This is a genomic window from Nocardia grenadensis NBRC 108939, from assembly GCF_001613445.1.
GTDB lineage: Bacteria > Actinomycetota > Actinomycetes > Mycobacteriales > Mycobacteriaceae > Nocardia > Nocardia grenadensis.
Genome location: NZ_BDCJ01000012.1, coordinates 285308 through 341719, shown reverse-complemented (window position 1 = coordinate 341719; position 56412 = coordinate 285308). Strand labels below are relative to the sequence as shown.

General features: G+C 68.8%; 57 protein-coding genes (2 of these 57 only partly in view). 28 read left to right on the top strand and 29 right to left on the bottom strand.

All coding sequences use genetic code 11. The annotated features are described in order from the left end of the window. The 8 genes from NGR01S_RS15930 to NGR01S_RS15900 form a co-directional block, all read left to right on the top strand. Positions 1-462 carry the final stretch of a lytic transglycosylase domain-containing protein gene (locus tag NGR01S_RS15930; RefSeq protein ID WP_245664612.1) on the top strand. 915 nt of this gene lie to the left of the window's left edge, so 462 of the gene's 1377 nt are visible here — the last part of the coding sequence; its start codon lies beyond the left edge, outside the window; the stop codon is at positions 460-462. A gap of 278 nt (positions 463-740) precedes the next feature. Further along, on the top strand, positions 741-1595 hold the full coding sequence (locus NGR01S_RS15925; protein ID WP_063037435.1) for a lytic transglycosylase domain-containing protein: 855 nt from the start codon (positions 741-743) through the stop codon (positions 1593-1595). A 19-nt stretch (positions 1596-1614) separates the two neighbouring features. Beyond that, entirely contained in the window at positions 1615-2751 is a 1137-nt protein-coding gene (locus NGR01S_RS15920; protein WP_063037433.1) for an Mrp/NBP35 family ATP-binding protein, read from the top strand. A 19-nt stretch (positions 2752-2770) separates the two neighbouring features. Further along, positions 2771-3091: a DivIVA domain-containing protein gene (locus NGR01S_RS15915; protein WP_063037431.1), complete on the top strand. Its 321-nt coding sequence runs from the start codon at positions 2771-2773 to the stop codon at positions 3089-3091. After that, complete coding sequence (locus tag NGR01S_RS15910; protein ID WP_063037429.1) at positions 3088-3669, top strand: DNA-3-methyladenine glycosylase I; 582 nt, start codon at positions 3088-3090, stop codon at positions 3667-3669. Before NGR01S_RS15915 ends, NGR01S_RS15910 begins: the two co-directional genes overlap by 4 nt. 158 nt (positions 3670-3827) lie before the next feature. Continuing rightward, complete coding sequence (locus NGR01S_RS30290; protein ID WP_064484472.1) at positions 3828-3995, top strand: DUF3117 domain-containing protein; 168 nt, start codon at positions 3828-3830, stop codon at positions 3993-3995. Then, complete coding sequence (locus NGR01S_RS15905; RefSeq protein WP_063037427.1) at positions 3982-4842, top strand: putative RNA methyltransferase; 861 nt, start codon at positions 3982-3984, stop codon at positions 4840-4842. The genes NGR01S_RS30290 and NGR01S_RS15905 overlap by 14 nt, the downstream gene beginning before the upstream one ends. Positions 4843-4958: 116 nt before the next feature. After that, entirely contained in the window at positions 4959-5366 is a 408-nt protein-coding gene (locus tag NGR01S_RS15900) for a group I truncated hemoglobin (RefSeq protein ID WP_063037425.1), read from the top strand. Between the two features lie 15 nt (positions 5367-5381). On the opposite strand, the gene glgA is transcribed toward NGR01S_RS15900, so the two are convergent. Further along, positions 5382-6539, bottom strand: coding sequence for a glycogen synthase (glgA, locus tag NGR01S_RS15895; RefSeq protein ID WP_063037572.1), 1158 nt, complete (start codon positions 6537-6539; stop codon positions 5382-5384). A gap of 123 nt (positions 6540-6662) precedes the next feature. Between glgA and glgC the strand changes: the two genes are divergently transcribed. Further along, on the top strand, positions 6663-7877 hold the full coding sequence (glgC, locus tag NGR01S_RS15890) for a glucose-1-phosphate adenylyltransferase (RefSeq protein ID WP_063037423.1): 1215 nt from the start codon (positions 6663-6665) through the stop codon (positions 7875-7877). Between the two features lie 54 nt (positions 7878-7931). On the opposite strand, the gene NGR01S_RS15885 is transcribed toward glgC, so the two are convergent. The 4 genes from NGR01S_RS15885 to NGR01S_RS15870 all read right to left on the bottom strand — a co-directional run bounded on the left by NGR01S_RS15885 (position 7932) and on the right by NGR01S_RS15870 (position 12513). Continuing rightward, positions 7932-9587 (bottom strand): ABC transporter permease, encoded by a 1656-nt coding sequence (locus NGR01S_RS15885; RefSeq protein WP_063037421.1) that lies wholly within the window; start codon positions 9585-9587, stop codon positions 7932-7934. Continuing rightward, positions 9584-10504, bottom strand: coding sequence for an ABC transporter ATP-binding protein (locus NGR01S_RS15880; RefSeq protein ID WP_063037419.1), 921 nt, complete (start codon positions 10502-10504; stop codon positions 9584-9586). The genes NGR01S_RS15885 and NGR01S_RS15880 overlap by 4 nt, the downstream gene beginning before the upstream one ends. A 77-nt stretch (positions 10505-10581) precedes the next feature. Continuing rightward, positions 10582-11325, bottom strand: a complete 744-nt coding sequence (locus tag NGR01S_RS15875; RefSeq protein WP_084481090.1) for a TetR/AcrR family transcriptional regulator — start codon at positions 11323-11325, stop codon at positions 10582-10584. A 534-nt stretch (positions 11326-11859) separates the two neighbouring features. Continuing rightward, entirely contained in the window at positions 11860-12513 is a 654-nt protein-coding gene (locus tag NGR01S_RS15870; RefSeq protein WP_063037417.1) for an O-methyltransferase, read from the bottom strand. Between the two features lie 432 nt (positions 12514-12945). Between NGR01S_RS15870 and sigE the strand changes: the two genes are divergently transcribed. The 6 genes from sigE (at position 12946) to NGR01S_RS15840 (ending at position 17729) form a co-directional block, all read left to right on the top strand. After that, positions 12946-13617: an RNA polymerase sigma factor SigE gene (gene sigE, locus NGR01S_RS15865; RefSeq protein ID WP_084481129.1), complete on the top strand. Its 672-nt coding sequence runs from the start codon at positions 12946-12948 to the stop codon at positions 13615-13617. A gap of 64 nt (positions 13618-13681) precedes the next feature. Beyond that, positions 13682-14077 (top strand): zf-HC2 domain-containing protein, encoded by a 396-nt coding sequence (locus NGR01S_RS15860; protein WP_063037415.1) that lies wholly within the window; start codon positions 13682-13684, stop codon positions 14075-14077. 10 nt (positions 14078-14087) lie between these two features. Next, positions 14088-15632 carry a S1C family serine protease gene (locus NGR01S_RS15855; protein ID WP_063037413.1) on the top strand — a complete coding sequence of 515 codons (1545 nt, stop codon included), beginning with the start codon at positions 14088-14090 and terminating at the stop codon, positions 15630-15632. A gap of 33 nt (positions 15633-15665) precedes the next feature. Continuing rightward, on the top strand, positions 15666-16082 hold the full coding sequence (tatB, locus tag NGR01S_RS15850) for a Sec-independent protein translocase protein TatB (protein WP_063037411.1): 417 nt from the start codon (positions 15666-15668) through the stop codon (positions 16080-16082). Between the two features lie 51 nt (positions 16083-16133). Then, complete coding sequence (locus NGR01S_RS15845; protein WP_063037409.1) at positions 16134-16994, top strand: hypothetical protein; 861 nt, start codon at positions 16134-16136, stop codon at positions 16992-16994. Positions 16995-17225: 231 nt separating this feature from the next. Continuing rightward, positions 17226-17729: a hypothetical protein gene (locus NGR01S_RS15840; protein WP_063037407.1), complete on the top strand. Its 504-nt coding sequence runs from the start codon at positions 17226-17228 to the stop codon at positions 17727-17729. 33 nt (positions 17730-17762) lie between these two features. Here NGR01S_RS15840 and NGR01S_RS15835 read toward each other — a convergent pair whose 3' ends face one another. The 5 genes from NGR01S_RS15835 to dapE all read right to left on the bottom strand — a co-directional run bounded on the left by NGR01S_RS15835 (position 17763) and on the right by dapE (position 22316). Further along, positions 17763-18701 carry a glucosyl-3-phosphoglycerate synthase gene (locus NGR01S_RS15835; RefSeq protein WP_063037405.1) on the bottom strand — a complete coding sequence of 313 codons (939 nt, stop codon included), beginning with the start codon at positions 18699-18701 and terminating at the stop codon, positions 17763-17765. Then, positions 18698-19579 carry a dihydropteroate synthase gene (gene folP, locus NGR01S_RS15830; protein WP_063037402.1) on the bottom strand — a complete coding sequence of 294 codons (882 nt, stop codon included), beginning with the start codon at positions 19577-19579 and terminating at the stop codon, positions 18698-18700. Before folP ends, NGR01S_RS15835 begins: the two co-directional genes overlap by 4 nt. 103 nt (positions 19580-19682) lie before the next feature. After that, positions 19683-20243 (bottom strand): LOG family protein, encoded by a 561-nt coding sequence (locus NGR01S_RS15825; RefSeq protein WP_063037400.1) that lies wholly within the window; start codon positions 20241-20243, stop codon positions 19683-19685. Continuing rightward, entirely contained in the window at positions 20237-21040 is an 804-nt protein-coding gene (locus NGR01S_RS15820) for an LOG family protein (RefSeq protein ID WP_084481126.1), read from the bottom strand. The genes NGR01S_RS15825 and NGR01S_RS15820 overlap by 7 nt, the downstream gene beginning before the upstream one ends. A gap of 178 nt (positions 21041-21218) precedes the next feature. Beyond that, positions 21219-22316: a succinyl-diaminopimelate desuccinylase gene (dapE, locus tag NGR01S_RS15815; protein ID WP_063037398.1), complete on the bottom strand. Its 1098-nt coding sequence runs from the start codon at positions 22314-22316 to the stop codon at positions 21219-21221. A gap of 60 nt (positions 22317-22376) precedes the next feature. On the opposite strand from dapE, the gene dapD reads away from it, so the two are divergent. Then, positions 22377-23324: a 2,3,4,5-tetrahydropyridine-2,6-dicarboxylate N-succinyltransferase gene (gene dapD, locus NGR01S_RS15810; RefSeq protein WP_063037396.1), complete on the top strand. Its 948-nt coding sequence runs from the start codon at positions 22377-22379 to the stop codon at positions 23322-23324. Positions 23325-23339: 15 nt separating this feature from the next. Here the strand turns inward: dapD and NGR01S_RS15805 are convergent, their stop codons facing one another. After that, positions 23340-23708: a PPOX class F420-dependent oxidoreductase gene (locus NGR01S_RS15805; RefSeq protein ID WP_063037394.1), complete on the bottom strand. Its 369-nt coding sequence runs from the start codon at positions 23706-23708 to the stop codon at positions 23340-23342. Positions 23709-23764: 56 nt separating this feature from the next. Then, complete coding sequence (locus tag NGR01S_RS15800) at positions 23765-25183, bottom strand: acyl-CoA synthetase (RefSeq protein WP_063037392.1); 1419 nt, start codon at positions 25181-25183, stop codon at positions 23765-23767. Between the two features lie 264 nt (positions 25184-25447). Here NGR01S_RS15800 and NGR01S_RS15795 point away from each other — a divergent pair, with 264 nt between their 5' ends. Further along, entirely contained in the window at positions 25448-26326 is an 879-nt protein-coding gene (locus tag NGR01S_RS15795) for an oxygenase MpaB family protein (RefSeq protein ID WP_084481087.1), read from the top strand. 38 nt (positions 26327-26364) lie between these two features. Here NGR01S_RS15795 and NGR01S_RS15790 read toward each other — a convergent pair whose 3' ends face one another. Continuing rightward, positions 26365-27009 carry a TetR/AcrR family transcriptional regulator gene (locus NGR01S_RS15790; protein ID WP_063037385.1) on the bottom strand — a complete coding sequence of 215 codons (645 nt, stop codon included), beginning with the start codon at positions 27007-27009 and terminating at the stop codon, positions 26365-26367. A gap of 127 nt (positions 27010-27136) precedes the next feature. Here NGR01S_RS15790 and NGR01S_RS15785 point away from each other — a divergent pair, with 127 nt between their 5' ends. Beyond that, positions 27137-28003 carry an oxygenase MpaB family protein gene (locus NGR01S_RS15785; protein ID WP_084481084.1) on the top strand — a complete coding sequence of 289 codons (867 nt, stop codon included), beginning with the start codon at positions 27137-27139 and terminating at the stop codon, positions 28001-28003. 154 nt (positions 28004-28157) lie between these two features. On the opposite strand, the gene NGR01S_RS15780 is transcribed toward NGR01S_RS15785, so the two are convergent. The 5 genes from NGR01S_RS15780 to NGR01S_RS15760 form a co-directional block, all read right to left on the bottom strand. After that, positions 28158-29108 carry a proline dehydrogenase family protein gene (locus NGR01S_RS15780; protein WP_063037381.1) on the bottom strand — a complete coding sequence of 317 codons (951 nt, stop codon included), beginning with the start codon at positions 29106-29108 and terminating at the stop codon, positions 28158-28160. 55 nt (positions 29109-29163) lie between these two features. Next, the gene (gene pruA, locus NGR01S_RS15775) at positions 29164-30801 is read right to left on the bottom strand and encodes an L-glutamate gamma-semialdehyde dehydrogenase (RefSeq protein ID WP_063037379.1); all 1638 of its coding nucleotides are present in this window, start codon (positions 30799-30801) and stop codon (positions 29164-29166) included. 99 nt (positions 30802-30900) lie between these two features. Continuing rightward, entirely contained in the window at positions 30901-32019 is a 1119-nt protein-coding gene (gene dapC / locus NGR01S_RS15770; RefSeq protein WP_063037377.1) for a succinyldiaminopimelate transaminase, read from the bottom strand. Positions 32020-32031: 12 nt separating this feature from the next. Next, positions 32032-32355 (bottom strand): ferredoxin, encoded by a 324-nt coding sequence (fdxA, locus tag NGR01S_RS15765; protein ID WP_030522084.1) that lies wholly within the window; start codon positions 32353-32355, stop codon positions 32032-32034. 190 nt (positions 32356-32545) lie between these two features. Beyond that, positions 32546-35128: a bifunctional FO biosynthesis protein CofGH gene (locus NGR01S_RS15760; RefSeq protein WP_063037369.1), complete on the bottom strand. Its 2583-nt coding sequence runs from the start codon at positions 35126-35128 to the stop codon at positions 32546-32548. Positions 35129-35652: 524 nt separating this feature from the next. Here NGR01S_RS15760 and NGR01S_RS15755 point away from each other — a divergent pair. Then, entirely contained in the window at positions 35653-36165 is a 513-nt protein-coding gene (locus NGR01S_RS15755; protein WP_063037367.1) for a PH domain-containing protein, read from the top strand. Beyond that, on the top strand, positions 36162-37820 hold the full coding sequence (locus NGR01S_RS15750; protein WP_084481081.1) for a PH domain-containing protein: 1659 nt from the start codon (positions 36162-36164) through the stop codon (positions 37818-37820). Before NGR01S_RS15755 ends, NGR01S_RS15750 begins: the two co-directional genes overlap by 4 nt. Positions 37821-37830: 10 nt before the next feature. On the opposite strand, the gene NGR01S_RS15745 is transcribed toward NGR01S_RS15750, so the two are convergent. Together NGR01S_RS15745 and NGR01S_RS15740 are read right to left on the bottom strand one after the other, a co-directional pair. Further along, entirely contained in the window at positions 37831-38181 is a 351-nt protein-coding gene (locus NGR01S_RS15745) for a hypothetical protein (RefSeq protein WP_063037365.1), read from the bottom strand. Positions 38182-38504: 323 nt separating this feature from the next. Beyond that, the gene (locus NGR01S_RS15740) at positions 38505-39263 is read right to left on the bottom strand and encodes an Rv1157c family protein (RefSeq protein ID WP_063037363.1); all 759 of its coding nucleotides are present in this window, start codon (positions 39261-39263) and stop codon (positions 38505-38507) included. A gap of 513 nt (positions 39264-39776) precedes the next feature. Here NGR01S_RS15740 and NGR01S_RS15735 point away from each other — a divergent pair. Then, on the top strand, positions 39777-40940 hold the full coding sequence (locus tag NGR01S_RS15735; RefSeq protein ID WP_245664622.1) for a mannosyltransferase: 1164 nt from the start codon (positions 39777-39779) through the stop codon (positions 40938-40940). Here the strand turns inward: NGR01S_RS15735 and NGR01S_RS15730 are convergent. After that, positions 40888-41175 (bottom strand): 4a-hydroxytetrahydrobiopterin dehydratase, encoded by a 288-nt coding sequence (locus tag NGR01S_RS15730; RefSeq protein WP_063037361.1) that lies wholly within the window; start codon positions 41173-41175, stop codon positions 40888-40890. The genes NGR01S_RS15735 and NGR01S_RS15730 overlap by 53 nt on opposite strands. Before the next feature lie 44 nt (positions 41176-41219). Further along, positions 41220-41396 carry a hypothetical protein gene (locus NGR01S_RS31560; RefSeq protein WP_169811917.1) on the bottom strand — a complete coding sequence of 59 codons (177 nt, stop codon included), beginning with the start codon at positions 41394-41396 and terminating at the stop codon, positions 41220-41222. Positions 41397-41544: 148 nt separating this feature from the next. Between NGR01S_RS31560 and typA the strand changes: the two genes are divergently transcribed. The 4 genes from typA (at position 41545) to NGR01S_RS15705 (ending at position 46708) form a co-directional block, all read left to right on the top strand. Then, positions 41545-43443, top strand: coding sequence for a translational GTPase TypA (gene typA / locus NGR01S_RS15720; protein WP_063037357.1), 1899 nt, complete (start codon positions 41545-41547; stop codon positions 43441-43443). A 41-nt stretch (positions 43444-43484) separates the two neighbouring features. After that, on the top strand, positions 43485-45272 hold the full coding sequence (locus tag NGR01S_RS15715) for an ABC transporter family substrate-binding protein (RefSeq protein WP_281179755.1): 1788 nt from the start codon (positions 43485-43487) through the stop codon (positions 45270-45272). Further along, positions 45269-46165: an N-acetyl-1-D-myo-inositol-2-amino-2-deoxy-alpha-D-glucopyranoside deacetylase gene (mshB, locus tag NGR01S_RS15710; RefSeq protein WP_063037560.1), complete on the top strand. Its 897-nt coding sequence runs from the start codon at positions 45269-45271 to the stop codon at positions 46163-46165. The genes NGR01S_RS15715 and mshB overlap by 4 nt, the downstream gene beginning before the upstream one ends. 87 nt (positions 46166-46252) lie before the next feature. Next, positions 46253-46708 (top strand): hypothetical protein, encoded by a 456-nt coding sequence (locus NGR01S_RS15705; protein WP_245664611.1) that lies wholly within the window; start codon positions 46253-46255, stop codon positions 46706-46708. A gap of 22 nt (positions 46709-46730) precedes the next feature. Here the strand turns inward: NGR01S_RS15705 and NGR01S_RS15700 are convergent, their stop codons facing one another. Both NGR01S_RS15700 and NGR01S_RS15695 read right to left on the bottom strand, forming a co-directional pair. After that, positions 46731-47447 carry a DUF1906 domain-containing protein gene (locus tag NGR01S_RS15700; protein WP_063037354.1) on the bottom strand — a complete coding sequence of 239 codons (717 nt, stop codon included), beginning with the start codon at positions 47445-47447 and terminating at the stop codon, positions 46731-46733. Between the two features lie 163 nt (positions 47448-47610). Beyond that, positions 47611-48774: a hypothetical protein gene (locus NGR01S_RS15695; RefSeq protein ID WP_245664610.1), complete on the bottom strand. Its 1164-nt coding sequence runs from the start codon at positions 48772-48774 to the stop codon at positions 47611-47613. Between the two features lie 236 nt (positions 48775-49010). On the opposite strand from NGR01S_RS15695, the gene NGR01S_RS15690 reads away from it, so the two are divergent. Both NGR01S_RS15690 and NGR01S_RS15685 read left to right on the top strand, forming a co-directional pair. Beyond that, positions 49011-49532 carry a MarR family winged helix-turn-helix transcriptional regulator gene (locus NGR01S_RS15690; RefSeq protein WP_063037351.1) on the top strand — a complete coding sequence of 174 codons (522 nt, stop codon included), beginning with the start codon at positions 49011-49013 and terminating at the stop codon, positions 49530-49532. A 52-nt stretch (positions 49533-49584) separates the two neighbouring features. Continuing rightward, a complete protein-coding gene (locus tag NGR01S_RS15685) occupies positions 49585-50178 on the top strand; it encodes a TerD family protein (protein WP_063037349.1) in 594 nt (197 codons plus the stop codon). Positions 50179-50192: 14 nt separating this feature from the next. On the opposite strand, the gene NGR01S_RS15680 is transcribed toward NGR01S_RS15685, so the two are convergent. The 4 genes from NGR01S_RS15680 to NGR01S_RS15665 form a co-directional block, all read right to left on the bottom strand. Continuing rightward, positions 50193-50606: a TIGR03668 family PPOX class F420-dependent oxidoreductase gene (locus NGR01S_RS15680; protein ID WP_174551702.1), complete on the bottom strand. Its 414-nt coding sequence runs from the start codon at positions 50604-50606 to the stop codon at positions 50193-50195. Positions 50607-50631: 25 nt separating this feature from the next. Beyond that, a complete protein-coding gene (locus tag NGR01S_RS15675) occupies positions 50632-52581 on the bottom strand; it encodes a vWA domain-containing protein (RefSeq protein ID WP_063037348.1) in 1950 nt (649 codons plus the stop codon). Between the two features lie 28 nt (positions 52582-52609). After that, entirely contained in the window at positions 52610-54007 is a 1398-nt protein-coding gene (locus NGR01S_RS15670) for an ATP-binding protein (RefSeq protein WP_063037346.1), read from the bottom strand. Positions 54008-54319: 312 nt separating this feature from the next. Continuing rightward, entirely contained in the window at positions 54320-55363 is a 1044-nt protein-coding gene (locus NGR01S_RS15665; protein ID WP_063037344.1) for a nitronate monooxygenase, read from the bottom strand. Positions 55364-55760: 397 nt separating this feature from the next. On the opposite strand from NGR01S_RS15665, the gene NGR01S_RS15660 reads away from it, so the two are divergent. Then, positions 55761-56231 carry an SRPBCC family protein gene (locus NGR01S_RS15660; protein WP_063037342.1) on the top strand — a complete coding sequence of 157 codons (471 nt, stop codon included), beginning with the start codon at positions 55761-55763 and terminating at the stop codon, positions 56229-56231. 156 nt (positions 56232-56387) lie between these two features. Here the strand turns inward: NGR01S_RS15660 and NGR01S_RS15655 are convergent, their stop codons facing one another. Continuing rightward, positions 56388-56412, bottom strand: partial view of a PPOX class F420-dependent oxidoreductase gene (locus NGR01S_RS15655; RefSeq protein ID WP_063037340.1) — the final stretch only. The gene runs 410 nt beyond the window's last position; only the last 25 of its 435 coding nucleotides appear in the window; the start codon falls outside the window, past its right edge; its stop codon occupies positions 56388-56390.

The following is a 56412-nucleotide window of genomic DNA, read 5'->3' as shown; positions in this document are numbered from 1 at the left end:
CTACCCACGCAGACGCCGCGACCCGCGCCGATGATCCGGATCCCGGGTCTGCCGCCGATTCCCTGCGGGCTGCTGTGCCCGCCGGCTCCGGGCGCCCCGAAGGTGGGCGAGGCCCTGCCCGATCCGGCGCCGGTCGTCCCGGACGGGCCCGCGGACCGTACCGGCCCGGCAGCTCCGGCCCCCACACCCGGCGCCCCGGCGGCTCCCGCACCCGGCGACCGGTCCGCACCGGCACCGGACGAATCAGCGCCGGCCGCACCGCCGCCCGCCGAAAATCGGAATCCGCCGGCACCTGCACCTGCACCGCCGGCACCGCCGTCGATCACGCTCCCCGGCGGGATCGTCATCCCACTGCCGCTCGGGCTCCCCCCGGTGCCGGTGGGGGCCCCGCCCGCACCGGTGGACACCATCCCGGCGGCACCCGAGCCCGCGGCACCGGCGGCACCCGCCCCACCCGCCTGAGCTGGCGATTCCACCGGACACGCGGCAGCCGTACCGCCCCCGGGGGGGACGGGCCCGGTCACCGGCCGGGCCCGTCGGCCGATGCGCGCACCCGGGCGGGCGCAGACCGAGTTCCGAAGCAGCGCCGCCGCTTCCCATTCCCATTCGCGCGGAAATAATGGTCACGGAGGAGTAACAAACAGATCTCGGATGCGGTATTGTCGACACAACAGGTCACGGAGCGGCAACGAATCAACTCGTGACCGCAGGCTGTGCGTTGAGATGAAGGGCTTGAGTACGTGGGGCGTCACCGTAAACAGCAACCTGCCACCGTTTCTCGCAGCTCGGTGCTCGCACTCACCGGGCTGGTTCCGGCCGGAGTGGTGGCCACCAATGCCGCCGCGGCGGTGGTCACCGATCCGACCGCGGCCTCGGTGGCCATGCAGGTCTCGGCACTCGGCGCCGCCCCCGCGCAGGCCGCGGCCCCCGTCGCCGTCGACCCCACCGCGCTGCACGCCATGGCCAAGCAATCACCGGAGGCGCCCGTCGAGGTGAGATCGGTGGCGCTGGATCCGAACCGTCCCCGCAACGATCTCCCCGTGGCAGCCTCGGGCATCCCCGGGATCGCCGAGGCCGCCTATATCGGCGCCGCGCAGATCCTGGCCGACGAGAATCCGGACTGCAATATGCCGTGGACCATGCTCGCCGGTATCGGCCGGGTCGAGTCCACCCATATGAACGACGGCCGGGCCGATGCCGACGGTAACGCCCTCGCCCCGGTATTCGGTCCCGTTCTGGACGGCAGCCTGTCGGGCAACAATGTCATCCACGATTCCGACGGCGGCGCGCTGGACGGGTACAGCGGCTACGACCGCGCCGTCGGCCCCATGCAGTTCCTGCCGGAGACCTGGACCAGTTTCGCCGCCGACGGCAATCGCGACGGCATCTCCGATCCGCAGAACTACTACGACGCCACGCTGACGGCCGGTAAGTACCTGTGCTCCGGAGGCCTGGACATGCGCGATCCCGCCCAGCAGACCAGGGCCATCCTGCGCTACAACAACTCGATGGCCTACGTCGCGAACGTGATGGCCTGGGAGCAGTCGTACCAGACGGGTATCGCACCGCGGCCCGCGGAACTCCCCAAGATCTGACCGCACTACCATCGGCAGCATGCCAGTGGTAACGGAAGCGGAGGTGCGGGGCGCCCTCGCGAAGGTCGACGACCCCGAGATCCGGAAGCCGATCACCGAACTGGGCATGGTGAAGAGCATCCGGATCGAGCCGGACGGCAATGTGCATATCGAGGTCTACCTGACCACCGCCGGCTGCCCGTTACGCACCGAGATCACGCAGCGGGTCAGTACCGCGGTCGCCGACGTCCCGGGCGTAGGCGCGGTCTCGGTCGATCTCGATGTGATGAGCGACGAGCAGCGCACCGAACTGCGCAAACAATTACGCGGTGATTCCGCGGAGCCGGTCATCCCCTTCGCCCAGCCCGGTTCGATGACCCGCGTGTACGCGGTGGCCTCCGGAAAGGGCGGCGTCGGCAAATCCAGCGTGACGGTCAACCTGGCGGCGGCACTCGCCGACCGCGGCCTGTCCGTCGGAGTGCTCGACGCCGATATCTACGGCCACTCCATCCCCCGGATGCTCGGTACCGACGCCCGGCCCACCCAGGTGGAGCGGATGATCATGCCGCCGGTCGCGCACGACGTGAAGATGATCTCGATCGCGCAGTTCACCAAGGGCAACACCCCGGTGGTGTGGCGCGGCCCCATGCTGCACCGAGCCCTGCAGCAGTTCCTGGCGGACGTGTTCTGGGGCGACTTGGACGTCCTGCTGCTGGATCTGCCGCCCGGCACCGGTGATGTGGCGATCTCCATCGCCCAGCTGATCCCGAATGCCGAGATCCTGGTCGTCACCACCCCGCAGATCGCGGCCGCCGAAGTCGCCGAGCGCGCCGGCGCCATCGCACTGCAGACCCGGCAGCGGATCGCCGGTGTGGTGGAGAACATGTCCTGGCTGGACCTACCCGACGGCACCCGGATGGATCTGTACGGGTCCGGCGGCGGGCAGGCGGTGGCCGACCGTCTCACCCGGGCGGTGGGCGCGGAGGTACCGCTGCTGGGTCAGATCCCGATCGAGCAGGCGCTGCGCGAAGCCGGTGACGAGGGCACACCCATCGTGCTGAAGGATCCGGAGAACCCGTCGGCTGTGGCCCTGCGCGCGGTGGCGGACAAGCTCGCGGTCCGCCGGCGCGGCCTGGCCGGTATGTCACTGGGTATCGACACCACCCGTCATCTCTGAGCGCACATAGACTCGATCCATGCTCACCCTGCTGCTGTACGTCGTGATCGTCGGTTTGGTGGCCGCAGTCCTGTTTCTCCTGGCCAGCGCCCTGTTCGGGCGGTCGGAGGAGCTGGGTCCGCTTCCCGAGGGCACCACGGCGACGGTGCTACCGGTAGAGGGCATCGACGGCGCGGATGTCCGGGCGCTGCGCTTCCAGCAGGTCGTCCGCGGGTACAAGGCCGGTGAGGTCGACTGGGCGCTGGCCCGGCTGGCCGCCCGGATCGACGAGTTGCAGGGTCAACTCGCCGAGGCCCGCGCGACCGGTGCCGCCCCGCGGCAGGGCCCGGAGCAGCCGTGACCGGCTCCGGGGCGACCGACACGCTGATCCGCTGCCCGTGGTCGGTGGATTCCCCGCTCTACCGGGATTACCACGACCAGGAATGGGGCCGGCCATTGCATGGTGACGACGCTCTGTTCGAGCGGCTGTGTCTGGAGGCTTTTCAGTCCGGCCTGGCGTGGATCACGATTCTGCGCAAACGGCCCGCGTTCCGGGCGGCGTTCGCCGGATTCGCCATCGACCGGGTCGCGGAGTTCGGCGACACCGATCGCGAACGGCTGCTCACCGATGCCGGCATTGTGCGCAATCGCGCGAAAATAGACGCGTGTATCGCCAACGCGAAAGTAGCGCGCCAACTCGATATCGGACTCGACGAATTGCTGTGGTCCTTCGCCCCGCCGTCACGACCGCGTCCGCGGGCATTGCGCGATATTCCGGCGACGACCCCCGAATCCGTCGCACTGGCAAAAGAATTGAAGCGGCGCGGTTTCCGTTTCGTCGGGCCGACCACCGCGTACGCTCTCATGCAGGCCACCGGGATGGTCGACGATCACTTGGCGGAATGCTGGGTCGATACCCGGCACACCACGATCGGCTGACCGATCACATTTGGACGTCGAGTGTCCGTCATCTCATGCGATAGGGAAGAATGGACCGAGTGCGGTCCGTCGTCTCAACCGACGGACCGCCCGGTTGGCGACAACCGGAGTTCCGAGCAAGTGCGCAGCATACAGCGCAGATCTGGAGGGAGCAGAGGATGGCGGCCATGAAGCCCCGTACCGGGGACGGTCCCCTCGAGGCAACCAAGGAAGGCCGTGGGATCGTCATGCGGGTCCCACTCGAGGGTGGCGGGCGTCTGGTCGTAGAACTCACGCCGGACGAAGCCGCGGCACTCGGTGACGAATTGAAGAGTGTCACCGGCTAGACAGGTAGCCGAACAATCGGCGCTCGCCGCGGTCGCCGAGGTACTGAGCTGCCCCGAATGCGACCGCGGCCTGTCGTCCGCGCCGGGCACACTACGCTGCTCTCGCGGGCACAGTTTCGATATCGCCCGGCAGGGCTATATCAGTCTGCTCACCGGTGCCGCCACCAAACTGACCGGTGACACCGCCGCCATGCTCGACGCGCGGGCGGCTTTCCAGAACACCGGAAATTTCGCTCCGATCGCCGACGCCGTCGCGGCGGCCACGTGTGATACCGGCACCCGCGGGTTCATCGCGGATATCGGTGCGGGTACCGGCTACTATCTGGCGCGCGTTCTCGACGCGGTCCCGGCGGCCCGCGGGGTCGCCTTGGATATCGCCAAACCGGCCGGCCGGCGGTGCGCACGCGCCCATCCGCGCGCGGCCGCGGTGGTGGCCGACGCCTGGCGGGGCCTGCCGATCCGCGACCACACGCTCACCACCGCGCTGTCGGTGTTCGCGCCGCGCAATCCGGATGCCGTGGCCCAGGCTCTCGGACCCGCCGGCCGCTATATCGTCGTCACACCCACGGACCGGCATCTGGCCGAACTCATCGAACCGGTCGGCATGGTCACCGTCGATCCGGCGAAGGACCGCCGCCTCGCCGAGGCCATGACCGGCCGTTTCACCCGGACCGAACACCGCACGGTCGACTACGCCATGACTCTCGCCCACGCCGATATCGCGAATCTGGTGGCAATGGGCCCGTCCGCGCACCATGCCGACGACGCGACGGCCCGGATCGCCCGCCTGCCCGATCCCTTCGAGGTCACCGCGTCGGTCACCGTGGGCACCTACATTCCGGTGTGATCTCACCGCCCCCTCGCCGTCATGGTGAGCAGGGGGCAATCACACTGGCACAGAGAGCAATCCACTCGCGACATCGGCCTGATCGCCGAGTAACACGATCCTGATGTCCTTGTTCTATGCGGATACCGACATTCGGCAAACGGAAAGACACCGGCACCACCACCATCTACGAGCAGATCGGCGGCCACGAAGCGCTCGAAGTAGTCGTCGCCGATTTCTACACGAGGGTCCTCGCCGACGAGGAACTGGCCGGCTTCTTCACCGGGACGAACATGTCCCGGCTGCGGGGCAAGCAGGTCGAATTCTTCGCGGCGGCGTTGGGCGGGCCCGAACCCTACTCGGGCGCGCCGATGAAACAGGTGCATCAGGGGCGCGGGATCACCATGCACCATTTCGGTCTGGTGGCCGATCACCTGACCGATTCACTGACGGCGGCCGGCGTCGGCGAGGAGACCGTGGCCCAGATCATCGCGGCCATCGCCCCCCTGGCCGAGGACATCACCTCCGGGTCCTCCTCGGCCTGACGGCCGGCGCGGAACTCACCGTTTGCAGACGGTCCGGTACACGGCCAGGGTCTGCTCGGCGATCCGGTGCCAGTCGAATTCTGCCCGGGCGCGGCGACGGCCGGCCGCGCCCAGTTCGGCCGCGCGCGCCCGGTCCGGCGCCAGTTCGTTGACAGCGGCCGCCAGCGCACGCTCGTAGTCACCGGTCGCCCCGGCCTCGAAATGCACCAGCCGGCCGGTCCGCCCATCGGCCACGACCTCGGGGATTCCGCCCACATCCGAGGCGATCACGGCGGTCGAACAGGCCATGGCCTCCAGATTCACGATCCCCAGCGGTTCGTAGACCGAGGGGCAGACGAAAACCGTGGCCACCGCCAGCAGCTGCCGGATCTGCTCGGTGGGCAGCATCTCCCGGACCCAGAACACATTCCCGCGGCAATGGTGCAACCCGGACACCGCATTCGCGACCTCGGCCTCCAGTTCCGGCGTGTCCGGCGCGCCCGCGCACAGGACGAGCTGGATCTCCGGATCGATCTCGCGCGCCGCGCCCAGCAGATGCCCGACCCCTTTCTGCCGGGTTATCCGCCCCACGAACACCGCCAGCGGCCGGTCCGCCCGCACCCCGAGCTCGTCGAGAATGCGGCGGCCACCCGGCTCCGGCGGGCCGGGATGCCAGATGTCGGCGTCGATCCCGTTGCGCACGACGTGCACCCGGGTGGGATCCAGCGCGGGGTAGGCGTCGAGTACGTCGCGACGCATCCAGTCGCTCACCGCGATCACCGCGTCGGCGTGTTCGAGCGCATTGCGTTCCGACCAGGACGACAACCGGTAACCACCGCCCAGCTGTTCGGCTTTCCACGGTCGCCGCGGTTCCAGCGAATGGGTGGTGACCACGTGCGGGATCCCGTGGAGGGTGGCGGCCAGATGCCCCGCCAGGCCCGAGTACCAGGTGTGCGAATGGACCACATCCGCCGCGCCGATCGCGTCGGCCATCCGTAACTGTGCCGACATCATCCGGAGGGCGGGATTGGCGCCGTCGAGGGCCGGGTCGGGTCCGTGCACCCGGGCGGTCTCGCGCGGTACGCCCATACAGTGCACGGTCACCGCGCTCAACCGCCGTAACCGGGCCGCCAGTTCGGTCACGTGGACGCCCGCGCCCCCGTAGACCTCGGGTGGAAACTCTCGGGTCAGCATGGCCACCCGTAGCTCGTCGGCCGCAGCCGATTCGGCCGCGCCGCTGGAACCGGAACTCACGAATTCACGGTAGCCGCCGAGCGGTCGATGCCCGGCGACCACCTCGTTCGGTAGTTTGGCACTGTGAGGAGCCAGCCGCACGTCCTGGGAATCGTGCTCGCCGGTGGCGAGGGCAAGCGACTCTTTCCACTGACCGCCGACCGGGCCAAGCCGGCCGTCCCCTTCGGGGGCGCCTACCGCCTCATCGACTTCGTTCTCAGCAATCTCGTCAACGCCGGTTTCCTCCGCATCTGTGTGCTCACCCAGTACAAATCGCATTCGCTGGACCGGCATATCTCGCAGACCTGGCGGCTCTCCGGTTTCGCCGGTGAATACATCACTCCGGTTCCGGCCCAGCAGCGGCTGGGACCGCGCTGGTACACCGGCAGCGCCGACGCCATCATGCAGTCGCTGAATCTCATCTACGACGAGGATCCGGATTACATCGTGGTCTTCGGCGCCGATCACGTCTACCGGATGGACCCGGAACAGATGGTGGCCCACCATATCGATTCCGGGGCCGGGGTCACGGTGGCCGGTATCCGGGTGCCGCGCAGCGAGGCGGGTGCTTTCGGCTGTATCGATTCCGACGAATCCGGCCGCATTATCGGTTTCCTGGAGAAGCCGGCGCATCCGCCCGGTATCCCCGACGATCCGAATTCGACCTTCGCCTCGATGGGCAACTACGTGTTCACCACCAAAGTGCTGGTGGATTCGATCAAGGCCGACGCCGAGGATTCCGATTCCGACCACGATATGGGTGGTGACATCATTCCCAGCCTGGTTTCGGCGAGTCAGGCGGCGGTCTACGATTTCGCCGACAACGAGGTCCCCGGTGCCACCGACCGCGACCGCGGCTACTGGCGCGATGTCGGCACCATCGACGCTTTCTACGAAGCCCATATGGACCTGGTGTCGGTGAACCCGGTGTTCAACCTCTACAACCGGCACTGGCCCATCCGGGGCGCCGCGGAGAATCTGCCGCCGGCGAAATTCGCGCGGGGCGGCCTGGCCCAGGAATCGATCGTCGGGGCGGGCAGCATCCTGTCCGCGGCGACCGTCCGCAATTCGGTGCTCAGCGCGAATGTGATGGTCGACGACGGAGCCACGGTCGAGGGCAGTGTGCTGATGCCCGGGGTACGGGTCGGGCGGGGTGCGGTGGTCCGGCGCGCGATCCTGGACAAGAACGTCATGGTGTCCGAGGGGGAGGTCATCGGCGTGGATTCCGAGCGGGATCGCTCCCGCTTCGCGATCAGCAATGGCGGTGTGGTGACCGTCGGCAAGGGCACCTGGGTCTGACCCGGCCCGCGAGGTGCCCCCTCCCTGCGGAGGGGGCACCTCGCGGGCGGCGGCTCAGCGGACGTCGCGTCCCCGTATCCCGGCGAGTCCGGCCGCGAGCAGCACCACGGCGACCACCGTGACCGCTATGACCGGAGTCGCGGTGAACTCCGATCCGGGCACTTTGGGCGCGTGACTGAACGGTTCCAAATCGCGGAACCACTGTGGCGCGCCGGAGAACGAACCGAGCAGGAATACCGCGATCGCGGCGGTGAGCAGCCCCCACGCCACCGGCGTCCAGCGCGGCACCAGCCCGAACAGCGCCAGGGTCACCCCGGCGAAGAACCAGATCGCCGGAAGCTGGACCAGCGCGGCGGCCAGGACGCCGGGCAGTTCCTCGCCGATATCCTGCTTGGCGAGTCCGTAGGCCACGCCACCGAGCAACCCGGCGGTCAGCATGATCACCACCGGCCCACCGAGCGCGAACACCAGATGGCTACCGGCCCAGCGCAGCCGGCCGACGGCACCGCTGAGCACCGATTCGGCCTGGTGGCCGTTCTCCTCGCCGAACAACCGCAGCGTCGCCGAGACGGCGTACGCCGCACCCGCGACCCCGAGCATGGTGAAGGCATAGGAGATGAACGAATCCTCGATCGATTCGGACCCGCCCATTCGGGTGATCAGATCGCGCAGCGTCTCGTTCTGGGCGAAGCTGTCGCCGATACCCGCCACCACGCTGCCGATCACCAGGCCGTAGAGACCGACCCCGATCGTCCAGGCCAGCAGGGTGCCGCGCTGCAGCCGCACCGCCAGGCCGAACGGTCCGGCCAGGCTCGCGCCGGCGGCCGGCGCCCCCAGTCGTTCCGCGATGAGTCCCGCACCGACATCGCGGCGGCGCAGCAGCGCGTAGGCGACGGTCAGCAGCACCACCAGCAGGGCCAGGTGCAGTACCGGCACCCACCAGCGATCACCGGCGTACGGCCGCACCTGCAACGACCAGCCCTGCGGGGACAACCAGGTCAGCGGGCTCACCGGGCCCGCCCCCGCGCGGGCGTCACCGATCGCCCGCAGGGTGAAGGTGACCGCGAGCACCGCGAACGCCAGCCCGCGCGCCAGGCGCGCGCCGGTGCAGACCTGCGCCGTCACCGCGGCCACGGCCGCGAACACCATGCCGGATCCGGCCAGCGCCAGCCCGAAGGCCAGCGATCCGCTCGCCGGGACGTCTGTCGCGGTCAGGCTCACCGCCCCGAGCAGACCGGTGAGCAGTGCGCCGCCCAGCGCCAGGACGAGCGCGGCCGTCAGGTTCGCGTAACGACCGACCGAGGTGGAGGCCAGGATCTCGCTGCGTCCCGTCTCCTCCTCGGCCCTGGTGTGCCGGATGACGGTGAGGATGGTGGCCACCGCGATGAGGGTGTGGAACATTCCGGCCTTCCAGATGCCCACCGCGCCGATCGAGGTGTTGTAGATCGGGCCGTACATCGCCAACTGCGCCGGGCTGGCCAGAATGGTGGCCGCGAACGAGGCACGATCGGCGGCGGTGGGATACACCGATTCGATACTGGCCACATAGACCCCGCCCAACGGGAGAGACAGCAGCAGGATCCACAGCGGCGCCACGATCCGGTCACGACGCAGGTACAGCCGCAGCAGCCGGGCGGTCCCGGTGAATCCGGTGCGGCCGGACCTCGTATGGCGCACGCGGTGGCGTGTTCCGGCGACGGCGGTGGTCATTTCCGCGCCTCTTCCAGTTCGCCGGCCTGCCGGCCGTTGATCGAGTAATGCCGCATGAACAGTTCTTCCAGCGTCGGCGGACGGCTGGTCAGGCTGCTGACACCGGTATCGCCGAGGACACGGATGAGTTCGGCCAGATGTTCGCCGTCGACCTGGCAGCGCAGCGTGTGGTCGTCCATGCTCACATCGGCCACCCCGGGCATGGCCGCGATATCACCGGGATCACCGGTGAGTTCGGCCGTGATGGAGGTGCGGCTGAGATGCCGCATGGACGACAGCGTGCCGCTCTCCACCGTGCGTCCGGACCGGATGATGGTGACCCGCTCGCACAGTGCCTCCACCTCCGAGAGGATGTGGCTGGACAGCAGTACGGTCGCTCCCCGCTCGGCCGCCTCGGCGATACATTCCCGGAACACCTGCTCCATCAGCGGGTCCAGGCCGGAGGTGGGCTCGTCCAGCAGCAGCAGCCGGGCGTGCGAGGAGAAGGCCGAGACCAGCGCGACCTTCTGCCGATTGCCCTTGGAGTAGGTGCGCGCCTTTTTCCGGGGATCGAGTTCGTAGCGTTCGATCAGTTCGGCCCGGCGCGCGGTGTCGAGCCCGCCGCGCATCGCGGCCAACAGGTCGATGGTCTCGCCGCCGCTCAGCGACGGCCACAGGGTCACATCGCCCGGCACGTAGGCGATCTCGCGGTGCAGTGCCACCGCGTCGGCCCAGGGGTCGCGCCCCAGCATCTCCACCTCGCCGGAGGTGCGGGTCAGCAGACCCAGCAGCACTCGGATGGTGGTGGACTTGCCGGAACCATTGGGGCCCAGGAATCCGTGGACCTCGCCCTCGGACACTTCCAGATCGAGGCCGTCCAGTGCCCGGACCGGACCGAAGTGTTTGTGCAGATCCCGGATCCGAATTGCCGAAATCATCGTGTCTCCTCATGGGACAGGGATAGAGCGTTGATGGAGAGGATTCGCGGGCGCGGCGGATCGGACGCCGCGTCGGCTCAGTGCGCGTTGCCGGTTCGTGCCGGCGTCGGCGTTTGTGGTGGGTGCACGGCGGCCGCCTCCGCTCCGGCGTCCGGTGCGTCCGGCGTCGGCGGCGCACCGGGTGCGCTCCGGGTCGCGGTGTCGGCCAGGAGGGTGTCGAGCATGGTCGAATCGGGCAGCAACCCTTCGGTGAAGATCTCCACGGCAGGCAGCAGCATCTGGTCGCCGTACTCCCGTAGCACCTGCCGGTAGTCGACCGTGCCCGATGCCCCGGCCCGCAGTTGGATGAACAGCAGCATGCCGCCACCGTTGATGGTCGCCAGATAGCGCGACATCGCTTTCAGGTCCCGCGGCCGCCGCACGGCGCCGGAGGCGATACCGGCTTCCAGGTACTGCTCGACGTCCTCGACCATATGCTCGAACATGGATACCGCGAGGTCGCCACCGGCCTGGAAGCTGCGCATCATATAGGCGATGATCGGCGCGAACTCCTCGATCTCGGCCAGCTGCTGCAGCAGATTCCCCGACGACGGCCGGTTCATGTAACTCATCTTCGATTCGCGGACCACCGCGCGCACATGATCGTCGCATTCGCGCCGCAACCCGTCCTTGGAACCGAAATGATGGTTGACCAGGCCCGGCGACACCCCTGCGGCGGCCGCGATAGCGCGTACTCCGACCCCGAACCCCGCCTCGCCGAACAGGACGAGAGCGGCGTCCCGGATCCGGGCCCGCGTGGTCAGATCATCGCTTGAACGCATGTTCAGTACATTAAACACACGTTCAATCTCGGCGCAAGAGGTGAGGCCGTAGAGATTCCGTCAAGAAATCCGGACACGCCCGCCACCCGGCGGACATCACAGGAAGAAGCAGCTCACCGGCGCGCGGCATCCCGGCGGGCACCCGAACGCCGGCGACAGACCCCTATCCGGAGCGAACCGGACCACAGGGTTACATCGCAACCCGTCGCCCCCCACCGGCCGCGATTCCCTCCCGATCGGGCAACATCACAGCAATACCGCCCCGCCCACGGCCGGAAGGCAGCCGGGTAAGACGTTCGCCGCGTCCCGACGGACGGCGGCGGGACAAATACCGGCCAGGAGAACCCGCACCGGCAACGACACCGGCCGCGCCCGCGGCGAGGCCTCCCCGAGTCGGGCAGGGGGCGGGCCCGAGAGGGCCGGTCGAGAGCCTCATCGGCGCCGCGGGGCGGTCGGGCCCGAGCCCACCGCCCCGCGGCGCCCGGACGCCGGCGTGGGTGCCGGACGACGCGAAGACCGGTGTTCCGGCGGCGGCTACCGGTCGCGGGACCAGCCCTTGGACGCGCAGAGCAACCCATCACCGAGCGGGATGAGAACGCTGGTCAGGCCCGGGTCCTCGGCCACGCACCGGGTCGCCGAACGCACCGCCTGGGTCGCCGGGTCGCGATTCGCCGGATCCGGCACCCGGCCGCCGAGCAGCGCATTGTGCAACAGGACCGCCCCGCCGGCCCGCAGCAGCCGCACCGCCTCGGCGATGTACTGCGGATGTTCGATCGGCGAGGCATCCAGGAACACCAGGTCGTAGGCACCGTCGGCGAGCCGCGGCAGCACGTCCAGCGCACGTCCGTTGATCAGCCGGGTCCGCGCGAGCGGGATATCGGCGGCCCGGAACGACTCCTTGGCCGCCCGCTGATGTTCGGGTTCGGAATCGATGGTGGTGAGCGTGCCGTCCTCGCGCATGCCGTCGAGCAGCCACAAGCCGCTGACCCCGGCACCGGTACCCACCTCCACCACCGCCCGCGCGTCCAGGAGCTGCGCGTACATGCTCAGTAGCGCGCCGACCGACGGCGCTACCGGAGCCACACCCAGTTCGGTGGCCCGTTCGCGGGCGCTGACGAGTACCTCGTCCTCGACGACGGATTCCTCCACGTAGGCGAGATTGAGCTCCAGGTTCGATGCCACGCCCAAGAGGCTATGCCAAAGGCGGCGATGCTGGTCGCAACATTCTCAGGTGTCCCTCAGGATCCCCATACCCGCCCCACACCGGGAGACGGAAGAGTGATGCCTACGCAAGACCAGCCGACCGAGCACACCGCGACGGGAACAACGGAGCACCAACCCACCGTTGTACCGGATGAACGACGGCCCGAACAATGGGCCGCGTACTCGAGCCTACGCCTCGGTCCCGATCAGGAGGTTGTCACCATCCACATGGTCGATGCGGCACGCGAGTCCGCCACCTTGCCCGAACTGCCCCGGGCCGACCGCTCGGCGACCCCCGCCGGGCGCGGTCTGCCAGGGCCGGAGGAATTCGGCCCGCGGCCGTTTACCGGGCCGGATTCGGAGGTAGCCGCGCACGACGACCCGGTGACCGTAGACCCCGCTCCACCGGACGCCCTGATGGAGGTGCCCGATATGTCCAGTACCGACGAGCGAGCCGAGGAATACGACGCCGCCCAGGCCGAGGCGTCCCTCGAACTCGACAGCATGCTGCCGCTCACCGGCACCGCCGCCTTCGACGCCACCGGCGACCGCACCGTGATGCCCACCTGGGACGAACTGGTCCGCGAGCACGCCGACCGGGTCTACCGGCTGGCCTACCGCCTCTCCGGTGACGCGCAGGACGCCGAGGATCTCACCCAGGAAACCTTCATCCGAGTCTTCCGGTCCCTATCGAACTACCAGCCCGGCACCTTCGAGGGCTGGCTACACCGCATCACCACCAACCTCTTCCTGGACATGGTCCGGCGGCGCAGCCGGATCCGGATGGAGGCCTTACCGGAGGACTACGATCGCGTGCCCGCCGACGGCCCGGGCCCCGAACAGGTCTTCCACGACGCCAGGCTCGATCCGGATCTGCAGACCGCGCTCGACTCGCTGGCCCCGGAGTTCCGCGCCGCGGTCGTGCTCTGCGATATCGAAGGACTGTCCTACGAGGAGATCGGCGCGACGCTCGGGGTGAAACTCGGCACGGTGCGCAGTCGAATCCATCGCGGCCGGCAGGCACTGCGCGAGTATCTTGCGCATAATGGAGTCCAGGAGCGTTTCGCCGCCGAGGCGAGCTTCGGGTGATCCTGCGATCATGACGCCGGGATCACAGCAGTTTGTGATACCGGTCGGGAAGGATGGGCAGCGAATGAGTGGCGACTCCGAAACGCCCGGTCGTCGTTCCCCGCAGTTCCACTCCACCGAGCATCTGGCGAGCGAGGCAGTCGCCGCCTACGTCGATGGCGAACTGCGGATGAATCCCTATCTGCGTGCCGCCCAGCACCTTTCGGTGTGCCCGGAATGCGCGGCCGAGGTCGAGGCCCAGCAGCAGGCGCGGATCGCCCTGCGCCGCGCCTCCCAGGTCTCGATTCCCACCGGCCTGCACGACACGCTGTCCCGCATTCCGCTCGCCGAACCGCCCAGCGGGGCACAATCACGGAACTCCCCCGGAAATCAGCGTAACGAGGCGGTATTCGGCTTCACGAGCCAATCTTTCTCGGCAACCTTCGATAGCTTCCGGTGGTCGGTGTGGTGGCGCAAGTAGAGTTTGCCGCGTGAGTTCCGAACCGACGCAGAATTCCCCTGCCGATAACGCTGATTCGGCGGATGAAAACGGCACGAAGACCGATAACGGCACTCTGCGCCCGCCCGACGCGCCGGTGTTGGCTCCGCGGCCGGTCTATCGGCCCCATGTGGACTCACATACCGCGAACGCCTTCCGCCGGCCGTCGGATCAATCCGGTTCCTTCGCCGCACGCCCGGCCCGCCCGGAGGCCGACCCCGCGACCCGGGCGGCCCCGAAAGGCCCGCCGCGCGCCGTACTGGAGGAGGCATTCGGCCGGCCGCCCGGGTCCACCGAACTGCTCCAGCGCGATCCCGACGCCGGCAACGAGCGTGAACCGGTAGCCGGTCCCGCCGATCCCTGGCGCGATCCGGACTCGGCGGCCCGCCTGGGCGCTCCGGCGCTCGCCACACCGGCCGCGCGCGAACTCCCGCGCGCCGAACAACTCTCCGCCCGGCAGGTGCTCTTCGGGTCCCGGGTCGCCCCCAAGGCGTTGCTGGTGCTCGGTGCCATCGCCCTGGCGATCGGCCTGGTCGGCGGCCTGGTCGGCCGGTTGACCGCGGAAACCGCCTCGACCCTGACCTCCCGCAAGGTCAGTCTCGAACAGACCGACAGCGAGCAGCCGCACGGACCGATCGCACAGGTCGCCGATGCGGTACTGCCGTCGGTCGTATCCATCCGCACCACGGTCGGCGACAACGGCGCCACCGGGTCCGGCGTGGTCATCGACGGGAACGGCTATATCGTCACCAACAACCACGTCATCTCCATGGCGGCGCAGGACCAGTCCGGGCGGGCCCGGATCCAGATCACCTTCTCCGACGGCACCCGGACACCGGCCAATATCGTGGGCCGCGACCCCAAGACCGATCTCGCGGTACTCAAGGTAGATGTGAAAAATCTCACGATTGCGCAGCTGGGTAAATCGGGTGACGTGCAAGTGGGAGACGCGGTGCTGGCCATCGGATCTCCGCTGGGCCTGAGCAAAACCGTCACCTCCGGCATCGTGAGCGCGCTGCACCGCCCGGTAAAACTCGAAGGCGAAGGCAGCGATACCAAAGCGGTGATCGACGCGGTGCAGACCGACGCGTCGATCAACCCGGGTAATTCCGGCGGTGCACTGGTGGACGCGGACGGCCGGGTCATCGGCATCAACACCGCCATCCGCAGCGAGAGCGGCGGTTCGGTGGGCCTCGGCTTCGCCATCCCGGTGGATCAGATGACCCAGGTCGCGCAGACCCTCATCCGCGACGGGTCGATCCATCACCCGATGATCGGGGTGAGCGCCCGGCAGAAGACCGTCGCCAACGAAGTCATGAGCGGCGCCGAGGTCGCCGATGTGCAGCCGGGCAGCCCGGCCGCGAACGCCGGGATCGTCGAGGGCGATGTGATCGTCCGGATCGGCGACCGCGAAGTCACCAATCCCGACGAGCTGGTGGTTGCCGTTCAGGCGAACAAGATCGGACAATCGGTGAACGTCCAGCTCATCCGCGAAGGTCGGCAGGTGGACATCCCGGTAACGCTGACCTCCGACTGACCCGCAGGTCGCGGCGCCCGGTAGCCTGTAGAGGTGTTCAGCAGTATCGGGTGGGGCGAGATGCTCGTGCTACTCGTCGCCGCCCTCGTGATCCTCGGCCCGGAGCGCCTGCCCGGCGCCGCGCGGTGGACTGCGCGCAGCCTGCGCCAACTACGCGATTACGCCACCGGCGCGACATCGCAATTGCGGTCCGAACTCGGACCGGAATTCGAGGAGCTGCGTAAACCGCTTTCCGACCTCCAGGAATTGCGGGGCATGTCACCGCGTTCGGTGGTGACGAAACATCTTCTGAACGGCGATGATTCGCTTTTCAAGGATCTCGACGGCGCCCTGCCGGACAGCAAGAATGTGCTGGGGACACACAGTGGGATGCCAGATTACCCTATGCCCAAGTTGGATAAACCCTTGGAGCGCAACGAACGTCCCCCGATCGACACCGACGCCACCTGATCGTCAACCAGGCTAGACGCAGTTTAGCGTCTCCCTGTCTAGACTTCGCACATGTCGGCCGATGACGTGGCGCGAATATTCGCGATCGAAGACAAAGTCGAGCGACTCAAGGCCGCCACCGAAGGTGTCGCAGCGGCTCAGCAGACCATCAACGAACTCACCCGTATTCGGCGCGCGGTGATCCGGGAGTTACACGCCGAGGGGTGGACTTTCGCGAGAATCGGTGCCGCGGCGGGCCTTTCCCGCGCCCGAATCCACCAGGTGAGCACGCAGGGACCGGCGCCCGAGGGGTTGTTCTTCGGGCACGGTCCGCTGACCCTGCTGGTCCCGGACACCCGCGCGGGCAGGCTGATCGGAGCTCCGGACCCGGCGGCGGCGCCCCGACTGGCCGAACAGCTACGGGAACTCGGCTTCACGGTCACCGTCGAACCTTTCGCGCCGGGACGCCCGATCGATCTGCTCCGGGACGGCCTCATCGTGCTCGGCGGCCCGGAACTATCACCCAGTCTGCGGCATCTCATCGCCGCCGACCCGCGCCTACGCCGCGCGGTGGCGCGCCCCGGAGACGGCCGCCGCGGTATCGAGGATCGGGCCGCCCGGCGTATCTACCGGCCGGCCAGCCCGGAACCGCACGATATCGCCTATCTCGCACGGCTACCGCGCCCGGACGGCCGCGGATCGATCCTGGTTCTCGACGGTCTGCACCCGCCGGGTTCGCTCGGTGCGGTACGGCTGCTGGCCACCCGGCTGGCGACCCTGCATGAGCGAGCGGCCCACCGCCGCTTCTCCGTACTGATCGGCGTCCGTTACGAACGCACCACCGGCGAACCCGTGGACGCCGATCTGCTCACGCCCGTCTATCTCCACGAGCCGGTGGATTCCCGTCCTCACGCGGTGCGCCAGCGGCGCTGACCGCGCCACCACGCCGACCCGCGAATAACCGGCGGACGGCACTGCCGACACGCCGGAACACCGATAGCGACAGCGAATATTAGCTGGTCGAAGAATTGCTACTGTGGTGCGCAGTAGGCCGATTTTCTATTACCGCGACCGGTTACCCGGGCCCGACGCTTCGATAGCCATAGCATTACTCGGCACCTCTGTGGTGCACAGTGGCGATTGTCGGCTCCGAAAAGATAATTCGTGGAGGCGCAGGTGAACGCGTTGATCATCCTGGCGGTGGCCCTGGTCGCGGTGGGCTTGCTGGTCACCCTCGTCCTGTGGTTACGAACCCCGCATTCCGCGGAAAGCGAGTACGTGACAGTCGCCGAACTCCGCGCGCGTCTGGAAAACGAGCAGGAACCCACCGAAGAGGAAGTGACCGAAGAGCCCGGCGCGGATCAACCGGAAACCGGCGGAACCGGGGCCGGACCGGAACCGGCGGACGAAGCCGGCCACTCCGCGGCCGCCGTCGGCACACCGCCCACGTCCCCCGACGCCGAACCCGAAGTTCGGACCGCCGCGGACTCCACGCCCGATACCGGCGGCGCCGAAGCCGGAACTTCCGGCCGGCCGGCCGAGAAGCCCGGAGCCCAACCGCCCCCGGGAACCGAAGAGCCCGGCGGCCCGGCGCTGAAGTCCAAAGGCGAGCAGCCCCCGGAAGCCGCAGACGAGCCACCGACGGAAAAGCCGGGTCCGGATCACTGACGCCGGCAGGCGCCGCGGTCCGGGCCCGTTCGCTCACGCGGCCGCGACGTCCGGCCGGATCGTGTTCATCGGCGGCCGATCGACGAGATGTACCGCGGTGCTGTGCGCGGTGAACTCGTCCTCGATCAGCGGGAACTGGGTCAGCGCCGCTCCCGAATCCGGGACCCCGCTGCGCCCCAGCACCGTGCCGAGGATCTGCCGGCTCATCACCCCGAGATCGGCCAGCGGACGGTTGCGGTGGGTGCGCACACCCAGGTTGACCTGCCCGATCGCGCCCAGACCGAGTCGATCGTAGGTATCGAGCAGCAACCCGATCTCGACACCGTATCCCGGGGCGAACGGAACCGCCGTCAACAACTCCCGGGTGCCGGCGTACTCACCGCCCAGCGGCTGCAACACCTGGGTCAGCCCCGGCCGCAGCGCGGCCAGCAGCGGCCGGGCCACGAGCTCGGTCACCCGGCCGCCACCGTGTGCGTCCACCCCGCCGCCGTGCCGCAGTGGACGCCGGTAGTAGGCCTTCACCAAATGCAGGTCGGGAGTCGTGAGCAGTGGGCCGAGCAGTTTCGGCACGAAATCGGGGTCCGGGTCGATCAGATCGGAATCGACGAACGCCACCAGATCACCGGTGGTCACCGCCAGCGAACGCCACAGCACTTCGCCCTTGCCCGGGAAAGGCTCCAGCTCGGGTACGGCCTGCTCCCGGGTGATCACCTCCGCGCCGGCCGCGCGAGCGCGGTCGGCGGTGGCGTCGGTCGACCCCGAATCCAGCACCACCAGCTCGTCCACCAGTGTGCCCAGCAGCGGACGGATACTCGCCACCACCTCGGCGACGGTTCTCTCCTCGTTCAGGGCGGGCAGCACCACCGAGACGGTCCGGCCGACCTTGGCGGCGACCAGATCGGTCACCGACCAGTCGGGGGCGTCCCAGGTGTGGGTCGACGCCCAGTCGGGCTCGTGATGGGGGAATTTCATACGAGACCTCGCAGAGTTCGTACGGGGGGCCGGATGCCCTGGATCGCGGCGATCATGTCCACGACGCGACGGGTCGCGGCGACCTCGTGCACACGGAAAACGCGAGCACCGGCCGCGGCCGACCATGCTGTTGCCGCCAATGTGCCCTCCAGCCGTTCGGAAAGTCCGACACCTAATGTCTCTCCGATGAAATCCTTGTTGCTCAGCGCCATCAAGACCGGCCACCCGCTTTTAACAAGAACGTCCGCTGCCCGCAACAGTGCGAGCCCGTGATAGGTGTTCTTCCCGAAATCATGGGTCGGGTCGATGAGAATCGAATCCCGGCGCACCCCCGCCGCCGCGGCCTGCTCCGCGGCCCGCACCACGGTATCGGTCACCTCCGCGACCACGTCGGCGTACCGGACCCGATGCGGTCGCGTCCGCGGCACCGCCCCGCCGGTGTGACTGCACACGATCCCGGCCCCGGTCTCGGCCGCCACCGGCACCAACTCCGGATCCGCACCCGCCCACGTGTCGTTGATCAGATCCGCCCCCTCCGCCACCGCGGCCCGCGCCACCTCCGACCGCCAGGTGTCCACACTGATCAACAGGCCGGGATAGGCCTCCCGGATCGCCGCCACGAACGGCACCACCCGTCGCGACTCCTCGGCCGCGTCCACATACTCCCCCGGCCCGGCCTTCACCCCACCGATATCGACCAGATCGGCACCCTCGTCCACCGCCCGCGCCACCGCGGCCAGCGCCGCGGAATCGCTGAAGGTGGCGCCACGGTCGTAGAACGAATCGGGGGTGCGGTTCACAATGGCCATCACCAGCGCGCGATCCGTCGCGACGGTCCGGCCGCAAAGTGTCGGCAACGGCCGGACGGGCTCGAACATGAACCGAGTTTATGGCGCGCCTTCGGCGCGCTGGGTTGAGGCCCCCTTGGTCTCACCGTTTCGGCGCCGAAGGCGCCGCGAATAAACACAGCCCCGGATCAACTCACTGATCTGAGTCCTTGCTCAGGGCCGCGAAGGCTTCGGTGAGATCGGGGGTGACCGTGACGCGGTCGAGGGCCGCCTGTGGGACGAAGCCGCGGTCGTGGAGTTCGGTGAGCCAGGTGAACAGGCCGGCGTAGTGCCCGGTGGGGTCCAGGATGGCCATCGGCTTGTTGTGCTGGCCCAGCTGACCGCCGGTCCAGGTTTCGAAGAACTCCTCGAGGGTGCCGATTCCGCCCGGCAGGGTGAGGAAGGCGTCGGACCGGTCCTCCATCACCTGTTTACGCTGGCGCATGGTGTCGGTGACGACCAGTTCGTCGGCGTCCACATCGGCGACCTCGCGGTGGACGAGGTGTTTCGGTATGACGCCGACCGTGTTGGCGCCGCCGGCCCGGGCGGCGGTGGCCACCGCCCCCATCATGGAGACGTGTCCGCCGCCGGACACCAGTTGCCACCCGCGCCGGGCTATCTCGGTGCCCACTCTGGCCGCCAGTTCGAGCTGGTCCGGGTCGGTGGTACTGGCCGAGCAGTACACGCATACCGCGAAGGGTCGCGGGGTCACCATTCGTCCTCCGTACCGACCTTCTCGATGGTGGCGGCGCCCGGTTCGGACTCCTTGATGATGCGGACCACATCCTCGACCGAGTCGGTGACATGCAACAGATCGATATCGCCCGGGGAGATACGACCGTCGGCGGCCAGGGATTCGCGGATCCAGTCCGCCAGCGGTGCCCAGTACCGGCTGCCGAACAGGATGATCGGGAACCGGGTGATTTTCCGGGTCTGCACCAGGGTGAGCGCCTCGAACAGTTCGTCCAGGGTGCCGTAGCCGCCGGGCATACAGACGAAGGCCTGGGAGTACTTCACGAACATCGTCTTGCGCACGAAGAAGTAGCGGAAATTGATCCCCAGATCGACCCAGTCGTTGAGACTCTGTTCGAACGGCAGTTCGATACCCAGTCCGATGGAGTAGCCGCCGGCTTCGGACGCCCCCCGGTTCGCCGCTTCCATCACCCCGGGGCCGCCGCCCGTGATGACCGCGAAACCGGCGGTCGCGAGGGCCGCGCCGAGGTCGCGCGCGGCCTGGTACTCCGGGTTGCCGGATGCGGTGCGTGCCGAACCGAAGACGCTCACCGCGCGCGGAACCTCCGCCAGGGCGCCGAATCCCTCGACGAATTCGGCCTGGATCCGCAGCACCCGCCACGGGTCGGTGTGTACCCAGTCGCTGTCGCTGCGCTGATCGAGCAGATGCTGGTCGGCAGTGGTGCCCCGCGGGGTCCGTTCCCGGCGGAACATGATGGGCCCGCGGTAGCGGGTTCTGGGTTTGCCGGCCATCCCGGATTCGGCGGCGTCGGTTGACATGGCCGCAGTGTATTTGGCGCGCCGGCGCGCGCGGGGCCGAGGCCCCTCGGTCCGGCCGTTCAGCGCGGCCGGGACTCGCGCCTCCGGCGCATAGCGATCACCGCGGAACCGTCGTGGACGGCCGACCGGGTTCGATCCGTGCCGGCTCGGCAAGCGGCCGACGGTTCGGTGGAACCTGCTAGGCCGGACCGGTGAGGTAGCGGCGCAGCATCTCGGTGACCGCGGTGATCTGGGCCAGCGGGACGTGCTCGTCGCGTTTGTGCGCGAGGTTGGGGTCGCCGGGGCCGAAGTTGACGGCGGGGATACCGCGGGCGGCGAACCGGGAGACATCGGTCCATCCGTATTTGGCCCGCACACCCGCCGAACCGTGCGCCCGCACCGTGTCGACCAGACCGCGCGCCGCGGGGGCGGTGAGGCCGGGCAGCGCGCCGGCGGCCGCGTCGGTGACCTCCAGCTCGAGTTCGAGACCCGCGAACACCTCACGTACGTGCTCGATCGCCTGATCCACCGAACGGTCCGGCGCGAACCGGAAGTTCACCTCGACCTCGGCCGCGTCCGGCACCACATTGCCCGCGACCCCGCCGCCGACGCGGACCGCGGAAAGGCCCTCGCGGTAGCGGCAACCGTCGATCTCGACCTCCCGGGCCCGATACTCCGCGAGCCGGGCGAGGACCGGCGCCAACCGGTGGATCGCGTTGTCGCCGAGCCAGGAGCGGGCCGAATGCGCCCGCATACCGGCGGTCCGCAACCGGACCCGCAGCGTGCCCTGGCAACCGGCCTCGATCCAGCCGCCGGAGGGTTCGCCCAGGATCGCCAGATCACCGTCCAGCCACTCCGGTACTTCCCGCTCGATGGCATTGAGTCCGTTGAATTCGGCGGAGATCTCCTCGCAGTCGTAGAAGATCAGCGTCAGATCGTGGGCCGGTTCGGCGACGGTGGCCGCCAGATGCAGGAACACCGCGTCGCCCGATTTCATATCCACCGAACCGCAGCCGTAGAGGACCTCGGCACCGTTCTCGGTGCTGAACCGGCCCGGCACATTGTCCGCGATCGGCACGGTGTCCAGATGCCCGGCCAGCACGACCCGGGTGGGCAGTCCCCGATTCGTCCGGGCGAGCACCACATTGCCGCGGCGCAGCACCTCGAAACCGCTGGTCTGGGTGCGCAGCGCGGTTTCCACCGCGGCCGTGATCGCGGCTTCGTCCCGGGAGACGCTCGGGATATCGACGAGGGCCGCGGTGAGTGCGATGGGGTCGGCGTGCAGGTCGAGTGTCACAGCGTACGAGCGTAGAGGGGCCCCACTGTCACGGACCGCCGGTGGGTAGGCTTCCGTGTCGTGAGCACTCAGGGAGCATCCGCCATCGGCATCGCCAACGTGACTTCGGACGGAACCGTGCTGGACACCTGGTTCCCCGGCCCGGAGCTGGGTGAGTTCGGCGACACCGGCACCGAACGCCTCACCACCGCACCCGCCGAATTCGCCGAGCTGGTGGGCCCGGACCCGGCGCGCGGCGTCGAGGTCGTCGCGGTGCGCACCACCATCGCCGACCTCTCCGCCGCCCCCGTGGACGCGCACGATGTGTACCTGCGGCTGCACCTGCTCTCCCACCGCCTGGTCCGGCCGCACGACGTGAGCCTGGAGGGTCAGTTCGCCCTGCTCAGCAATGTGGTGTGGACCAACCACGGCCCGGCGGCGGTCGAGGGTTTCGAGATCACCCGTGCGAAACTGCGCGCGCGTGGGCCGGTCACGGTGTACAGCATCGACAAGTTCCCGCGCATGGTCGACTACGTGGTCCCGTCCGGTGTCCGTATCGGTGACGCCGACCGGGTCCGGCTGGGCGCGCACCTCGCCGCCGGCACCACCGTGATGCACGAGGGCTTCGTGAACTTCAACGCCGGCACCCTCGGCACCTCCATGGTCGAGGGCCGCATCTCGGCCGGGGTGGTCGTCGGCGACGGCTCCGATATCGGCGGCGGTGCCTCCACCATGGGCACCCTTTCCGGCGGCGGCACCACGGTCATCTCGATCGGTGAGCGCTCACTGCTCGGCGCCAACTCCGGACTGGGCATTCCGCTGGGCGACGACTGCGTTGTCGAGGCGGGTCTCTATCTCACCGCCGGCACCAAGGTCACCGCCCCGAACGGCACCGTGGTGAAGGCGGCCGAACTGAGCGGCAAGAACAACCTGCTGTTTCGCCGCAACTCGCGCACCGGAGCCGTCGAGGTGGTGCCGCGTGCCGGGACCGGTATCGAACTCAACGAGGTCCTGCACGCCCACAACTAGGTCCGGCGGCGGGTCTCAGAGGCCGAACGCGAGCACGCGTTCGGGGTGGATGCGGATGAGTTCGCTCTCCTCCGGCCCAATGTAGGTGACCGTATCGGTCAGGGCTTCGGCGGTGCCCCGGATCTCCAGGCACCGCACCCGCCACGGCCGGACCGAGGCGATATCGTCCACCACGAATGCCACTCGGTTGTTGCGCGCGAGATTACGGAACTTCCGGGACCGGCCCATATTCCAGCCCGCGATATCGATGGTGCCGAGGTCGGGGTTGTAGCGGAATCCGACCGGATTGTTCTGCGGAGCCCCGTCCGGCGCCACAGTGGCCAGCCGGCCGAGCCGCTGTCCGGCGAGATAGTCGATATGGTCCCGGGTGAGCGTGGTGTTCATGATCGAACCGTAGAACCTCGATCAAGGTTGAGGTCAAGGATCCTCCCGAGGCGGGGCTAACCGAGCAACTTCTTCTGGACCTTGCCCATGGCGTTTCGCGGGAGCGAGTCCACGAAGCGGATCTCGCGGGGCCGTTTGTGCACCGACAGTTCCGCGGCCACGTGATCGATGAGTTCCTGCGCCTCCGGCGCCGCGCCACGCGCGACCACGAAGGCGACGATGCGCTGCCCCAGGTCCGCGTCGGCGAGGCCCACAACCGCTACCTCGGCGACCGACGGGTGGCCGAGCAGAGAGGTTTCCACCTCGCCCGCGCCGATCCGGTATCCACCGGATTTGATGAGGTCCACCGATTCGCGGCCCACGATCCGATGGAAACCGTCCGCGTCGATGGCGGCGACATCGCCGGTACGGAACCACCCGTCCTCGGTCCAGCATTCCGCGGTGGCCTCGGGGCGGCCGTAATAGCCGTCGAAGAGCATCGGCCCACGCACCTGGAGACCCCCGATACCGGAGCCGTCGTGCGGTACCGGCCGGCCCGCCTCGTCCCGGAGCCGGGTCTCGACGCCGTGCACCGGCACCCCGACCCAGCCGGGTCGGCGTTCGCCGTCCGCCCGCGCCGACAGGGTGATCATGGTTTCGCTCATCCCGTAGCGTTCGACGGGCCGGTGCCCGGTGAGTTCGGCGAGCCGCTCGAACACCGGCACCGGCAGTGGGGCGCTTCCGGAGATCAGCAATCTGGCGGCGGCCAGTTCCTTGGCCGCGACCGGGTCCTCGGCGATCCGGGTCCAGACCGTCGGTACGCCGAAGTAGATCGTGCCCGGGGCCGCCGCGTAGTTCGCCGGGGTCGGTTTACCGGTGTGCACGACCGGACTGCCGACCCGCAGCGGGCCCAGCAGGCCCAGGATCAACCCGTGCACATGGAACAGCGGCAGGCCGTGGACCAGCACATCGGCGGCGGTCCAGGCCCAGGCGTCGGCGAGCGCGTCGAGTCCGGCCGCAATCGCCCGGCGGCTCAGCACCACCCCTTTGGGGGCGCCGGTGGTGCCGGAGGTGTAGAGCACGAATGCCGGGGCGCCCGGGTCGGGCTCGGGATAGGTGTGCCAGGAACGGGCGTGCCGTCGCACCGGGACCACCGGCAGGGAGGTGTCCTCGGGCGCTTCGCCGAGCCAGGCGCGGGCGCCGGAATCGGTGAGCATATGGTCGAGTTCGGCGGGCCCGGAATCGGGCGGCACCGGCACCACGGTGACTCCGGCGATCAGGCATCCGACCACGGCGAGCACGGTCGCCGCCGTCGGCCGGGCCAGCACTGCGACTCGCTCGGCCCGGGCGATACGTTCGGCCACCGAGGTGGCCGCCCCGAGCAGATCGCTACGGGACAGGGTCACACCGTCGATGGTCACGGCGTCCGGGATATCGGCGCCCGCGGCGACGGCGAGGGGGTCGAGGGAGCTGAGCAGGCGGTGGCCGTAGGACATGCGCCCAAACTACTGCCCCGGCCGCGGGCCGCGGTCGGGCACCTGCCCCGGAAAACGCGGAAAATACGCCGGTAGCAGGTTCGCGTGTTCGTTCCCCGAGAATTGCCCACCTCTTGGTGAAACTCTGTCGATTCGAATCGGGCATCCCCCGGGCGGGCTCCGAATCGCACGGGATCGAATTGTGTCCGGCGTCGCTTGACACCTATGGGCAGCGGCGAGAAGGTGAATCGTCAGCCTTCTCGAGCCCTCGAAACGGTGGCTTCCATGACCAGCACACGCGGCGCGGGTCCGCCGGGATCCGGCCCTGCCGATGAACCGGCCGATACGGTGCACGACGAGGATTTCGATTTCCGGCCCTATATCGACGGCGCCGCGATACTCGGGGCCGCCGCCAATGTGATCATGCAGCTCGCCGTCCCCGGCGTCGGCTATGGAGTTCTGGAAAGCCCGGTCGACAGTGGGAAGCTGACCTTACATCCGGTGAAACGTACGCGCACCACACTCACGTATCTGGCGGTCGCCCTGCTCGGCAGCCCCGCCGAGCGGGCCGCTTATCGGGCAGCCGTCGACACCTCGCACCGCCAGGTGCGCTCGACCGCGCAGAGTCCGGTGCGGTACAACGCCTTCGACCGCGAGCTGCAGCTATGGGTGGCCGCTTGTCTGTACTGGGGCGCACGCGATATCCGGGAGCGTATGCACGGCCGGGCGGACGCCGGACTCGAAGAGACGATCTATCGCCATTCCGCGCGGTTGGGCACCACCCTGCAGGTGCCACCGCATGCCTGGCCGGCGGACCCGGCGGCCTTCGATCGCTACTGGACCGAAAATCTGGCCGCGGCCAGGATCGAACCGCCGGTCCGGGACATGCTGAACGAGATCGTCGATCTGAAGATGTTCCCCCGCCCGGTCCGACTCCTCGGCGGCCGCTTCAACCGATGGGTCACCGCGGGCCTGCTACCGCCGCATCTGCGCGCGCAGATGGGCATGGCCTGGTCGGCGGACGACGAACGCCGGTTCGGGCGCATGCTCCGCGGATTGGGCCGGGTGTCGGCGACGCTGCCGGCACCGCTGCGCGGCTTTCCGATCCAGGCCTACCTGATCGATTTCCGGATCCGCCGCAAATTCGGACTGAAACTCGTCTGATTCGAATGCGCGGATTTGAAAACGAGCCTGTTCGAATTTCAGGATCCGGCGACCTGGCCCGGCACCCGGAACGAGACCGCCACATGATCACGCGCATATCTGCGCACCGCGATATCGTCGTCCAGCGGGATAACCGTTTGCGGCGTCAGCGCCAGCGACAGCGCCGTCCGGGCGATCATTTCGGCCAGCGGCAGCGGATCGTATTCCGGCAGTTTTCCTTCACCCTGCAGACGGGTGATGAATTCGGCGACGTAATCGCGGCCCAATTCGATCACCGGGGCGCCCCGGGTGGTCAGGTAAGGCAGCACGATCTCCGGTTCGGTGTTCAGCAGCCGATCCAGCAGCTCGTTACCGCGCAGGCCGGCCAGGAACGCGACGAACAGTTCCACGATCTGATCCTCGGCGCCGGCGTCGCGCTCGATCTGCTGCTGGACCGCGGCATCGACACCCTCGATGAAATCGCGGGTCTGCGCCAATCCGACCGCCTGAATCAAGTCCGATTTACTGGAGAACCGCCGGTACAGTGTGGCCAGCGAGAGGCCGCCGCGCCGGGCGACCTCGACCATGCTCGTGCGCTTGATCCCGAAGTCGAGAAAAGCCTGCAATGCCGCGGACAGCACCGATTGATCTTGATCTCGGCGCGGTGTTCGCACCAGAGGCAACAGTTGAGCCAGCGCGCCCATCTCGGCACCTTTCGCGCTCGGCGATGCAATGACACGGTAAGCATCGCACAATTGCGGGGTCGGTTGACGCAACATCGAGAGAATGAGATGGTTATCATATAATCTTCTCATACGAAAGAGGTCACCGATGACCGCGCCCCGGCCCGCTCCGATGAACGATCCTCAACCCCAGCGGCTGTACGCACCCGACTTCGATATGAACGATCACATCATCGGAGTCACCGCGTTCCTGGGCGGCACCGCGAACGTCATCATGCAACTGGGTCTGCGGCCGGTCGCCTACGGGGTGATGGAAAGCGACGTCAAGAGCGGCAACGTTATGGAGCATCCCTTCAAACGGCTCCGCACCACCCTCACCTATCTCGCCGTCGCCATGCTGGGCACCGACGAAGAACGCAACGCCTACCGGCTCGCGGTCAACACCTCCCATCGCCACATCCGCACCAAACCCACCAGCCCGGTGAAGTACAACGCCTTCGATCCGAAACTCCAGCTGTGGGTCGCCGCCTGCCTGTACTTCGGTTTCGTCGACCTCCTGGAGAAGGTCCAGGGCCCGATGGACGAGGCGACCGCCGACACCTTCTACGCCCACAGCATCCGGCTCGGCACCACTCTGCAGGTCCGACCGGAGATGTGGCCCGCCGACCGCGCCGCGTTCTGGCAGTTCTGGGAAGAGAACCTCGACGCCCTCGAGATCGACGACACCACGCGCGCCTACTTCAACGACCTCATCGACCTGAAAATGGTGGCACCGCCGATCCAGTGGGTGTCGGCACGCTTCCACCGTTTCGTCGTCACCGGCTGCCTGCCACCGCAGATCCGCGAGAAAATGCATCTCACCTGGACCGAAGGCAACCAGCGCTGGTTCGACCGCACCATGCGGCTCATCGGCCTGGGCCTGAAGATCCAGCCCCGCGTCCTACGCCAATTCCCGATGAACTACTACCTGTGGGATATGCGCCGCCGCATCCGCAAAGGCAAACCTCTCGTCTGAGCTGTGTTTATCGGCGCGCCTCCGGCGCGCGGGTCGGAGCCCTGTGACCCCGCACTCCGCCGCTCAGTCGCTGCGCTCCTTCGCTCTGTCGCTCCAGAACCGGGGGCGGGCCCCGACCACTGAGGCAGGCCATCAGAAGTAGACAGAAGGTGCCTCACCGCCCGGCGAGGGCGCGGAGGAAGAATGTCAGGTTGGCGGGCCGTTCCGCGAGCCGGCGCATGAGGTATCCGTACCACTGGTGACCATAGGGCACGTAAACCCGGACGAAATCTCCACGATCGGCGAGATGCAGCTGCTCGTCGGTGCGGATGCCGTACAGCATCTGGTATTCCAGCCGGCCGGGGCGGCGGTCGGTGATCGTCGCGAGGTCGGCAGCCGCCGCGAGGACCACCGGGTCGTGGGAGGCCACCAGGGGGCGGCCCGCGCCACGCATGAGGACCCGCAGGCAGCGCAGATACGCGCGGTCCACATCGACCTGTCTCTGGTAGGCGACGGTTTCCGGTTCCCGGTAGGCGCCCTTGCACAGGCGCACCCGGGCGCCCGCGTCGGCGAGATCGCGGCAATCGTCCTCGCTGCGGTACAGATAGGCCTGGATCACCGTCCCCAGCCAGGGAAAGTCCGGGCGGACCTGCCCGGTGGTGGCGAGGGTGGCGGCAGTGGTGGTGTGGTCCTCGGCGTCCACCGTCACCCATACCCCGGCCTCCGCCGCTTTGGTGCACACGGTGCGCAGGTTCTCGGTGGCGATCGCCGGGCCGTCGGCGCCCAACGCCTGCCCGAGCGCGGACAGTTTGACCGACACCTCCAGCGGTGCGGCGCCGGCGGGTACCTCGGTGGTGGGCAGGGCAGCGAGATCGTTGATCAAGGCGAGATACTCGGCGACCGCCGCGTCGGCCTGCGCGCGATCGGTGGTGTTCTCGCCCAGGTAATCCACACTCACCGCCCGCCCACTCATCAGTAGTGCGCGGACCGCGGCGATCAGATCCGACCGGGCTTCCCCGGGTACGAAGCGCTGGACCGTCGCCGCGGTGGCCGGGCTCGTGGTGAGGGCGCGTTTCACCCGGTCCGACCCGGCGGCGGCGAGAATCGCCGGACGCAGCGGATTCACCGGAAATCTCCGCCGGGATGGGGCGGGTCCGGGCGCACGGCAGGGCGGGCCCCGCTCATCCCTGCTCCATATGGGGATAGCGGTGGTCGGTATGCGGGACGAAGGTTTCCTTCAGGGTGCGCGGGGCCACCCAGCGCAGCAGGTTCAGCGGGGATCCCGCCTTGTCGTCGGTTCCCGACGCACGTGCCCCGCCGAATGGCTGCTGCCCCACAACCGCGCCGGTGGGTTTGTCGTTGACGTAGAAGTTGCCGGCCGCGAACCGCAGGAGCTGCGCGGCCTCCTCCACGGCGTGCCGGTCCCGCGCGAAGACCGCACCGGTCAAGGCGTACGGGCCGGTGGACTCCACCTCGGCCAAGATCGTTCGATAGGCGTCGGGCTGGGAATCGTCGTACACGAACACCGACAGGATCGGGCCGAAGTATTCGGTGGCGAACGATTCGTCGCGCGGATCGTCGGCGAGCAGCACGGTCGGCCGGACGAACCAGCCCTCGCTGTCGTCGTAGGTGCCCCCCACCGGCACGTCCACCCCGGCGAACCGGGCCCGCTCGATCGCCCGCACGCTCTTGTCGTAGGCCCGCCGGTCGATCACCGCGCCACCGAAGTTCGACAGATCCGCGATATCGCCGTAGCTCAGGCCCTCGGCGATACCGAGGAAATCGTCGCCCATCTCCCGCCACAGCGAGCGCGGCAGATAAGCACGCGACGCGGCCGAACATTTCTGGCCCTGGTATTCGTAGGCGCCGCGGATCAGCGCCGTCCGCAATGCGGCAGGATCCGCCGACGGATGCGCGACGATGAAATCCTTGCCCCCGGTCTCCCCCACGATCCGCGGATAACTTTGGTAGCGACCGATACTGGCGCCCACCTGGCTCCACAGATAGCGGAAGGTGGCGCCCGACCCGGTGAAATGGATACCGGCCAGGCGCGGGTCGGCCAAAGCGACCTCGGAGAGGTCCCTCCCGTCACCGGTCACCATATTGATGACTCCGGGCGGCAGTCCGGCCGCCTCGAGCAGCTTCATCGTGTAGTAGGCGGCCAGCGTCTGGGTGGGCGAAGGTTTCCACACCACCGTATTGCCCATAAGCGCGGGCGCGGTCGGCAGATTGCCGGCGATCGCGGTGAAATTGAACGGGGTGATCGCGTAGACGAACCCTTCCAGCGGCCGGTAGTCGAGCCGGTTCCACACCCCCGCGCTCGACTGCGGCTGCTCGGCGAGAATGCGCCGAGCGAAGGCGACATTGAACCGCCAGAAGTCGACCAGCTCGCACGGTGCGTCGATCTCGGCCTGCGCCACCGATTTCGACTGGCCCAGCATGGTCGCCGCGGCGAGAGTTTCCCGCCACGGCCCGGCCAGCAGGTCCGCGGCCCGCAACAGCACCGCGGCGCGTTCATCGAACGGCAGCGCGCGCCAATCCGCGGCGGCCGCGAGAGCGGCATCGATCGCCGCCGCGGCTTCGGTGTGTGTGGTGTCGGTATAGGTCCCGAGTACCTGCCGGTGTCGATGCGGCGCGACGATTTCCCGTCGCGCACCGCTCCCCGGACCATGCTTACCACCGATGACCAGGGGGATCTCGGTGGTGCCGGCGGAGATATCGGCGAGCCTGCCGAGCAACCGTTCCCGCTCGGGGCTCCCGGGCGCGTACGTGTGCACCGGCTCGTTACCGGGGGTTGGGACAACTGTGACAGCGTCCATACCCCAGGCTAGCGCCGCCCGCCCGGCCCTGCCCGGCCCCGACGCGCGAATGTCCGCGGAGTCGTTACCACACTGCCGCACAGCGGCGGCCGTGTGCGATCAGCCGCGCAGCCGCTGTGCGGCCGTTTCGATCCGCTCGTCGGTCGCGGTCAATGCGATACGCACGTGCTTGGCGCCCGCGGGACCGTAGAACTCGCCCGGAGCCGCCAGGATGCCGCGCTCGGCCAGCCACTCGAGCGTGGTCCGGCACGGTTCACCGCGAGTCGACCACAGATACAGCCCGGCCTCGGAATGGTCGATCCGGAAACCGGCCTCCAGCAGCGCCGGCCGCAGGATCTCGCGGCGAGCCCGATACCGCTCCCGCTGCACCGATTCGTGCGTGTCATCGTCCAGCGCCGCCGCCATCGCCGCCTGGATCGGGAAGGGCACCATCATGCCGGAATGCTTGCGCACCTCCAGCAACTCGGCCACCAACTCCGGATCGCCGGCCACGAATCCGGCCCGGTAACTCGCCAGATTCGACGTCTTCGACAGTGAATGCACCGCCAGCAGACCGGTGTGGTCGCCGTCGCAGACCCGCGGGTCCAGAATCGAGACGGCCGGTTCCTCCCAGGCCAGCCCCAGGTAGCACTCATCGGAGGCGACGACCACGCCGCGCTCCCGAGCGAAGGCCACCACCTTCCGCAGATGCTCCACACCCAGCACCTTGCCGGTCGGGTTGGACGGGGAGTTGAGATAAATGAGCGCCGGAGTCTCCGGGCCCAGCCGGGTGAGTCCGTCGGCGCGCAGGATCCGCGTCCCGGCGAGCAGTCCGCCCACCTCGTACGTCGGATAGGCGACCTCGGGGATCACCACCAGGTCCGCGGGCCCCAGCCCGAGCAGCCGCGGCAACCCCGCGATCAGCTCCTTGGTGCCGATCACCGGCAGCACCGCCGCCTCGGGCACCCCGGTGATACCGAAACGCCGGGTCAGCGCGGCCACCGCCGCGGCACGCAACTCCGGCGTGCCGTGCGTGGTCGGGTAGCCGGGCACCGCGGCGACCGAACTCAATGCCGCGCGGATCAGCGGATCGACCGGATCGACCGGCGTACCCACCGACAGATCGACGAGTCCGCCCGGATGGGCGGCCGCCCGCGCCTTCACCTCGGCGATGGTGTCCCAGGGGAAATCGGGCAGGGCCGCACTCACCCGGCGACGTTCGGTTACCTCGGTGCTCATCGTGCGAATGCTCTACTCGCCCGCCATCGGGGGCAGCTCTTTGATGAACGCCGGATCGGAATCGACCTTGCCCAGCTTGGTGGCACCGCCCGGCGAGCCCAGCTCGTCGAAGAAGTCGACGTTGGCGTTGACGTATCCGCTCCACTGATCGGGCGTGTCGTCCTCGTAGAAGATCGCCTCCACCGGGCAGACCGGCTCGCAGGCGCCACAGTCAACGCATTCGTCGGGATGGATGTAGAGCATGCGACCGCCCTCGTAGATGCAGTCCACAGGGCATTCCTCGATGCATGCCTTGTCCTTCACGTCAACGCACGGTTCGGCGATGATGTACGTCACTCCCGCTCCTAAGTCTTCCTTCTCCGGGTAACTGCGCCCGCACAAAGTATCCCTGCCGCCCCACAGGCTACGCCCGGTGAGCCTGCCCTAATATTCGATGCCGGCCGGGTTGTCGCCTGGTCGGAGCTTCGTGCCCCGGTACTCCATTACTGCCTCGGCCGCTGCGCGCCTTCAATCGAAGGCCACGCACCTAGACGAGTTCCAGGCCGGGGACAGCCGCACTCCGCTCGGGTGGAACACCGTAGGTGGTGGTGCGTTCCCGGACCGGCCGTCCGATACCCTCGGCGATCTCGGTGAGTTCGGCTACCGTTCTCGCCGACCCGTGCTGCGAACCCGCCATCCGGGAGATGGTCTCCTCCATGAGGGTACCGCCGAGGTCGTTGGCACCGCTGCGCAACATCATCCGGGTGCCCGTGGTGCCGAGTTTTACCCAGCTGGTCTGGATATTGTCGATCCGGCCGTGCAGCATGATCCGGGCCAGGGCGTGCGCGGCGCGGTTGTCGCGGTTGGTGGGGCCCGGGCGGGAGGCGCCGGCCAGGTAGAGCGGGGCGCTCTGGTGCACGAACGGAAGCAGGACGAATTCGGTGAAACCGCCGGTCTCGTCCTGGATACCGCGCAACACCCGCAGGTGCCCGACCCAATGGCTGGGGTTGTCGACGTGCCCGTACATCATGGTCGAACTCGACCGGATCCCGACCTGATGGGCGGTGGTGACCACATCGATCCAGGCCGAGGCGGGCAATTTACCCTTGGTGAGCACCCACCGAACCTCGTCGTCGAGGATCTCGGCGGCGGTACCGGGGATGGTGCCCAGCCCGGCTTCGCGCAGCGCGGTCAGCCAATCGCGGACGCTTTCCCCACCGCGGGAGGCACCGTTCACGATCTCCATCGGGCTGAAGGCGTGGACGTGTATGGACGGCACCCGTGCCTTCACCGCGCGCACCAGATCGGCATAGCCGGTGACGGGCAGATCGGGGTCGATCCCGCCCTGCATGCAGACCTCGGTCGCACCGTCGACATAGGCCTCCCAGGCCCGGTCGGCGACCTCGTCGGTGCTGAGCGTGAAGGCGTCGGCGTCCCCCTTGCGCTGTGCGAACGCACAGAACCGGCAGCCCGTGTAGCAGATATTGGTGAAGTTGATATTGCGGTTCACCACATAGGTGACATCGTCGCCGCAGACATCGCGGCGCAGCCGATCCGCGAGACCCGCGACGGCTTCCAGATCGGGTCCGTCGGCGGTGGCCAGCGCCAGATACTGCGCATCGGTCAGGCCGGCCGGATCACGTTCCGCGGCACGCAGCGCGTCCAGTACATCGGCGTCCAGCCGCTGGGGCGCGGCGGCGAGATCGCGGACCTGTTCGCGGATGGTGTCCCAGTCGCCGAACGCATTGTCGATATCGCTGCGGGTATCGGTATTGCGCCCGGCGGTATCGATCTCGGTGTTCAGATCGGTACGACCCGCCGACTCCCAGGTCTCGTCGGGCTCCTGCCAGGGCAGGCCCACCGGGAGCGCGCCGGCCTTCGCCAGCCCGGTCTCGGTATCGGTCAGGGCCGCGACATGCGCGCCGATCCGCGGATCGATCCACGGATTACCCGCACGCACGTATTTCGGATGCGCCGATGTACGTTCCACCAGTTCGAAACCGGCGGCCGCGGTGATCTCGGCCAGCGTGTCCAAGTTGGGCCAGGGCCGCTCGGGATTCACATGGTCGGGGGTCACCGGCGAGACGCCGCCCCAGTCGTCGATCCCGGCTTCCAGCAGGGCACGGCATTCCTCGGCGGACACCAGGTTCGGCGGCGCCTGCACCGAGACATCGGGCCCGAGCAGCAGGCGGGTGACCGCGATGGTGGCCAGGAACTCGGTGAAGTCCGCATCGGGCGCGTGCCGCATGGCGGTGTCGCCCTTGGCCCGGAAGTTCTGCACAATCACTTCCTGGATATGACCGAACGCCTTGTGCTGCTTGCGGATCGCGACGATCGTATCGGCCCGCTCGGCCATGTTCTCGCCGATACCCACCAGCACCCCGGTGGTGTAGGGCACCGAGAGCCGGCCCGCGTCGGTGATGGCGCGCAGCCGTACCGCGGGGTCCTTGTCGGGGCTGCCGTAGTGGCAGTTGCCCTTCTCGGTGAACAGCCGGGTCGCGGTGGTCTCGAGCATCATGCCCATCGACTGCGCCACCGGTTTCAGTCGCGAGATCTCCTCCCACGACATGACGCCGGGGTTGAGATGCGGCAGCAGCCCGGTCTCCTCGAGCACCAGGATCGATACCGCGCGCAGATAGTCGAGGGTGGAATCGTAGCCGCGTTCGTCCAGCCACTGCGCGGCCTCGGGCCAGCGGGCCTCGGGTCGGTCGCCGAGGGTGAACAGCGCTTCCTTACAGCCCAGTTCGGCACCCCGGCGCGCGATATCGAGCACCTCGTCGGGTTCGAGGAACATCCCGCGCCCCTGTGCCCGCAGCTTGCCCGGCACTGTCACAAAAGTGCAGTAGTGACAGGTATCGCGGCACAGATGGGTCAGCGGAATGAAGACATTGCGCGAATAGGTGATCGTGGCGGGCCGCCCGGCCGAGGCCAGCCCGGCGTCACGCACCCGGGCCGCACTGCGGCACAGATCCGCGAGATCGTCACCGCGCGCGTGCAGCAGCACCGTGGCCTCGTCGACGTTCAGCGTGACCCCGTCACGTGCCCGGCGCAGCGCCCGGCGCATGGCGGACGGGGTCGGCACGGGGGTCGGGACGGTCGGTTCGGGTAGGTCGGTCACGCCCTCGATCATGCGGCACACATCCGGAACTGTCTCCTCCCAGGTCGTTGAGCGTTCACAACCGTGGTGTAACTCGGGCTATTCCGTGCAGGTCGGCTGTGTATATTTGCGCGCCTCCGGCGCGCGGGTCGGGGCCCTGTGACCCCGATTCTTCCCTCCTCCGCTCGGTCGCTGCGCTCCCTCGCTCCGTCGGTCCGGAATCGGGGGCGGGCCCCGACCACTGAAGCAGACCATCCGGAACAGACAGAAGGTTGCGGGCCGGCATGCAACCTCGACCGACCTGGGAAGGCCCACAGCACTGTAAGCGCTCAATGGTCACCAATCCATGGACGGCCCTACAGCACACGCTCGGTCGCGCGTCGGTCCAGAACCGGGGGCGGGCCCCGACCACGGAGATAGACCATCCGGAACAGGCAGAAGGTGCGTGCGGTCGTGCACCTCGACCGACCTGGGGAGGCTCACCTCACTGTGGGTGCTCGAATGGTTGCCATCTATGGGACAGTCGGCCGCACATCGCGCCGTGCGACGATGAATATATGTCGTCGGACAGCCCGCCACGCTCACTCGATACCCTGGCCGATCCGTCGTGGCGGCCCAGTCCGCGCGCGAAGACGTTGTGGACCGTGCAGATCGCACTGTCCTGGCTCGTCGTATTCGCCGTGCTGCTCGGGTGGGTCGCCTTCGACTCCGACGGCCGGACCTGGCAGGCGGCGGTGGCGGGGGTCGCGCTACCGATGGCCGTGCTCACCGCGATCGTGGTGCCCCGCTGGCGGTACCGGGTGCACCGCTGGGAGGTGACCGACGATGCCGTCTACTCCCGATCGGGCTGGCTGACCCAGGAGAGCCGGGTCGCGCCGATCTCCCGGGTGCAGACCGTGGACACCGAACGCGGCCCGCTGGAACGGCTCCTCGACCTGTCGACGGTGACGGTGACCACGGCCTCGTCCGCGGGCGCGGTGCATATCAGCCTGCTGGACCGCGCGGTGGCCGAGCATACGGTGACCCGGTTGACCGAGATCGCGGCGCGGCACCGCGGAGACGCCACATGACGGGACCGCATCCGGCGGGCGGGTCCGGCCCGGCCGCCGAGCCGGAGACCGTCGTTCCCGGCGACGACGAACCGTGGCTACGCCTGGATCGCCGGATGCTGCTGGTCCATCCGGTCCAGGAGATTGTGAAGTTCCTGCCCGCCGTGATCGGCGCGGTCGTGCTGGGTGTGAGTTCCGGTAACCCGCTCTACAGCCTGCTGGGTCTGGTGTTCGTGATCCCGTACGCACTCACCCTGTGGTTCACCACCACCTACCGGGTCGGACCGACCCATGTCGAGCTGCGCACCGGTCTGATCCGGCGGAAACGACTGGCGGTGCCGCGGGCGCGCATCCGGTCGGTGGATATCGAGGCCGACCCGCTGCACCGGATCCTGGGTCTTGCCGTGATGGTGATCGGCACCGGCCAGGAGGCCGAGGCCGGCGACCGCTTCAGGCTGGACGCACTCGCCGCCGGACACGTCCGGCCGCTGCGCGCCGAACTACTGGCCCACACCCGTACACCGCCCACTCCTACCGACGATCCCACCCCGGTCCGCCGCCCCGGCATCGAGCCGGAGGTTCGCGCGGCCGAACTGGGTGTGGAGATCGGCCACTGGCAGCCGGGCTGGGTGCGGTACGCACCGCTATCGCTCACCGGTTTCGCGCTCGCCGCCTCGGCGCTGGGCCTGGCCGCCCAGTTCGGATTCGGTGCCGCCGAGATCGGCATCGGCCACGACACCGTCGAGACCGTGCGTGATTTCGGGGTGCTGTCGCTGCTGGCGGCCGGCGTCGCCGCGCTGCTCGTCCTGGTGGTCGTCGTCAGCGTGGCGGCGTGCGCGCACTACCTGGCCACCTATTACGGACTCCGCGTCACCGATCACGGCAGCACCCTGCAGATCCGCCGCGGACTGTTCACCTTGCGCCGGATCACCCTCGACACCGCGCGATTGCGCGGCGCCACCATCCGCGAACCACTCCTGCTGCGCCTTGCCGGAGCCGCGCAGTTGGAAGCCGTGATGACCGGCGAGAACCCACGCCAGAAGATCCTGCCGCAAGCCCCCCGCGCGGCGGTCGAACGGACACTCGCCCGGCTGCTGAGCCCACACCGCGACGCGAACACCTCCGCGACCGCGGCCCAATTGGCCGCACTCGCCGATATCCCGTTGACCCGGCACGGTCCGGCCGCCCGGCGCCGCCGATACATCCGGGCGTGCTGGCCTGTTCCACTCACCGCGGCGGCCCTGCTCCTCGCGGCCGCGGCGGGGTGGCAGGTCACACCGTGGTGGTGGCTGCTGCCGGCCGGCCTGACCCCAGTCTGCGCGCTACTCGCCGCGGACCGCTACCGCGGCCTCGGTCACGCGGTCGTCCCCGCCACCGCCGGCTCCCCCGCCTGGCTGGTCGTCCGCTCCGGCTCCCTCGACCGCGAACGCACCTGCCTCGAAGCACCCGGCATCATCGGCTGGACTGTGCGGCAGACCTTCTGGCAACGCCGAGCCGGCCTGGCCACGCTGGGCGCCGCCACGGCAGCGGGTAAGAAGCTGTACCTCGTCCACGACATACCGCTGGATCGCGTCTGGACGGTGTTGGACGGCCTCGCCGCCGGCGTCCCGGGCCACAGGCCGAGCACGAACGCCCGCCCTACGGGAAAGCCCGCGGGCGGGCAGGGGGAGCCGTAGTACGCCGAAGTCAGGTCTGGCAGTGGCAGGTGGCGGACTCCCGCAGATCGGGTTCGTCGGCCACCACACGCAGGCCGGGCCGGGTATCCGGACTCGCGTGATCACCTATCCAGGACAGCAGGGACCACCGGGACAGCCCGGACAGGGCCGAGCCGAGACTCAGGAAGGACCCGCTGGAGATCGCCGAACCGAACGATCCGATGGACCCGATCGACAGCACCGACCCCACGCTTCCGATGGACAGAATCGAATACGCGGAGCCGATGGACAGGATCGACCCCTCGGAGCGGATCGACAGAATCGACCGTGACGAGCGCCGGCTCCGGATACCGGACTTGCGCGATCTTTCGACAGTCGCCATCACCCCGGTCTACCACAGCCGGGCGGTACGCGCGTGTGCGTTGGCCCTCCACAGATCGGAAACCATTGAGCACTCACAGTGCTGTGAGCCTACCCAGGTCGACAAGCGCACAGCCCCGCACGGAGTTCCCACGAGAGCGGGCATCCACCGCGCGCTGACATTGCTGTGGGTGTGCTCGGGCGGCCGAGGTGTACCTCCGCGCCCGCGTACACCTCGCGTCCGGTCCGAACGGTCGGCGAGATCCCGATCCGAGCCGGCCAGCGGAGGGAAAAACTCGGGGGTCACGAGGCCCCGGCCCCGTCCGCCGGTGGCGGGGCCGATGGTCAGCCGACGGTGAAGAATCCGATGGTCGGCATGAAGGTGCAGCTGCGGGTTTCGGTTTCGGTGGCCTGGGTGGTGAGTCCGCCGCCGATGACGGCGACGATACGACCGGTGCCGGTGTTCGCGATGGCCGAGAGGGTGGCCGGGCCGTCGGGGTTGATCTTGGCCGCGTCGGTCAGCGGCTGCGATCCGGCCTCACCGGTATCGAGGTTCCGCCACTGCACCGTCATCGGCTGCGGCTGTTCGGCCGTGGGACGTTCGGTGCCCAGCGCGGTGAACACGAAGCCGGTCTGGCCGGCGGCCGGTCCGGGCGGCGGCAGCTGCGCCGGGCCGGGCACCGCGAGGGCGGTGCCGACCGAATCGCCGGACGGCGCGATACAACCCTGGCCGATGGTCGGGTAGAGGAACTGGGCGATCGCCGGCCCGGATTCCGGGATCTCGGGACCACCGCCGCCGCTGCCGTCGAGGAACGTGATGACCCGTTCCAGCGTGGACTTGATCTGCGGGGGCAGATTCACCGTGGCCAGCAGCGCGCGGGCCTGGGAAAGAATGGCCTCCTGCGGGCTGCCCGGCGCGGCGATGTCCTTGGCCGCCGGGGCCGGTGCGTTGACGATGGCCGGGGCCAGGGCGGCGAGAACGTCGACGGGAACCCCTTCGGGGACCATCGGGACGCTGCTCACCGACACCTCGGTGGCGGGAGCCGCGACGGCCGTCGCGGGCGCCACGAGGGAGGCGCCCGCCGCAATAGCGAGCGCGGACATTGCGATCCGCGATCCTCGGGTGCGAAGCACTGGTCTAGCCGTCCTTACCTCGGGTACATCTGGGCGACGCTGAAAAGCCGTCGTTTCGGGGTCACTCTAAGGACACTGACGCGCGTTGTACAGCACCGGGGTCGGGATTGCGAGCCCCATTTTGCTGTGCTACCGAACAGTAGCGTGCAACGGAAGTGACCGGTGTGAGAAATGGGGCGGATGTGCACTTGTGACTCATCGGTTGCTCGATGGTTACCGACCCCGCGCGCACCATTTGCCGCCGACCGCGCGCGGCGCGCGCAAGGCTCACGTCCGCGCGGAAACCGGTGGGGTTAATGTATTCCGGGCCGAAAAAACCGGCGACGCGCCCAACAGCACCGGGTCCGGCCGCCGGCCCGGACCGACTCGAAAGCTCGTGTATTGACTCAGCCCAGCGGTGCCCGGACCGACATTCGGGGGTTCGTACCGTTTCGCCTGGCCCTGGCGGCGCTCGGGATCACCGTACTGGCGCGGCTGCTGTGGATGCTGCTGACCCGGAACGGGATGAACCTGGTCGACCTGCATGTCTATGTCGACGGGTCGGCAGCCCTGCTCACCGACCATCTCTACGATTTCACCTACGCCGAGAAGACACCGGACTTCCCGCTGCCCTTCACCTACCCACCGTTCGCTGCGGTGGTGTTCTTCCCGCTGCATTTCCTGCCGTTCACCGTGGTCGCCATGCTGTGGCTGTTCGCCATCGTCGCCGCGTTGTACTGGGTGGTGCGAATCGCGTTCGAACTGATGCTGGGACGGGACGCCCTACGCGAAGCGCGGTGGCGCACCGCCATGGTGGCGTGGACCGCGGTGGGCCTGTGGTTCGAGCCGGTGCGCACCACGATCGACTACGGCCAGGTCAATGTTTTCCTGATGCTCGGCGTGATGATCGCGATCCGCAGCTCACGGTGGTGGCTGTCGGGAACCCTGGTGGGCGCGGTCGCGGGGATCAAACTGACTCCCGCGATCAGCGGCCTCTATTTCGTGGCGCGGCGCCGCTGGGCCGCCGCCGGCTGGTCGGCGGTGGTGTTCGGGCTGACCGTGGCGGCGAGTTTCCTGATCAATCCGGAGGAGACCCGGCGTTATTTCGGCACTCTGCTCGGTGACGCCGACCGGATCGGGCCGGTGGGCTCGGTGTGGAACCAGTCGCTGCGCGGCGCGCTGAGCCGGCTGCTGGGCAGTGACGTGGGTTCCGGGCCGTGGTGGATCGCGGGGGTGGCGGTGGCCGCGGCGCTGGGGTGGTGCGCGTGGCGGGCACTGCGCCGCGACGATCTGCTGGGCACCGTATTGATCGTGCAGTTGTTCGGGCTGCTGGTCTCGCCCATCTCCTGGTCGCACCACTGGGGCTGGCTGTTGCCGACCGTCCTCTGGCTGCTCTACGGGCCGTACCGGGCCGTACCCGGCGCGCGGATATTGGCCGGATACTGGCTGGTGACGACCCTGGTCGGCGCGCCGTGGGTGCTCTCGTTCCTGCAGGATTCGATCTGGACCATCTCCCGCTGGGGGGTGTGGTCCTGGCTCGGCACGGTGTACGTACTCGGTGCGCTGCTCTGCTACGGCTGGATCGTCTGGGCGGGCCGGACGGCCGCCCGGACCGCTACGGCGCCAGCCGATCGATCTCCCGGGCCAACGCCACGTCCTGTGCCGTGAGCCCGCCCGCGGAGTGCGTGGACAGGGTGAAGGTGACCTTGCGCCACCGGATATCGATATCGGGATGATGATTCGCCGATTCGGCGATATCGGCCACCTGCCGGACGAGTTCTATTCCGGCGGGAAAGGTGGCGACCTCGACCGTGCGGGTCAGCGCATCACCGGCCCGGCTCCACTCCGGCAGGATCTCCAGAGCCGCCGTGATCTCGGGTTCGGAGAGCAGTGATGTGGTCATACCGCCGACATACCCCACCACGACAGTCCTACAACCGCAGCATCTCAGGCGGCGCGCGCCTTCTTCAGGCCCTTTTTCAGTTCTTTACCGGAGGCGCCCGCGGCCTCCAAGCGCTTCATCCGCATGATGACCACAGGGCATTTCACGCAGCGCGTCTTCTTACGACAGCACTTCTTCTTCGGCTTGAGGCTCGAAACCTCGCGCGCCTTGACCTTGCCCATGCGGGTTAGCATACCCTTACTTCCAGGCGGCGCCAGTAGGCCGCCGAGTTCCCGGTAGGGTGTAACCGGCCCAGATGCCTGGTGAGTTCGAATCTCCCTGTCGCAGGGTCCGGCCGCAAGCAACAGTTAACAGCAGGAGGAACCTGGCGTGTCGTCTGCACGCGATTTTCGCAACGTCGCCATCGTGGCGCACGTCGACCACGGTAAGACGACGCTCGTCGACGCCATGCTGCGGCAGTCCGGCGCATTCGCCGAACGGGCCGAACCGGTGGACCGGGTGATGGACTCCGGCGATCTGGAGCGCGAGAAGGGCATCACCATTCTCGCCAAGAACACCGCCGTGCACCGGCACCATCCCGACGGCAGCGTCACCGTCATCAATGTCATCGACACCCCGGGTCACGCCGACTTCGGTGGCGAGGTGGAACGCGGCCTGTCCATGGTCGACGGCGTGGTGCTGCTGGTCGACGCCTCGGAGGGCCCGCTCCCACAGACCCGGTTCGTGCTGCGCAAGGCGCTGGCGGCCTGTCTGCCGGTGATCCTGGTGGTCAACAAGACCGACCGGCCCGACGCGCGGATCGCCGAGGTGGTCGAGGAGAGCCACGATCTGCTGCTGGACCTGGCCTCCGATCTGGACGACGACGCCGCCGAGGCCGCCGAACTGGCCCTCGACCTGCCGGTGCTCTACGCCTCCGGTCGTGCGGGCAAGGCGTCCAAGGAACAGCCGCAGAACGGCGAGGTGCCGAACGCGGAGAACCTGGACGCCCTGTTCGACGTCCTGCTGGCGAACATTCCCGCTCCCAAGGGCGACGCGACCGCGCCGCTGCAGGCCCATGTCACCAACCTCGACGCCTCGGCCTTCCTGGGCCGGCTCGCGCTGGTGCGTATCCACAACGGTGAACTACGCAAGGGCCAGAACGTGGCGTGGATGCACGCCGACGGCGTGAAGAGCGTCAAGATCACCGAACTGCTGCAGACGGTCGGCGTCGAACGGCAGCCCGGTGAGATCGCGGTGGCCGGGGATATCGTCGCCGTCGCCGGTATCCCCGACATCATGATCGGCGATACCCTCGCCGACCCGGACGAACCCGTCGCGCTGCCCCGCATCACGGTGGACGAACCGGCCATCTCGGTGGTGATCGGTACCAACACCTCGCCGCTGGTCGGCCGGGTCCAGGGCCACAAGCTCACCGCTCGCATGGTGAAATCGCGGCTCGACCAGGAACTGGTGGGCAATGTCTCACTGCGGGTGCTCGATATCGGCCGCCCGGACGCCTGGGAGGTCCAGGGCCGCGGCGAACTCGCGCTGGCGATCCTGGTCGAGCAGATGCGGCGCGAGGGTTTCGAGCTGACCGTCGGCAAACCGCAGGTGGTGACCCGGCAGGTGGACGGCAAGGTGCATGAGCCCTACGAAGAGCTCACCATCGACTGCCCGGACGAGTACCTGGGCGCCATCACCCAGCTGCTGGCCGCCCGCAAGGGCAAGATGGTGCAGATGAACAACCACGCCGCGGGCTGGGTGCGAATGGAGTTCATCGTGCCGTCCCGCGGTCTGATCGGTTTCCGCACCGACTTCCTGACCGAGACCCGCGGCACCGGGATCGCCAACGCCGTCTCCCATGGCTACGCGCCCTGGGCCGGTGAGATCCGGGCCCGGCATACCGGGTCGCTGGTATCGGACCGCTCCGGTTCGGTGACCCCCTTCGCCATGATCCAGCTGGCCGACCGCGGGCAGTTCTTCGTCGAACCGGGCGCGGAAACCTACGAGGGCATGGTCGTCGGAATCAATCCGCGTGCCGAGGATCTCGATATCAATGTGACCAAGGAGAAGAAGCTCACCAATATGCGCTCCTCCACCGCCGATGTGATGGAGACGCTGGCCAAACCGTTGCAGCTCGACCTGGAAATGGCCATGGAATTCTGCGCCGCCGACGAATGCGTCGAGGTGACCCCGGAGGTCGTTCGGGTGCGCAAGGTCACCTTGGCCGCGGGCGAGCGGGCCCGGGAGCTGTCGCGCCGCAAGGCGCGCGACCGGGCCGCGCTGTAAGCGGTTTCACCCCCGGACGGGCAGGCGCGGGTTTGGGTAGAGTGCCGAACGTGATTTCGGGGAGGCGCGCGGTGTGGCGCGGGCTGCTGGTGCTCGTGGCGGTGCTCGTTCCGGTGCTGGCCGGATGCACTGCCGACCCGCCGCCGCCCATCGCCAGTACGGACAGCCCGAAGACCCAGCCGGCGCAGCCGACCAAGAACACGGTGGTCGTGGCCATCGACGACATCGGGATCGGTTTCAATCCGCATCTGCGGTCGAATCAGTCCCCCGCGACCGCCGCGGTGGCGGCCATGGTGCTGCCGAGTCCGTTCCGGCCCACACCGGACCCGGCCCTGCCCGGCGCCACACTGTGGGTTCCGGATACGGCGCTGGTCGATTCGGTGACGGTGACCGCCGAGGCCCCGTTCACCGTCACCTACAAGCTGAAGGCTCAGGCGAACTGGTCCGACGGGGCGCCCATCGCGGCCGAGGACTTCCACTACCTATGGCAGCAGATGATCACGCAACCGGGTGTGATCGACCCGGCCGGGTACCGCCTCATCACCGAGGTCCGTTCCTCAGGCGGCGGTAAGGCGGTGTCCGTGGTGTTCGACAAGCCCTATCCGGCCTGGCCGCAATTGTTCGCGAATCTGTTGCCATCGCATCTGATGAAGGATTCGCCGGGCGGCTTCCAGCGCACGCTGGTCGAGCAGATACCGGTCTCGGGCGGGAACTTCACCATCGAATCCGCCGATCCCGGTCGCGACGAGATCCTGCTGGAACGAAACGACCGCTACTGGGGCACCCCGGCCCGCCCCGATCAGATCCTGCTGCGGCGCGGCGGTACTCCCGCCCAGCTGGCGGATTCGCTGCGCACCGGTGACACCCAGATGGCGCTGGTGCACGGCGGGGTCGCCACCCAGGCTCAGCTGGCCGCGATCCCGTCGGTGCGAACCGCGATCATGCCGCAGTCCCGGCAACTCCGGCTCACCCTCAACGGACGCGAGGGGGTACTCGGTGACCACCGGGTCCGGACCGCGGTCCTCGCGCTGCTCGATCCCGCGCTGCTGGCCACCGTCGGCGCGCAGACCGGTAACTGGGTGGAACCGGTGCGCGCGCAGGTGCTCTCCCCCTCCGATCCCGGCTACACGCCGACCGAGCCCCCGCGACCCAACCCCGATCAGGCGTTCGGGCTGCTGGCCGAGGCCGGGTTCGGCCGCGCCCCGGAGCCGCCGCCGGTCTCGGCGACCTCACCGGCCCCGCGGCCGCGCTCACTGGCCCGCAACGGTGAACCGCTGGTCCTGCGGATCGGGGCGGTGACCGGCGACGATACCGCGCTGGCGGTGGCCAATACCGCGGCCGACCAGTTGCGCAGCGCCGGTATCGACGCGTCGGTGCTCAATCTGGCGGCCGACGAGCTGTACAGCAAAGGCCTGGTGGAGAATTCCGTCGACGCGGTGGTGGGATGGGAGGCGACCGGCGGTGATCCGGCTACCGCCCTGGCCTCCCGCTACGGCTGCCCGCCCGCGGCGCCCGTCCCGCCCACGACCGACGGCGAACAGACCGAGGCCCCGGCCGCCGTGGAAGCGGCCCGCCGGGCGCCGAGCAATCTGTCCGGTATCTGCGATCCGCAGTTCCAGCCGTCGATCGACGGCGCGCTGCACGGCGTGGAGGTGCCGCGCACGCTGGGCGAGGCCGAACCGCGGCTGTGGGGCGCGTCCACGGTACTACCGATCGTGCAGGACAATGTGGTCGCCGCGGCCGGGCCCTCGGTGGACGGCGCCTCGCTGAGTGGAGCGATCCAGGCCGGCATATTCGGCGACGCGGCGATGTGGCGGCGTATCCCGTGACCGGTGCCGACGAAGCACGTACGGGCGGGTTGCTGCTGGTCCATGCCCACCCCGACGACGAAACCATCACCACCGGGGGCACAATCGCCCACTACCGGCGTCTCGGTGTTCCGGTGACGGTGGTGACCTGCACTCTGGGTGAAGAGGGCGAGGTGATGGGCGACCGCTGGGCCGGCCTGACCGCCGACCGCGCCGACCAACTGGGCGGGTACCGGATCGGTGAACTCACCCGCGCCCTCGCCGAACTCGGGGCCGGACCGCCGTGTTTCCTGGGCGGCGCCGGCCGCTGGCGCGATTCCGGTATGGCCGGGACTCCGTCGGCGGAGCATCCACGCGCCTTCGTCGAGTCCGGGACGGCGGCGGTCCGGGCCCTCACCGAGGTGATCCTCGACCTGCGGCCCCGCGTGGTGGTGACCTACGACCCGCGCGGCGGCTACGGCCACCCGGACCATATCCGTGCCCACCGGGTGACCACCGAGGCCGTCGAGGCCGCGGCCGGACAGGGCTGGGACACGCCCAAGTTCTACTGGACCGTGACCGACGCCGATATCCTGCGCGACCATCTGCGGGCGCTGGCCCGCCGCACAGTGGACGGTCTGCCCGGTGCGCTACCCCCCGGCTGGCGGCTGCCCGCCGAGGACGAATTGGCGTGCGTACCGGGTAATTCGGTGACCACGGCGATCGATGTCACCGAATCACTGCCCCGCAAACGCGCTGCGCTGCGCGCCCACGCCACCCAGCTCACGGTCGCGCCGTCGGGCCGGGAATTCGCCTTGACCAATATGATCGCCCAGCCGGTCCTGCCGGAGGAGCACTACATTCTGTTCCGCGGCCGCGCCTGGGCGAGCGGGCCGGACGGCCGGGAAGACGATCTCTTCGCCGGTTCGCTGTAGCCGGGCGGCACCCGCGCACCAATAGACTCGCACTATGCAGCACTCGGAATCGGAGAGCGGGGCCGGGCCCGCAGCGACCACCCGACGGTGTTCGACGATCCGGTCGCGCGGATGACCGCCGCCGTGGACGATCGGGCCGGTGCGGGTTCGCGCGCCCGCCGGACCGCATTGGCGACCGCGGTACTCGGCCCGGTACTGATCGCAGCCCTGATCGTGGATGCGGTGATCACCTTGGTTTTGGAGGTGCTCTATCTGCCCTTCTACATCGGCAGCGTCGCCGTGCCGGTGGCCGCGCTGATCGCCGCGCCGGTGAACGTGGCCCTGGTGTGGGCGGCCGCCACCGTGACGACCCGGCCGACCGTGCTGTTCCTGCCGATCGCCGCCTGGTTGGGCGCCTTCCTGATCGCGGCGAGCCGCGGCCCCGGCGGCGATATCCCGTTGCGCAGCGATCTGCCGACGCTGCTGCTGTTCCTGTGCGGCGCGGTCGCACCGCTGATCTACCTGTACGTGGCCGCCAACCGAACGAAACGCCCGGCGCGCTGACCCGGCCGCCGGGCGGCGGTGGTCACCAGGCCCCGTACTCCGCGGCGCGGATATCGTTCACATCCACCCCCACCCCGTCGACCGTGCGGTCGTCGATCTCGAACTGGTGCAGATGCGCGGCCGGATGCACGTATCCCGGCGCGGTTCCCCAATCGTGCTGCCAGAACCACGCACCCACGCCTGCCGTCCGGGCCAGATCGATGGTGGGCGCGTTCGCGTAGACCCCGGTGTTCTCCCGGCCGCTCACCGCCTGCCAGCCGAGCAGATACGGCAGGATCATGGTGGCGAACTCCACGGGGTTCGGGTTGTCGTCGATGGAGGCGTAGATGGGCCGGTTCTCCGGCCCCCCGGCCGCACGGTGCAGCGCCAGCCCGCGCTCGGCGTGCCGACAGCCCGCGTCATATCCGCCGCGCCAGTCCGCGGTGGGCCCTTTGCCGAACTGGTAACAGGACACGATGGCCAGCCCGGCGGACCGCAGATCCTCGACTTCCCCGGCGAGCAGCGGTTTCCCGACCATCCATTCCGCTCCCGGCCGACGGTCGGATACATACCGGATGACCCCGGTGTGCCCGGCCGCCTTGATGGCCGCCGCGGACGGCACACCGCCCGCGTAATCGAGCAGGGTACCGAGCGACGCCGCACCGGCGCGGGAAGTCCCGAGGGCCGACCCCACCGCGCCCGCGGCGACAGCGGCGGCCGTATATCCGAGCAGAGCCCGGCGAGACAGTGCAGAAACCATCGAGACTCCTTCGCACACCCCGGGTGGACAGCAACGGCGTGCCCGGCGCACCTTCCCCATCAGCACTGTGTGCGCCGGGAGCCTCGAACGTGGGTAATTGCACCACATCTGCGACACGACCGCCACGACCGACGACCACGCGCCGCCGGGGTCGACGTCAGAATTACAACAGCCGGTCTATACGTTCGCCCACGTCGAGGGTTCGCCTGGCCGGGTCGGCGAGTTCGGTGCGGACGACACGGACCACCTGCGCGACGATCTGTTTCTTGATGCCCGCCAGGATGCCGAGGACGGCGGCGCGCATACCCTGGGCGGCGTAGTCGAGGCGGACGTTCTCTCGTTCCGGCGGGTCGACTTCCACCACGATGAGCAGGGGGTGGGCCGCGTGCGCGGTGAGTGGCAGGGGAATTTCCACGTCCGCGCGGTAGTGGTTGTCCTTGAGCACACTGACCGTGATGTCGAGGGTGACCGGGACGATCAGATCGAAGCGGACCAGCGCCGGATCTTCGTCGGCCGTGGCAGTCACGGGTACCCGGTCGGTCAGGGTGGGCCGGCCGACCTCGCCACGGACGGTGACCTCGGCAGCCGCCCGGGGACCGGCGCGCAGTGGTCCGATCTCGATCTGCCGGTCGGCGAGATCGGTGACGAATTGTTCGAGGCGGTCGCGGGTGACGATGCGCGGGAAGAACCGCCGCCCGAATTCGGCGTAGTCGGTCCACTCGAACCGGGTGCGGCCGCGGTGCGGAGAGCGTTCGCGGGCGACGATGGCCTCGATATCGTAGATCCGGCTGCGCATCACCCCCGGGTCGCGCAGCATCCCGTTCACCCGATTGGCGACCTCGCGTTGTAACAGGCCGGCGATCGGGTCGAGTAGCCATTCGGCCACCGAGTCGGCGGCCGACAGGCGCAGCAGCACACTCACGTCCGCGGGTTCGACCCGCGGGATATCGATCACGATGAGCAGCGGGTCGGCGGTGCGGGCGTGGAAGGTGAGACCGATGGATACCACCGTCTCCGACCGCAGGGGTTTACCGCCGAGCAGGATCTTGGCCCGCAGGGATACCGGTATCCGCACGTCGAAGGCGACTTCGGAGCCGCGGCGCACCACCACGGGACGGTCGATCCGGCCCTCGGCGAGGAACCCGGCGAGTCCGGCGGGCGCCAGATTGACCGGGCCGATGGTCAGCCCGCGCCCGGTGATGCCGACGACCGCCTTCTCGATCCGCCGCTCGGTCACCGCGTGGGTGATGAACCTCCTGCCGAATTCGGCGTAGTCGATCCACCCCGGGTCGCCTACCTCGATCGGTTCCATGAGTCGTTCCGACACCTCTACCTCCACCGGATACGGCCACGGTACGCGATGAAGGTATCGATCCGGCACGTCCCGTCACCAACCCGGGCGACAGCAGCCCGTAACCGCCGAGGTGGATATCCAGGACGGCACCGGGTCCCCGGCGTTCGGTACCGACGTCGTCGGCCATGGCGGGCACGAATATGCACGCTACATAGGCTGTGTATCGTACATAATTTGTATTCGGGCGAAACAGACGACATAGTGTCCGAATGTCCGATTCGGCTGCACCGCTCGCCGCCTCCGCGGCGGACCTCCGGGACCCCGCCGTGCTGGCGCGGCTCGTCCTGGAACTGAACCTGCTGTCCCGGCAGTATCCGGCCGCCCGCCGGAATTCGCCGTTACAGCTGGACAGATCCGCGTACCTGATCCTCACCCGGCTGCGCCTCGGCGCTCCGCTGTCCCTGCGCGAACTGGCCGAGGCGTTCGGTCTCGACGTATCCACGGTGAACCGCCAGGTGGCCGCCATGCTCGACCAGGACCTGGTGGAGCGGGTACCGGATCCAGAGGGCGGCGTCGCCCGCAAGGTCCGGCCCAGCGAGAAAGGGCTCCGGCTGTTCGAAGCCGATTTGGCCCTGCAACGCCGCGGGGTCGGCGCCGTGCTCGCCGATTGGCCCGACGAGGAGGTCGAGCAATTGGTCCGGCTCCTGGAGCGGTTCAACGAAGGAGTCGAAGGACTGGCCCGCCACCCCTGGCCGCGCCCCTGCCGGACCACCGATTCTCCGGTCCACTGACCGAGAACTCGGTGGTCACCCGGTGTTCTCCGGCAGCCGGTACGGTTGAGCCATGATCACGCTCAAAAAGGAAGACGGCGCAGCGGATCTCGCGGGGATCGCCAAGCTGAGTGTCGGTGTCAGCTGGGACCCGTCCGCGGGCGCCAGCGGTGGCGCGCTCGGCTGGGCGCGCCGCAAGAAAGGTGTCGACCTCGACCTGATCGCCATCCTCATGCAGGGCAGCGAACCGGTCCGTTTCGCCGGGCTGGATTCGCTGGACCCGCTGGGCAACGGCTCGGTCCAGCATTCCGGCGACGAACAGACCGGTGCGGCCGCCGGTGACGACGAAACCGTCCATGTCACCTTCGCCGAGATCCCCGGCGGTATCGACGCGATCATCTTCGTCGCGGCGGCCTTCAAGAAGGGCAGCTCCTTCGACAAGGCGAACAACATCTCGTTCAAGGTGTACGACGCCACCGGCGGCAGCAGCCAGCAGGTGGCCGATATCTGGCCGTCGTTGCTGGGCAACGACAATGCCAATGCCGTGGCCCGCGCCTTCCGCAACGGTGACGTCTGGCAGCTCGAGGTCCTCAACCGCAAGGGCAAGATCAAGCAGGGTGACAAGCAGGCCCTGCTGCGGTTCGCCATGGGCGGCGCCGGTTCCTGATCCACCGCACGTGATCAGCCCGCCGCCCAGCCCGACCAGCGCGCGATATCGAATGCGATGACCGGGCCGGGCGGCGGCTCCGTCACATAGGCGGGGTAGCGGGTGGTCAGGTGCGTCAGACCGTGGCGCGCCTCGTCGCCCGTCACGATGCGAGCCCGCCCGTCGGCGCGCACCCACCACAGGCGGGTCCAGTCCTCGTCGTAGAAATCGGCCAATACGGCGATTTCCGGGTTCGCCTCGATATTGGCCAGTCGGCGCAGCGCGGTGGTCGATTTCGGTTTGGCGTCGACCGCGGTGTAGACGGTATCGCCGGCCAGCGCGAAAACGATCGGGACGAGATGCGGTGTGCCCGAAGTGGTCACGGTCGCGAGCCGCGCAACCCGGGCCGCGGCGAAGCGTGTCCGCGCCCGATCACGGTCCAGCCGCATACCCACACCTCTCCCGGTCCGGCACTCAGCGCCGGCCGCGCAGATAGTCGCTGACCACCGCGGCGCCGAGCCCGTCCAGGTCGGGAGCCACCACCCGGCCACCGCCGCGCCGAGCCACCAGATCCACGAACGCGGCCAGCCGTGGTTCCTCACCCAGCATGAACACCGAGATCGAGGCGCCCAGCCGCGCCAGCGAATCCACCTGGGTCATGGTGACGGCCAGGGTGCGCCGGTCCGGCGGCCAATTGAAGTAGGAGGTGCCGTCCGGCTCCAGGTGCGCGGTCGGCTCCCCATCGGTCACCACCAGCACCACCGGTACCGCGTCGGGATGTCGGCGCAGTTGCCGGCCGGCCAGCAGCAGCGCGTGGTGCAGATTCGTCCCCTGCTCCCAGACCGGTTCCAGTCCGGTCAGTTCCGCTATGTCCACGGTGCCCGCGTGGCGGCCGAAGGTGATCAGCTCCAGAGCGTCGGACCGGAACCGGGTGCTGATCAGGTGCTGTAGGGCCAGCGCCGTGCGCTTCATCGGCACCCAGCGCCCGTCCTGCACCATCGACCACGAGGTGTCGACGCACAGCGCGACCGCCGCCCGCGAGCGCTGTTCGGTCTCGGCGATCTCCACATCCGCCACATCCAGGGATACCGCCCCGCTTCCGGTGGACGCCGAGCGCAATACCGCGTTGCGCACCGTACGCGAGACATCCCACGGCTCGGTATCGCCGAACTGCCACGCCCGGCTCGCGCCGGTCGGTTCCCCGGCCGCCCCGGCGAGCGCGGTTTCCCGCTGCCCCTTGCGGCTGCGCAATTTACCGACGATATCCCGGAGCGCGACCTCCCCGAGCCGGCGCAGCGCCTTCGGAGTCAGCCGCAGGGAGCCGTCGGGGGTCCGCTCGAACAGGCCCTGGCGACGCAGTTCCCGTTCCAGCTCGGCCAGCCGGGCCGCGTCCACCCGGGCGTCGGCGCCGAGCTGACGCTCCAGCGCCTCCAGGTCGATATCCTCCAGCCGCGCACCGGGATAGGACTGGGCGAGCTGGGCGGCGAGTTCGTCGAGTTCGCCCAGATCCTGCATGGCCGCCACGGCCTCGCCCATCCCCAGCGGGTCCTGACCGCGGAAACGCCGCGCCGACTCCCAATCCTGTCCGGGACGTAGCGCACGCAGATTCGCGTCCAGGTCGGCGATCTGCTGGGCTATCCGTGCATCCCCGAAGGCCTGCCCGATCAGCTCGTTCAGTTCGTCCCGCTGTTGCGCCGACATCGAATTCATCATCCGCTGCGCCGCCGCGGCCCGCGCGGCCAGCGCGTCGATCAACTCCTCGGTATCACGCGGATTCTCCGGGAAGAACTCGCCGTGTTCGTTCATGAACTCGACGAACCGCTCGGTGGTGTCCTCCCCGCGGGCGTGGGCCGCGAGCAGCTCGTTGAGGTCCGACATCATCTGCCGGACCCGCTCCACATCCTGCGGCGTCGCGTCCCGCAGCGCCCGTTTCATACCCTGGAAACGGGATTCCAGCAGTTCCTCGCCGAGCAGGTCACGAATCTTCTGATAGTTCTCCCGGCCGGTTTCCGAACGCCAGGAGTATTCGCTCAGTTCGTTCACCGCTTTCGCGATGCTCGACGGGAGCGCCTCCAATTGCATTTCGGCGAAGCGCGCGTCGTCGGACGGGTCCGGGAACAGCGCGCGCCGCTCCGCGTCCAAAGCCCGGTCCAGCAGCTCCCGGACCTGCTGCAGGGTGCCGTCCAGGCGGTGGGAGCGCGAGATCTCCGCCCGCTTCTCCCACAGGCGACGGGTCAGTTCTTCCAGTCCGGGCATACCGGATGTTCCCCGCCGCAACAGCTCCTCGAGCGCCGAACGCGGCGAGGAACCCTCCATCACCTCGCGCCCGATCTCCGCCAGCGCCTCGCGCAGATCCAGCGGAGGCGCCAGCGGATCGGGCCCTTCGTGATAAGGCCCATAGGAATATCGGTCCGCGGCTGTCATCACACCTCTTCGAAACCGGGTGTCGCGGTCATCCGCCGTACACCGCGCTGCCCTCGGCGTCGGAGTCCTTGGCCACCTGGCGCGCCAGATACAGGGACTCCAGGGCGAATTCGACGGCCGCGGCGATCCGCTGTGGCGGATCACCCGCCGCCACGCCGAGTCGCAGCGCCACCTCGTGCAGGACGGGAAGCTCCGGTAGCGCGGACAGGACCTGCGCACCGGGTACCCGTTCACCCGTGGTCACCAGATGTCCCTCGTCCACGGCGTCGGCCAGCGGCCGCAGATCCAATCCGCCGAGCCGCTCCCGCGCGGTATCGGCGAAGGCACGCCGCAGCATATGGGTGAGATGCTCCTGTTCGCGACCCTCCTCGCCGGATTCGAACTCCAGCTTCCCGCGCAGCACGGCCGGCACCGATTCCAGGTCGACCGGCCGGGCCACCGCGGGGTTCTCCCCGGTCAGCGCGGATCGCCGCAGGGCGGCCGCGGCCACGGTCTCCGCGGCCGCCACCGCGAACCGGGCCGAAACTCCGGAGCGCTGATCGATGGCCGGGGATTCGCGCAGCCGCCGAACGAACCGGGCCAGCACCTCGATCAGCGGGTCACCCACCTCGGCGACCAGCTCGGCTTCCTGCCGCACCAGCGCCATCTCGGCCTCGACGGTCAGCGGATAGTGCGTCCGGATCTCGGCGCCGAAGCGGTCCTTCAACGGGGTGATGATCCGGCCGCGGTTGGTGTAATCCTCGGGGTTGGCGGTCGCCACCAGCACCACATCCAGCGGTAGCCGCAGCGTATAGCCGCGCACCTGGATATCACGCTCCTCCATGACGTTCAGCAGCGCGACCTGGATACGTTCGGCGAGGTCGGGCAGTTCGTTGACGGCCACGATGCCCCGGTGCGCCCGCGGCACCAGGCCGAAGTGGATGGTTTCCGGATCGCCGAGGCTGCGACCCTCGGCAACCTTCACCGGATCGACATCGCCGATCAGGTCGCCCACCGAGGTATCGGGGGTGGCGAGCTTTTCGGCATAACGCTCGCTACGGTGCCGCCACGTCACGGGTAGGTCGTCACCGAGTTCGGCCGCCAGCCGCCGGCCCTGCGGACTGATCGGTTCCAGCGGGTGTTCGCCCATCTCGGCGCCCGCGATCACCGGGGTCCATTCGTCGAGCAGTTCGACAACGGTCCGCAGTAGCCGGGTCTTGCCCTGGCCCCGCTCGCCCAGCAGCACCACATCGTGACCCGCCAGCAGCGCGCGCTCCAGCTGTGGCAGTACGGTCCGCTCGAAGCCGACGATCCCGGGCCACGGACCCTCCCCCGAGGCCAGCCGGGCCAGCAGATTCTCCCGGATCTCGGCTTTCACACTCCGCGGCGCGTACCCGGCCGCCCGCAACGCGCCCGCGGTGGCGGGCAGCTCTGATGACGCAGTCACCTCATCGACGCTACGACGATTTCCTCCATCGGTCGACAGATGGCACGCCGTATTCGCCGCTCGGCGTAGGTTCGCGGGCAGTCCGGGGCGTCAGGCGACCTCGGAGCCCAGCCGCTGCCGCAGTGTGTCGAGACCGTCTCCGTGCAGGTCGGCGGCCGCGACACCGCGCGCCGAGGCGATGAGCAGCAGTGACAGCGGCGGACCGCGCATCTGCGGCCCCGGACCCCGCGGTGAACTCGGCGTCGTCGGACACCGGCGTGAGCCCGGCAACTGTCGATCCTCGGTCGCCTACGACCTTTCGACCGCCGACGATCAGTCGTGTGCCGCGCCCGACAGCCGTGCCTCGTCCCAGAGTCGCCGCAGGATCGTCCCCGCCGGATCCGGCGCCGCCTTGCGGAAGCCCGTACCCGCCCAGAGCGCCATATCCTCCGCGCCGTCCCGCTCGGCCGCGGCCGCCCGAATAGCGCTGGTGAGGTGGTGGATCTGCGGGTACGCGGCGGGCGCCGTGCCGTACTCGGCGATGAAATCGTTGGCCAGCCCGCGAGCGGGGCGGCCGGAGAATACGCGCGTCACGACCGTCCGGTCGAACCGCGGATCCGCGAGGGCGTTCTTGTGCGCGGCCTTGGCGCCGGATTCGGCGCTGCGCAGGAACGCCGTACCCAGTTGCGCGGCGACCGCCCCGTGCGCGAGTACCTCCACGATCCGCGCCCCGTCGGAGATACCGCCCGCCGCGACCACCGGTAGCGGACACCACGCGGTGATCTCGTCGAGCAGGTCGGTCAGCGAGGCCGTGCCCGGCTCGTCCTCGACCCGGAAGGTGCCCCGATGGCCGCCGCTCTCGGGCCCCTGCAGGCAGAGCGCGTCGACGCCCACCTCCACCGCGGCCCGGGCCTCGTCCGGGCCGGTCACGGTCGCGACCACCGCTGCTCCCGCCGCACGCAGCCGCCGCACGGTGTCCACCGGCGGCAGGCCGAAGGTCAGTGAGACCACCGGCACCCGCTGTTCGACGACCAGATCCACCTTCTCGTCGAACCGGTCGTCGTCGAACTCCCGGACGGCGGGTACCTCGAGTCCGTACTGCCGGGCCGTCGTCCGCAGCCTGTCCCGGTACTGCTCCACCGCCGCGGCATCGTAGGAGGCGCGCTGCGGCACGAAGAGGTTCACCCCGAACGCCGCGTCCGTACCGGCCCGTACCCGGCGGATCTGCTCGGCCACCGCCCCGGGTGTCTTGTACCCGGCTGCCAGAAAACCCAGTCCGCCCGCTTCCCCCACGCTCACCACCAGCTCGGGCGTCGACGGCCCACCCGCCATCGGCGCCGCCACGATCGGCACAGCGAGATCTCCGAATCCGAACACGATCCACCTCCACGGTCGATACCGAATCGAACGGTTCCCAGCCTCCTCACCGGCCGGCGCCGGGCGATCACCGGGTGGCCCCGCTGTTCCCTGCGTCACGGCCTCCTCCGCCGCGGGGTCCTCATCTCACAAGGTGACGATCGGTAGTTGCTGAACACCGCCCACACATCGTGGTACCGGGTGCCGTGGCAGGCCGCCGGATTCGGGTTCGTGGTGCCGCCCCTTCCTCCCTGGTGCACGGGACGTCCGGCGCGCCGGGCCGGGAGCCGGCACACGGGAATCGCCCGAAACGGGTGAACCGTGGCAGCCGTGCACGGCGGTCTGCGCAAGGCATAATTCCGGTGACCGTGGCGCATTCCCGTGACGTCGCGCCTCCCTTCCCGCAGGAGAAGAGGGTATGTCCGACTCGAGTACGTACCTCGTAGAACGCGCGACCAGGATAGCCGCGCCGGAGCCCCGGATCCGCGCCCTCATCGACGACTTCCACCACTGGCGCGATTGGTCGCCCTGGGAGGACGCCGATCCCGATCTGCGGCGCACCTACTCCGGTCCGGGGTCGGGAGTGGGCGCCCGCTACGACTGGGAGGGCAACCGGAAGGCGGGCGCCGGGACGATGACGATCACCGCCTCCGAGCCCGGCCGGGTCGAGCTCGACCTGGCCTTCCGCAAACCGTTCGAGAGCCACAACGAGGTGACCTTCCTCTTGGTGCCTTCCGGGGAGACCACCACAGTGACGTGGCGGATGACCGGCCGCAAGAACCTGTTCTTCAAAGTGGTCGGTTTCCTGTTCCCCATGGACCGCTTCATCGGCCCGGATTTCGAAAAGGGGCTGGTGCGGTTGAAGGGACGGGCCGAGGCCGGGATCTGAACCCGGCACGTTCGGGCCGCGGCGGAAGCCGGAACGAGGAACAGCGGCGCGGTCGCGTCGAGTTCCTCGCGACCGCGCTGCCGGATCGGCGTGTCCGGCCGATCCGGTTCACCGGGCCGTCCGGCCGTCGGGTTTCGACGGGTCCGACCGATTCGGTCACCCGGCCGATCGGCCGGCGTCG

What these genes read in the sequence shown, in the direction of transcription:
- NGR01S_RS15920 (WP_063037433.1), top strand. Translation starts at nt 1,615, where the DNA reads ATGCCAGTGGTAACGGAAGCGGAGGTGCGGGGCGCCCTCGCGAAGGTC.
- NGR01S_RS15915 (WP_063037431.1), top strand. Translation starts at nt 2,771, where the DNA reads ATGCTCACCCTGCTGCTGTACGTCGTGATCGTCGGTTTGGTGGCCGCA.
- NGR01S_RS30290 (WP_064484472.1), top strand. Translation starts at nt 3,828, where the DNA reads ATGGCGGCCATGAAGCCCCGTACCGGGGACGGTCCCCTCGAGGCAACC.
- NGR01S_RS15900 (WP_063037425.1), top strand. Translation starts at nt 4,959, where the DNA reads ATGCGGATACCGACATTCGGCAAACGGAAAGACACCGGCACCACCACC.
- glgA (WP_063037572.1), bottom strand. Translation starts at nt 6,539, where the DNA reads ATGCTGACCCGAGAGTTTCCACCCGAGGTCTACGGGGGCGCGGGCGTC.
- NGR01S_RS15885 (WP_063037421.1), bottom strand. Translation starts at nt 9,587, where the DNA reads ATGACCACCGCCGTCGCCGGAACACGCCACCGCGTGCGCCATACGAGG.
- NGR01S_RS15880 (WP_063037419.1), bottom strand. Translation starts at nt 10,504, where the DNA reads ATGATTTCGGCAATTCGGATCCGGGATCTGCACAAACACTTCGGTCCG.
- NGR01S_RS15875 (WP_084481090.1), bottom strand. Translation starts at nt 11,325, where the DNA reads ATGCGTTCAAGCGATGATCTGACCACGCGGGCCCGGATCCGGGACGCC.
- sigE (WP_084481129.1), top strand. Translation starts at nt 12,946, where the DNA reads ATGGAGGTGCCCGATATGTCCAGTACCGACGAGCGAGCCGAGGAATAC.
- NGR01S_RS15860 (WP_063037415.1), top strand. Translation starts at nt 13,682, where the DNA reads ATGAGTGGCGACTCCGAAACGCCCGGTCGTCGTTCCCCGCAGTTCCAC.
- NGR01S_RS15845 (WP_063037409.1), top strand. Translation starts at nt 16,134, where the DNA reads ATGTCGGCCGATGACGTGGCGCGAATATTCGCGATCGAAGACAAAGTC.
- NGR01S_RS15835 (WP_063037405.1), bottom strand. Translation starts at nt 18,701, where the DNA reads ATGAAATTCCCCCATCACGAGCCCGACTGGGCGTCGACCCACACCTGG.
- folP (WP_063037402.1), bottom strand. Translation starts at nt 19,579, where the DNA reads ATGTTCGAGCCCGTCCGGCCGTTGCCGACACTTTGCGGCCGGACCGTC.
- NGR01S_RS15825 (WP_063037400.1), bottom strand. Translation starts at nt 20,243, where the DNA reads ATGGTGACCCCGCGACCCTTCGCGGTATGCGTGTACTGCTCGGCCAGT.
- NGR01S_RS15820 (WP_084481126.1), bottom strand. Translation starts at nt 21,040, where the DNA reads ATGTCAACCGACGCCGCCGAATCCGGGATGGCCGGCAAACCCAGAACC.
- NGR01S_RS15805 (WP_063037394.1), bottom strand. Translation starts at nt 23,708, where the DNA reads ATGAACACCACGCTCACCCGGGACCATATCGACTATCTCGCCGGACAG.
- NGR01S_RS15800 (WP_063037392.1), bottom strand. Translation starts at nt 25,183, where the DNA reads ATGTCCTACGGCCACCGCCTGCTCAGCTCCCTCGACCCCCTCGCCGTC.
- NGR01S_RS15795 (WP_084481087.1), top strand. Translation starts at nt 25,448, where the DNA reads ATGACCAGCACACGCGGCGCGGGTCCGCCGGGATCCGGCCCTGCCGAT.
- NGR01S_RS15790 (WP_063037385.1), bottom strand. Translation starts at nt 27,009, where the DNA reads ATGGGCGCGCTGGCTCAACTGTTGCCTCTGGTGCGAACACCGCGCCGA.
- NGR01S_RS15785 (WP_084481084.1), top strand. Translation starts at nt 27,137, where the DNA reads ATGACCGCGCCCCGGCCCGCTCCGATGAACGATCCTCAACCCCAGCGG.
- pruA (WP_063037379.1), bottom strand. Translation starts at nt 30,801, where the DNA reads ATGGACGCTGTCACAGTTGTCCCAACCCCCGGTAACGAGCCGGTGCAC.
- dapC (WP_063037377.1), bottom strand. Translation starts at nt 32,019, where the DNA reads ATGAGCACCGAGGTAACCGAACGTCGCCGGGTGAGTGCGGCCCTGCCC.
- NGR01S_RS15760 (WP_063037369.1), bottom strand. Translation starts at nt 35,128, where the DNA reads ATGATCGAGGGCGTGACCGACCTACCCGAACCGACCGTCCCGACCCCC.
- NGR01S_RS15755 (WP_063037367.1), top strand. Translation starts at nt 35,653, where the DNA reads ATGTCGTCGGACAGCCCGCCACGCTCACTCGATACCCTGGCCGATCCG.
- NGR01S_RS15750 (WP_084481081.1), top strand. Translation starts at nt 36,162, where the DNA reads ATGACGGGACCGCATCCGGCGGGCGGGTCCGGCCCGGCCGCCGAGCCG.
- NGR01S_RS15745 (WP_063037365.1), bottom strand. Translation starts at nt 38,181, where the DNA reads ATGGCGACTGTCGAAAGATCGCGCAAGTCCGGTATCCGGAGCCGGCGC.
- NGR01S_RS15740 (WP_063037363.1), bottom strand. Translation starts at nt 39,263, where the DNA reads ATGTCCGCGCTCGCTATTGCGGCGGGCGCCTCCCTCGTGGCGCCCGCG.
- NGR01S_RS15735 (WP_245664622.1), top strand. Translation starts at nt 39,777, where the DNA reads ATGCTGCTGACCCGGAACGGGATGAACCTGGTCGACCTGCATGTCTAT.
- NGR01S_RS15730 (WP_063037361.1), bottom strand. Translation starts at nt 41,175, where the DNA reads ATGACCACATCACTGCTCTCCGAACCCGAGATCACGGCGGCTCTGGAG.
- NGR01S_RS31560 (WP_169811917.1), bottom strand. Translation starts at nt 41,396, where the DNA reads ATGGGCAAGGTCAAGGCGCGCGAGGTTTCGAGCCTCAAGCCGAAGAAG.
- NGR01S_RS15700 (WP_063037354.1), bottom strand. Translation starts at nt 47,447, where the DNA reads ATGGTTTCTGCACTGTCTCGCCGGGCTCTGCTCGGATATACGGCCGCC.
- NGR01S_RS15690 (WP_063037351.1), top strand. Translation starts at nt 49,011, where the DNA reads ATGTCCGATTCGGCTGCACCGCTCGCCGCCTCCGCGGCGGACCTCCGG.
- NGR01S_RS15685 (WP_063037349.1), top strand. Translation starts at nt 49,585, where the DNA reads ATGATCACGCTCAAAAAGGAAGACGGCGCAGCGGATCTCGCGGGGATC.
- NGR01S_RS15680 (WP_174551702.1), bottom strand. Translation starts at nt 50,606, where the DNA reads ATGCGGCTGGACCGTGATCGGGCGCGGACACGCTTCGCCGCGGCCCGG.
- NGR01S_RS15675 (WP_063037348.1), bottom strand. Translation starts at nt 52,581, where the DNA reads ATGACAGCCGCGGACCGATATTCCTATGGGCCTTATCACGAAGGGCCC.
- NGR01S_RS15660 (WP_063037342.1), top strand. Translation starts at nt 55,761, where the DNA reads ATGTCCGACTCGAGTACGTACCTCGTAGAACGCGCGACCAGGATAGCC.